Raw genomic sequence first — 47,523 nt, forward strand, 5'->3', positions numbered from 1 at the left:
GGGCACAGTCCACGGGTGGCGCCATGACGGAGAAGCAGCTGCGCGCCGACGCCAGGCGCAACCGGCTCAAGGTGCTCGAGGCCGCACAGCAGGCGTTCGCGGACGCGGGCGTCGGGGTGCCGCTCGACGACATCGCCCGCCGCGCCGGCGTCGGCGCCGGCACCGTCTACCGGCACTTCCCCACCAAGGAGGCGCTGTTCGAGGCCGTCGTGCAACACCGCGTCGAGCAGCTGATCGAGGACGCCAAGCAGCGGGCGCGCGGCGACGACCCCGGGGAGGCGTTCTTCGGCTTCCTCGGTCGGCTGGCCGACACCGCGGCGGCGAAGAAGGACCTCACCGACGCGCTCGCCGGCGCCGGGGTCGCCACCGACTCCAACATAGCGGCCGCGACCCAGGAGATGCAGGGCGCGCTAGGCGTCCTGCTGGATCGGGCTCAGCGGGCCGGTGCCGTACGGAAGGACGTGACGGGCGAGCACCTGGTCGCGCTGTTGAAGGGCGCCCTCGTCGCCGTGCAGCACGGCGACGATCCCGACCTGGGGGCGCGCGTCTTCGCCGTCCTCACCGACGGGCTGCGCGCGTAACGCGTCACGCGGTCTTGGTCACCGGCTCGGTGCGTACCGGGAAGTTCACCGAGTTCGCGATGAAGCAGAGCTCGTGCGCCTTCGGGTGCTGTGCTTCCGCACGTTCGACCATCGCCGGGTCGCTGACCGTCACCTGCGGGCGGAGCACGACGTCGGTGAAGTGGCCGCCGCCTTCGGGCGTCTGGGCCATGGTGCCGAGCGGCTCGTCGACGTAGCCGGTGACGACGACACCGGCCACTGCGCACAGGTGCAGGTACCAGAGCATGTGGCACTGCGACAGCGACGCGACGAGCAGCTGCTCAGGGTTCCACCGGTCCTTGTCGCCGCGGAACGCCGGGTCGGCCGTACCGGCCAGCGGGGGCGGCCCTTCGGCCGTGACCTCGTGCTCGCGGCCGTAGTCGCGGTAGCCGCTGGTGCCGGTGCCGCGGTTGCCGGCCCAGGTGACGGTCAGTTCGTACGAGTGCGTCTTCGCCACCGTGCCTCCCGCGCGGTCAGAAGCCCATGCTGCCGCGCGCCGCCTCCGCGGCCGCGGCCATCTGCGCCGCACGCACGGTGGCGCGCAGCAGCCAGACGTCGGTGATCGGCCCGACGCCGCCTGGCACCGGTGTGACGGCTTCCGCGTGTTCGGACACCGAGGCGAAGTCGATGTCGCCGACCAACCTGGTGCGGCCGGTCTCCGGATCCTTGACCGGGTTGATCCCGACGTCGATCGCCAGCGCACCCTCCTTGACGTGCTCGCCGGTGATCAGACCCGGCACGCCGGCCGCGGACACCAGGATGTCCGCTTGCCGGGTGAGGTCGTACAGCTTGCCCGCCCGGTGCGTGTGCACGTCGCAGGACACGACGGTGGCATTGTTCGCCAGCGCCATGAAGACCATCGGCTTGCCGACGTTGTCGGAACGGCCGACGAAGACCATCAGGCTGTTCGCCAGCACCTCTTTCGGGTCCCTGCCGCTGTCGCGGTAGAACCGGTCGACGATGTGGAACACCGACGCCGGCGTCGAGGGCACGAAGCGTGGCCGGCCGAGCGCGAGCAGCCCGGTGTTGACCGGGTGCACCGACTCGATGTCCTTCGTCGGGTCGAGCGCGCGGTAGACGGCCACCTCGGACACCTGCTGCGGCAGCGGCCGCAGCACGAGGATCCCGGAGACCCGCGGGTCGGCGTCGAGCTTGCCGACCGTGGCGATCGCGTCGGCTTCGAGGACGTCGGCGGGCAGCGCCTCGCACGTGTAGTGGCACCCAACCTTGAGCGCCAGCTGCTCGAGCCGGCGCTGGTAGGTGTGTGACGGGTAGTCGTCGCCGGCGATCACCGTCGCGAGGCCGGGTCTGATGCCCTTCTCCGCCAGCGCAGCGACGTCGGCCGCGACCTCCTTCTCCAGGTCGTCGGCGTACGCGTTACCGTCGATGCTGACGGCCGTCATTACTGGTCACCCGTTTCTGCGTCGAGGTCGGGGAACAGGTCGTCGAGCTCGTCGAGGGCATCTTCGACGGCGGCGAGGTTCGCGTCGGCGGTCTCGCTGAACTTCTCGTCCAGGTCACCGGCCTCGACGTTCAGGTCGACCAGCTGACCGGCCGACGCCGCCGTGAGGTAACATATGGTGGCCGCGATGGCCAGGTCGCCCTGGAGGTTCGTGTTGCTCTGGTGCAGGGCGGCCGCGATCTGCGCCAGCCGGGCCGCGATGTCGGTCATCCGCAGCGGCACCTCGGCGGCGCCCTCGGCGGCCATCCGCACCCGTTCCTCGTATCCCGGTGACTTGTCACGGAACGCCGTGAGCAGCGCCTCGTACGCGGTGGCGTCCGCGTCCACCAGCGGCAGTGCCTCTGCACGCAACGCGTCCGCCGCCTCGGCCAGCTGTTCCGCGTTGGGCAGCTGCTTGGTGGAGTAGCGCGCGACCATCGCCACCAGCGCGGCGGCCATCCCGATGCTCACCGCGCACGCGCCACCGCCACCGGGTGCCGGGGTGCGGGCGGCGATGCGGTCGAGAAACGAGCTCACGGTCTCCGTGTCGACCAGTGAACGACTGACCGCCCCTGCGCGCTCGTCGTTATCCCTCATGAGTGGAGTCTCTCAGAACCGGCGACGTCCTTGTAGAGGCGACCGGTTTCCCTATGGTGACTTCCGTTTACTCAGGAGAGACCGAGGATCTCGTCGTTCTCGTCCAGATCGATGTGAGCGGCTGCGGGTGACTTGCTCAGCCCAGGCATGGTGCGCATCTCGCCGCAGAGCGGGTAGACGAAGCCTGCGCCGACCGAGGCGCGCACCTCGCGTACCGGCAGCCGCCACCCGGTCGGTGCGCCGGTGAGCGCAGGGTCCGACGAGATGGACAGGTGGGTCTTCGCGATGCACACCGGCAGCTTGCCGAAGCCGGCCCGCTCGTAGGTGTCGAGCTGCCGCTCGGCCGCGGGGGAGTAGTCCACGCCGTCGGCGCCGTAGACCTTGCCCGCGACGGTCTCGATCTTCTCCCGCAGGCTCGCCGAGTCCGGGTAGAGCAGCTGGAACTCGTTCGGCTCGTTGGCCGCCTCCGCGACTGCCTCGGCCAGCTCAGCTGCGCCGCGTCCGCCGTCCGCGAAGTGGGTGCACACCGCCGACCTGGCGCCCATCTCGGCGGCGATCTGCCGGATCGCCTCGTGCTCGCTGGGGTGGTCGGTGGGGAACGCGTTGATGGCGACGACCGCGGGCACGCCGTGCTGCCTGATGTTCTCGATCTGCTTGCGCAGGTTCGCCGCACCGATCGCCACGTCGTCCGGGTTCTCCTCGAGCAGCGCGGGTGGCAGCTCCTTGCCGGCGACGATCTTGTACTTTCCGGAGTGCGCCTTGAGCGCACGCACGGTGGCCACGACGACGGCCGCGTCCGGCTGCTCGCCGGAGACCCGGCACTTGATGTTGAAGAACCGCTCCGCGCCCATGTCCGCGCCGAAGCCCGCTTCCGTGATGTGGAAGTCGCTGCAGCGCAGGCCGATCAGGTCGGCGACGACGGACGAGTTGCCGGTGGCGATGTTGCCGAACGGGCCGGCATGTACGAGCACCGGCGTGTTCTCCAGCGTCTGCAGCAGGTTCGGCTTGATCGCCTCGCGCATGATGACGGCCATCGAGCCGGCGGCGTGCAGCTGCTCCGCGGTGACCGGCTCGCCCGCCCTGGTGTAGCCGATCACGATGTTGCCCAGCCGCTGCCGCAGGTCGGTGAGCGAGCTGGTGAGGCCGAGCACGGCCATCACCTCGGACGCCGCGGTGATGTCGAACCCGGTCTGCCGCGGCACGCCGTCCATCCGCGAGCCGAGGCCGACGATGATGTTGCGCAGCGCCCGGTCGTTCACGTCTAGCACGCGGCGCCAGGTGATCTGGTTCAGGTCCAGGTCGAGCTCGTTGCCCTGGAACAGATGGTTGTCGATCATCGCCGACAGCAGGTTGTGCGCCGCGGTCACCGCGTGCGAGTCGCCGGTGAGGTGCAGGTTCAGCAGCTCCATCGGCACGACCTGGCTGTAGCCGCCGCCGGCCGCGCCGCCCTTGATGCCGAAGGTCGGCCCCATCGACGGCTGCCTGATGGCGATGGACGCCTTCTTGCCGATGTGCTTGAACGCCTGGCCGAGACCGACCGTCGTGGTGGTCTTGCCCTCGCCCAGCGGCGTCGGCGTGATCGCGCTTACCACGACGTACTTGCCGCGCTCGCGGGTCTTCAGGTGCTCGATCGCGTCGAGCTTCACCTTCAGGACGTCGTCCCCGTACGGCTGCAGCAGATGACTAGCGAGACCCATCTCGTTCGCGATGTCCTCGATGGGTTTCATCGACGCGGACCGAGCGATTTCGAGGTCGCTTGGGAACGCCATGTTGCGGCTCCTTAGGAGGGAAACAGCCGGCGGCGACGCACCGGATCAGATGTCTGCCGGGCACGAATGGTGCCCCTACTGGAAGTTGAGCAAAAGCTAGCCGGCTCGTCCATCATCTGGGCCAGAGTTCCATCATGTGGGGGCGGCGGTGGTGGTCAGGCCGTACTCGAGGCCGGCGTCGGCGACCGCCTCCCAGAGGTACTGCCCGGACGACCGCTCGCAGTGCAACAGGTACGACGGGCGGTCACCGGTGGAGGCACCGCCGGCGTCGTCGCGTACGACGTCGGTCACGAGCTTCGTCACCGAGCTCCGGAAGGCGCCACCGTCGGGTACGAAGGTGTCGCTGAGGTCGACGGCGCACAGCTTGGCGAGGACGTCCGCGGCCGCGTGGCCGGTCAGCCGCATCATCGCCCTGCCGTGCGTGGCGTCGACGATCGAGACCAGGTCGGGGTCGGCCTCGGCCTGCTGCTCCAGCCACTCGGTGAGCTTCGGCAGCTCCGCGACGTCCGCGAGCAGCAGCCACTCGCCCGGCCCGGAGCCGACGACGAGCGCCTCGTCGCCCGCGTCCCTGCTGGTGCGGCCGAACCTGGTGCCGAGCGCCGTGGCCATCGGCCCGGTGGCGGCCGCGCGTACCAGCAGCTTGCCGTACGACGACTCGTCGGTCAGGGTGAGCGCGCCGTCGCCCCGGCCGGCGGCCACGGTGGTGATCGGGCTGCGGGCGACCGGCGGCGGGCCGGTGTAGTTGCCAGTCGTGTCAGGCACGCTGCCTCTCCCCCTCAGGATCGACGTGGGCGTGGTGCGTGTGGACGCGCGCCGGTATCCGGTTGCCGTCGGGGAGCAGCACGGTGAGCCGGGTGCCGGGTTCGGCCAGCCGCGACTCGACCTGCGCCAGGCACACCGACCGGTTCAGTGTCGGCGACATCCGGCTGGACGTGATCCTGCCGACGATGCGGTTGCCGTCCACCAGCTGGCTGGCCTCGGTCGGCACGACCGACGGCTCCTCGGTCTGCACCGCGACCAGCATCGGGTACTCGCCGGCCGCCGCCTGCCAACGCAGCTCGGGCAGCCCGGCGAAGTCGGGCTTGTCCAGCTTGATCGCCCAATCGATGCCGGCGGTGAACGCCTTGGTGAGGCCGTCGGTGTCCTGGCCCACGATGAAGTGGCCCTTCTCCAGCCGCAGGACCCGTTGCGCCTCCATGCCGAACGGCCGGATGCCGAGGTCCTTGCCGTGGGCGAACAGCTGCTCCCACACGTGCAGGCCGTAACCCGCAGGCACGTGCAGCTCGTAGCTCAGCTCACCGGTGAAGCCGATCCGCCACAGCACGCAGTCCGGCACGCCCGCGACGGTGCCCGTACGGACGTGCATGTAGGGGAATGCGTCGGTGGACAGGTCGACGCCGTCGACCAGCCGCTCCAACAGCTGCCGGCTCTTCGGGCCGGCGACGTTCATGCTCGCGTACGTCGTGGTGACCGGCGTGACGTGCACCCGCCACTCGGGGTGCTCGGTCTGCAGCCAGTTCTCCACCCACTCCCAGACGCCGCCGGCGCCGGACGAGGTGGTGCTCATCAGGTAGTGGTCCTCGGCCAGCCGGCCGGTCACGCCGTCGTCGAGCACGACCCCGTCGTCGGCACACATGACGCCGTACCTGACCCGGCCGACGTCGAGCCGCTGCCACTTGTTGACGTACAGCTGCTCGAGCAGCTTCGGGACATCCGGGCCGCGTAGGTCCAGCTTGCCGATGGGGGTGACGTCGATGACGCCGACGTTCTCCCTGACGTTGCGGGCCTCGGCCTGTGCGTCGCCGTAGTGGTCCGGCCTGATCCAGGCGCCGGCGACCATCGGCTGGCCGTTGTGCCGGTCGTGCCACTCCTGCATCGGCGAGTGCCGCACCGGCTCGAAGATGCGTCCGGCGAGTGCGCCGAGGCTGACCGGCGCGTACGGCGGGCGCCACGTGGTGGTGCCGGTGTCCGCGATGGACTTGCCGGTCGCGCGGGCGTGCGCGGCGATGGTGTTCATCAGCTCCAGCTTGCCCTGCACGGTGCCCATGGTGGCGGTGGTGTAGCGCTTGGCCAGCTCGACGCTGTCGTAGCCCTCGGCGACGGCCTGCTTGATGTCCTTGGTGGTGACGTCCTCGGAGAAGTCGACGAAGCCGTGCGTCTGCGAGACGAACATCTCCCGGTGCCGGGCGGGCTCGAGCGCAGGGACGTCGACCGGGTCGCCCGGCTGCGGCAGGGTGCGCGCGTCGTCCGGGCGCGTGGGCACGTCGGCGAACGCCAGCGTGAAGGCCCGCGCCTCGCGCGCCGCGGCGCGCCCGGTGGCGCTGCCGTGCTCGACCAGCTGCTCGGCGGTGCCGTCGCCGCAGAGGCCACCGGTGGCGAAGACACCGTCGGACAGCGCGTTCACGTTCGGTACGAACCTGGCCGCCGTCGGGTCGTAGGTGGGCTGGTCGCCGGCCATGTTGAGCAGCGACGTGGGCGCCGTCCACCCGGTGGCCGTGACGAACAGGTCGCACTGCACGGTCTTGCCGTTCGCCAGGTCGACCTGGCGAACCTGGCCGCGGCCGGACGCGCGGAGCACGTCGCCGCCGCGGCGGGCGTCCTCGACGTGCACGACGTCCACGCCGGCCCGGCGCAGGTCGCCGACCACGGCGTCCCCTTCGGCGTTCGCCGTGAGCACCACCGCGCGGGTGCCCGGCCGTACCGCGTAGAGGTTGACCAGCCGCCGGACGGCGGTGGACAGCATCACGCCGGGCAGGTCGCTGCCCTGGAAGACGTACGGCCGCTCGATCAGGCCGGCCGCCACCACGAGCGCCTTGGCGCGCGCCTTCACCAGGCGCTCCTTCGGGCCGAGCCCGTTGCCTGGCACCGAGCGCTGCACTACGGAGATCCAGTTGTCGTCGTAGCGGCCGAGCACGGTGGCGTCGGTCATGACCTCGATGGTGTCGAGCTGCGCCACCCGGTCGCGGAGCTCGGCGAGCAGGTCGAGGTCGTCCTGGCTGCCCCAGCGCAGGTGGCCGCCGAGCTGGTGCTCCTCCTCGACGAGCAGCACCTGCGCGCCGTCCTCCGCCGCGGCGATCGCGGCCGCGAGGCCGGCCGGGCCACCGCCGGCCACCAGGACGTCCGGGTGGGCGTACCGCTTGTCGTAGCCCTCGGCCGACGTGCCAGGGCTGATCTCACCGGCATTGACGAACCGCTGCAGTACCCGCTCGTACGCCGGCCACAGCCGCTGCGGCTTGATGAAGGTCTTGTAGTAGAAGCCGGCGGAGAGGAACCTGCCGGCGAGCTGGTTGATGGCCTTCAGGTCGTACTTGAGCGACGGCCAGGTGTTCTGCGAGCTCACCTGGATGCCGCCCGTGACCAGCCGGTGCCCGGCGCGCACGTTCGGCTCGTCGTCGACCTGCAGCACGCAGCCGGGGTCGAGGAAGCTCGCGGTGAGGATGCCGCGGGGCCGGTGGTACTTGAAGCTACGCGACATCACCCGCACACCGGCGGCGGCCAGTGCGGAGGCGATGGTGTCGCCGGCGTACGCCGTGCAGGGCTTGCCGTTCCAGCTGAAGGACAGTGGCTGGCTGCGGTCGATGACCTCGCCGGACTGGCGGGCAAGGCGGCTCATGAGTTCTCCTGGACGGGACGCGTCCGGTTCGACAAGGTGTGCCTCTCGACGCTGAAGTGCTGCCGGCACCCGGTGGAGTGGTACCAGGTCTCCACGGTCCAGCCGAAGACGTTCGCCCTCGTGTAGAGGTAGGTGCGCCACTGCGTCGGGGTGGTCGTCGCGGGATCCGGTCGGGAGGTCTTCTCGCCGACATACCTGAACTCGGTCACGTTACGCGGCCCGCACCAGGGGCACCGTAGAAGCATCATCAGTGACCCACCGCCGCAGCGCCCTTCTCGCCTACCAGGGTTCCGTTCGCGAAGCGTTCCAACCCGAAGGCCTCGATGATCTTCGGAGTGCGCTGCGTCGCGATGCACTCCGCCATGGCCTCGCCGCTGACCGGGCCGGCCTTGAAGCCGTACGTGCCCCAGCCGACGTCGACGAGGAAGCCGTCTACGCCGGTGAAGCCCATGATCGGGCTGAAGTCTGGCGTCATGTCGCAGAGACCGGCCCACTGCCGCAGCAGCCGCATCTTCGCCAGCGCGGGCATCAGCTCGAGCACGTGCCCGGCCAGGCCCTCGATGAACTCCAGCGAGCCGCGGGTGGAGTACGACGCGAACGGGTCGACGCTCGCCCCGAACACCAGCTCGCCCCTGTCCGTCTGGCTGACGTACACGTGCAGCGAGCCGGAGACGATCACCGTCTCGAGGAACGGCCGTACCGGCTCGGTGACGGCCGCCTGCAGCGGGAAGGTCTGGATCGGCAGCGGCACCCCGGCCATGTCCGCGATGGTGCTCGCCCAGCCGGCCGTGGCGTTGACCACGGTGCCGGCGGCGATGGTGCCGCGGTTGGTGCGTACGCCCGTGACCTTGCCGCCGGACACCTCGATGCCGGTGACCTCGGTGTTCTGGTGGATGTGCACGCCGGCGGCGTCCGCGCCGCGGGCGTACCCCCAGACGACGGCGTCGTGCCTGATGATGCCGCCAGGCGGGTGGTAGAGCGCGCCCTGGATCGGGTACCTGGCGCCGGCGGAGACGTCCAGGTGAGGCACTCGCCGCTTGATCTCGTCCGGGTAGATCACCCGGGAGTCGACACCCTGCAGCTTGTTGACCTCTGCGCGCCAGTGCATGGTGCGGAGCGAGGAGTCGTTGTGCGCCAACGTCATGTGCCCGCGCTGCGAGAACATCACGTTGAAGTTCAGCGTCGCCGACAGCTCCTCGTAGAGGTGGAGCGAGCGGTCGTAGAAGGCCACTCCCTCCGGCGTCAGGTAGTTGGACCTCACGATGGCCGTGTTGCGACCAGAGCCACCACTGCCGATGTAGCTCTTGTCGACGACGGCCACGTTGCGGATGCCGTGGTTGGTTGCCAGGTAGTACGCCGTGGCGAGCCCGTGCACCCCGCCGCCGATCACGACGACGTCGTAGCTGGGGCGGAGGTCGTGCGGTCGCCAAGCGGCCGGCCACTCGCGGTGCGTGAGGCCGTTGCGGAAGAGGCGCCAGGCCGAGTATCGAGTCATGCTCCGAGCAGAGTATGCGTGAGAGGAAACGTTGTCTACTGGTGGTGAACGAGTTGCAACGCTTTTTACTGAACGCGCTTCACCCGTTGGTCGGCAGCGCCTTTATGCTGAGGAACTTGACCGGGAGTTCGTGCAGCTCGACCGGGCCGTGGGGGACATCCCCGGCGAACTGGAGGGAATCGCCCGGCTCCAGGGTGTAGGAGTTGTCCCCGACCGCGTAGCCGAGCCGGCCCGCCTGGACGTGGATCAGCTCGGTGCCGCTGTGCTGGAACAGCGGGAACACCTTCGTGCGCCTGGTGATCGTCACCACCACGGGTTCGAGCATGTCGTACGGGTACCGCATCCGGCCGAGTGACTGGTAACGCGAGCCGTGCCGGGAGCCGCGGTGCTCGATGTCCAGGCCGCGCCCGGACTTGATGTGGATGACGTCGTGCTCCTCGTCGAGCCCACGGAAGAACGCCGTGACGGGGACGTTGAGTGCGCTGCTGAGCCTGGCCAGGGTGCTGAGGCTGGCGGAGGCTTTCGCGTTCTCGATCTTGGACAGCATGCTCTTGGAGAGCCCACTGCGGTCGGCGAGGTGGGCGACGCTCCAGCCCATGGCCGACCGGAACTCCCGAACCCGCTGCGCGATCACCTTCTCCAGCGCGTCTTCCAGCGGTGTCGCTGCCACATCCCCTCCTCATCGGTGATCGTCCGAAGAGCCTACGGCACGCCGACGGCTTAGAGTGTCCGTCCAGGCCGTGTTGGCAGGAGGGCTTCGTGGAACGGCAGCTGACGTCGATGAAGCTGACCGAGGGTGTCGCCGAGCACATCCGCGGCATGATCCACCGTGGTGAGCTCGGGCCGGGCGACCGGCTGCCGCCGGAGCGCGAGCTGGCCGAGGAGCTCGGCGTGGCGCGGGCGAGCCTGCGGGCGGCGATCAAGTCGCTGGAGGACCGCGGGTACGTCATGGTGCGCCGCGGGTCGCGCGGCGGCACGTTCGTCACCGAGCTGACCAGGCCGTTCAGCGAGTGGCGCGAGCACGTACGGCAGCAGCGCGGCGAGATCGACGAGATCATCGACTTCCGGATCGCCCTGGAACAGCGCGCCGCCGAGCTGGCTGCCACCAGACGCGACGTCAACGACCTGAGCCAGCTGCGTAGCGCCATCAAGGCGATGGAGAACTCGGAGAGCCGCGCGGCGTTCCGGCTCTCCGACTCGCAGTTCCACTCCGGGGTGGCGAGCGCGGCGCGCAACACCAGGCTGCGCGCCGGCATCGACCAGACCCGCGGCGAGCTGTTCAGCCCGCACGACCTGCTGGAGTACGTCGAGCCGAAGGACGAGTCGATCGAGGATCACCGGGCGATCTACGACGCGATCAGGCGGAAGAGCGCAGAGCAGGCGGGCCGTCTGATGGCCGCGCACGTGGAACGTACCCGGGAGCAGCTGCGGGTGATCGTCCTGCAGGACTCCAAGCGCAAAGGCGGCCGGCGTACCAAGTCGTCGCCCTGACGGCGGCGGTGACTCGGTGTCTGAGGGTTGACGCAGAGCGGTTCTTGGGTGTTGCATTCCCAAAGGTCTGTGGTTCGGACCTTAGACCGCCCGCTGTCGCGCGGCGTCGGTTGCCGTTCATCCGAGGGGAGCGATGGGCATGTGCGGGATCGTCGGTCTCCATCTCAAGCGCGAGTCCGCGCACCAGCCCCTGGGCGCGCACCTGGCCGAGATGCTCGACTGCATGACCACCAGGGGACCTGACTCTGCGGGCATCGCCCTCTACGCCGATCCGCTGCCGGGTGGTAGGCAGCGCTACTCGGTGCGGCTGCCGGAGCACGTGGACGCGGCCGAGGTCGCGAGGCGGGCCGGCATCGAGCTGGGGGACGAGGTCGCGGTCGAGAGCCTGCGGCCGGACGGTGCCGCGCTCGTCGCCGCCGGCGCGCCCGAGCAGGTCTCGGAAGCGATCCTGACCGCCGAGTCGGACGCGGTCGTCGTCGGCCACGGCACGGCCATCGAGATGTTCAAGGACGTCGGCTCGCCGCGCTCGATCTGCGACAGGTACGGCATCGCGCAGCGGTCGGCGTACCAAGGTGTCGGCCACACGAGGATGGCTACCGAGTCCGCGGTAACTACCGACGGCTCGCACCCGTTCGCCGTCGCGTCCGATCTCGTGCTGGTGCACAACGGTGCGTTCTCCAACTACGCCACCGTGCGGCGCAAGCTCGAACGCGAGGGCATCCGCTGCGTCACGGACAACGACTCCGAGGTCTGCGCGCGATACGTCGCGTGGCAGATGAGCCGTGGAGCGGATCTCGAGGACGCGCTGCGCATGGTGCTCAAGGAGCTGGACGGCTTCTACACGTTGCTGGTGTCGACGGCTGACGAGTTCGCGGTCGTACGCGACTCCTTCGCCTGTAAACCGGCGGTGATCGCGGAGAACGACGACTACGTGGCGTTCGGGTCGGAGTTCCACGCACTCGCGTCGCTGCCCGACGTCGGCAAGGCGACCGTGTTCGAGCCGATGCCGGAGGAGATCCATATCTGGCGCAGGGGAGACGGTCGCGGATGGTCGCAGTGATGGGGGAGGTGTCGGTGTCGGACGCTGTCACGTTGGACTGCGGGGAGCTGTCCACCAGGGAGATCAACCGTGAGCTCGGGTCGCTGCCGGACGGCACGACCGCACGCATCGTCGAGCCGTGGGGCAGGCACAACCTCGCGGTCGGGCTTGCCAACCGCATCGACATACGCATCGCGGGCGGCGCCGGTTACTTCATCGGCGGTCTCGGCGACGGGCCGGACATCACGGTCGACGGCTTCGTCGGCTGGTCGGTGGCCGAGAACCTGATGAGCGGCACGGTGCGGGTGCGCGGCAACGCGTCGGAGTGCGCGGGTGCGTCCAGTCACGGCGGGTTGCTGGTGATCGAGGGCGACGCCTCGTCGCGCGCCGGGATCTCGCTGAAGGGCGGCACGATCGTCGTCGCGGGCGATGTCGGGCACATGAGCGGCTTCATGGCCCAGGCCGGCACGATGCTGGTCGGCGGCGATGCCGGGCACGCGCTCGGCGACTCGCTGTACGAGACGGTGATCTACGTGGCCGGCAAGGTCGCGTCCCTCGGCTCGGACGCCCGCATCGAGGAGATGACCGAGGCCGACGTGGCCGTCGTGGAGGAGCTGGTGAAGGGCGCCGGCTTCGACCACATCGACCCGCAGAACGTCACGAGGGTCGCCTCGGCGAAGCAGCTGTACAACTTCGACGCGCTGAAGGGGCAGAGCTACTGATGAGTGATTCAGCCGACCACAGCGCGCCAGACGAGAACATCAGGACGAGCAACACGTTCCCGCCCGACGTGCTCAGGGACATCCAGCTGATGGCCGCCGAGGGCAGGTACGAGATCCGCGGCTGGGGAGCCAAGCGGGCCGTGCCCAGCTTCGACGACCTGGTGTTCCTCACCGCGTCTGCGTCCAGGTACCCGCTCGAGGGGTACAGGGAGCGCTGCGACACGACGACCGTGCTCGGCAGCCGTTACGCGAGCAAGCCACTGGAGCTCGCGATCCCCATCACCATCGCGGGCATGAGCTTCGGGGCGCTGTCCGCGAACGCCAAGGAGGCGCTGGGCCGTGCCGCGACCGCCGTCGGCACGTCGACCACGACGGGCGACGGCGGCATGACGGCCGAGGAGCGCAAGGCGTCGAAGACGCTGGTGTACCAGTGCCTGCCGTCCAGGTACGGGTTCAACCCCGCCGACCTGCGTGCAGCGGACGCGATCGAGGTCGTCATCGGGCAGGGCGCCAAGCCGGGCGGTGGCGGCATGCTGCTCGGCCAGAAGGTCAGCGAGCGGGTCGCGGAGATGCGCACCCTGCCCGCCGGTATCGACCAGCGGTCGGCGAGCCGGCACCCGGACTGGGTGGGTCCCGACGATCTCCGCATAAAGATGGAGGAGCTGCGCGAGGCGACCTCGTGGGAGAAGCCGATCTACGTCAAGGTCGGTGCGACCAGGGTGGCCAACGACGTCAAGCTCGCGGTCGCGGCCGGTGCGGACGCCGTCGTGGTCGACGGCATGCAGGGCGGCACGGGCGCGACGCAGGACGTGTTCATCGAGCACGCCGGCATCCCCTCGCTGCCCGCGGTGCGGCTGGCGGCGGAGGCGCTGCGCGAGGTCGGTAAGGAAGACGAGGTGCAGCTCATCGTCTCCGGCGGCATCAGGACGGGCGCCGACGTCGCGAAGGCGCTGGCGCTCGGCGCGGACGCCGTCTCCATCGGCGTCGCTCCGCTGGTGGCCCTTGGCTGCAACTCGCGTACGTACGTCAAGGACGGCAAGGAGCACGACGCCACCGCCGACTACGCCGCCATCGGGGCCACGCCAGGGCACTGCGACCGGATGCACACCGGCCGGTGCCCGGTCGGTATCGCGACCCAGGACCCCGAGCTCGCCTCCCGGTTGGATCCGGACTGGGGAGCGCAGCGGGTGGCGAACTACCTGAAGGCGTTGACCATGGAGGTCACCACGCTGGCCCGCGCGTGCGGGAAGTCCAGTGTGCACAACCTCGAACCAGAGGATCTGGTGGCGCTGACCATCGAAGCCGCGGCGATGGCCCAGGTGCCACTCGCCGGCACCAACTGGATACCCGGTCACCCCAAGGGCGGTTGGTGACAGAACGAGTCGACGACAAGCCGACCGCGAGAAGGATTGAGGAGAATCTGGTGGCTGACGAACGCGACCGAATGCTCAAGCAGGCCGAGAAGGACGGCATCGAATTCTTCCTCGCGATGTTCGTCGACATGCACGGCAAGCCGTGCGCGAAGGCGGTCCCGGCCAGCGCCGTCGACCAGCTCTTCGAGAACGGCGCCGGCTTCGCCGGTTTCGCGGTCGGCGACATCGGGCAGTCGCCCGCCGACCCCGACCTGGCGGCGATGCCCGACCCGACGTCGTACACCCGGCTGCCGTGGCAGCCCACCGTGGCCGTAGTGCACTGCGATCCCTACGTCGACGGTGAGCCTTGGCCGTACGCGCCGCGGGTCATCCTCCGCCGCCAGCTCGACCGGCTGCGCGACGAACGCGGCTGGGTGCTGAAGACCGGCGTGGAAGCCGAGTACATGCTGGTGCGGCGTACCCCTGACGGTGGCATCGAGATCGCCGACCAGCTCGACACCGCCGAGAAGCCGTGTTACGAGGCCAAGGGCCTGAGCAGGATGTGGGGACACCTCTCCACGGTGTCGGCGTACATGAACGAGCTCGGCTGGGCGAACTACGCCAACGACCACGAGGACGGCGCCGGGCAGTTCGAGCAGAACTTCGCGTTCGCGGACGCGTTGACGACCGCGGACCGGGCGATCTTCCTGCGCTACATGGTGCACGTGCTCGCGCACGAGGCCGGCATGGCGGCGACGTTCATGCCCAAGCCGTTCAGCCAGTACACCGGCAACGGCCTGCACACCCACCTGAGCATCTGGGACACCGACGACAACCCGTTGTTCGAGACCGACCACGATGCGCGCGGCCTCGGCCTGAGCGGCTTGGCGTACCAGTTCATGGGCGGGCTGGTCGAGCACGGCCGCGCGATGGCCGGGCTGATCTGCCCGACGGTCAACTCCTACAAGCGCATCGGCGTGGGCGCCCCGAACTCGGGGTCCACCTGGGCGCCGGCGTACAACGCGTACGGCGGCAACAACCGCACGGTGATGCTGCGGGTGCCCGAGGGCGGCCGGATGGAACACCGTGGTGTGGACGGCTCCGCGAACCCGTACCTGGCCTTCGCCGGTCTGCTGGCGGCCGGCCTGGACGGCGTGGACAGGGGCGCCGATCCCGGTGAGCCGGTGAGCGACGACCTGTTCGCGCTGTCCGGCGACGAGGTCGCGGGGCGCGGTATCGAGCGGCTGCCGGCCACGCTGCTCGAGGCCGTCGACGAGCTGGCCGGCGACAAGGTGCTGCGCAGCGCGCTCGGCGAGGTGCGCAGCGGCGACTACGTGGACTACTACGCCGGCGTGAAGCGCCGCGAGTTCCTCGAGTACCACGCGGCGGTCAGCGACTGGGAGGTCAACAGGTACCTCACGTTGTTCTAAGCCCATCGGGGGTCTTGAAAGGGAGGAAAGACGACGATGTCTGACCCTGACCCACGGATCGAGTCGATGCTCAACCGCGACCTGGTGAGTGCCGTGATCTTCACCGTCGCGATGTGGCTCGTCCTCGTGTTCACCTATCTGATGGTCGTATCGATCGCGCCTGGCGCGCTGCTGCGCATCGTGCTCGGCGTGGCCATGCTCGCACTCGGTGGCTTCAACACGGCATCGATGGTTGCCCTCATCCAGCGGTACCGGCAGCACAGGAACGTCATCTACACCGAGGACCTGCGCCACCTGGACATGGGGCGCGCAGCGAAGGCGGGCAAGTCATGAGCGCGCCCGCGAGGTCACGGCAGTCGGGCCGCAGCCAGTTCGTCGACGCCGCCGTGCTGCTGGTGTTGCTGTTCACCACGCTGTTCGTCACCACCTGGATCGTGGAACGGACGTCCGCCGACACCGGCGGCGGTGACACCGAGGCGGTCAAGAGCGTCGACGAGCTGCCCATCTCCGGTGCCGAGCGTGCCCAGTACCAGCGCATGATCGACCAGGGCCTGGTCGACGAGGCGACGGTGAACCAACAGGTCGCCGACAACGCGCCGTCGAAGGACAAGTACCCGATCAACCCGGTGCTGCTCCTGGCGACGGCGCTGCTGCTGCTCGGCTACCTGGCGTTCGTGTATCGCGTGTCGTTCAAGGAGTACCGAGAGGTCATCGAGCACAAGTTCGACCGGTTGGATGGGCGATCATGAGTGCGACGACGCTGCTCGAGCTCGGGGCCTGGGTACTCAGTGCGGTGATCGCCATCTGGCTCGTCGTGGACGTGGTCAAGACCGGCAGGAAGTACGACGAGGACTTCCTCACCAGCACGGTGGAGGACCTCGACGACATCTCAGGTGAGGGGTCGCGGCCATGAGTGAGAGCGTGCAGACCGCGGAGAGGCCGGATCACCTCTCGCTACGCAAGGTGCTCTCGCCGATCCACATCTGGGGTCTCGGCGTGGGCATTGTGCTCGTCGGTGAGTTCATGGGCTGGAACTTCTCGGTCGAGAAGGGCGGCATGTACGGCGGCCTGGTCGCGTGCTGGGTCGTCGGTCTGCTCTACACCGCGATCGTGATGATCAACTCGGAGGTCACCTCCGCCATCCCCGCCGCCGGCGGCCAGTACGCGCAGGCGAAGCACACCATCGGCCCGCTGATGGCGTTCAACGTCGGGCTCTACCTGACGCTGGCGTACACCATGCTGGAGGCGGCGAACGCCAACGTGCTCGGTTACCTGCTGACCACCATGTCCACGGTGCTCGGCAGCCAGACCGAGCTGAGCGCGTACCCGTTCGCCGTGCTCGCGATCCTCGGCCTCGCCTGGCTGAACTACCGCGGCATCTTCGTCACGCTGTCGGTGAACTTCCTGATCACCGGCTTCGCGTTCCTCACCATCGTGGCGCTGTTCATCGGCGTCGCCGGCTGGAACCCGTCGGGCACCATGGCGCTGCAGGGCCTGACCGGTGACCTCGCGAACGGCCTGCCGTATGGCTGGATCGGCGTGGTCGCGGCCTGTCAGTTCGGCATGTGGTACTACCTCGGCATCGAGGGCACCGCCCAGGCGGCGGAGGAGTGCCGGTCGGCGCCGCGGGCGATCCCGCTGGGCAGCATGGCCGGGATCATGACGCTGATCATCGCCGCGACGCTCACCTGGTACGTGTGTGCGGGCCTGGTGCCGTGGCAGTACCTCGGCACGGCGATCACACCGCTGTTCGACGCGGCGAGGGTCACCGGCAACGGCGTGCTCGTACTGCTGCTGATGTTCGGCACGTTGTTCGCCACCTTGGCGTCGGCGAACGGCTGCATCACCGACGCCTCGCGTGCGTGGTTCTCGATGGGCCGCGACAGGTACCTGCCGGAGTGGTTCGGCGCAGTGCACCCGCGCTACCGCACGCCGTTCAGGGCGATCGTGTTCCTGGTTCCGATCGCCATCGCGTTCGCGATCCTGCCGATCCTGCTGCAGCGCGACACGTTGCTCTCGACGGTGATCACGTTCTCGATCCTGTCCGGGCTGTTGATGTACGCGTTCATGGGGCCGAACTTCATCAGGTTCAGGCGGCTGTGGCCGCTCGGCAGCATCCCGCGGCAGTACACCCTGCCGTTCCACCCGGTGCCGGCGATCATGCTGATCCTCATCGTCGGGCTGGTGTTCTTCGCGACCTTCCTCGGCTACGGTGTCGCGCTGATCTCGGTGCTGGCGTTCTACCTGCTGGCGTCGGTGTGGTTCGTTGCGCGGAGGTTCAAGCACGTGGACAAGGACGCCCAGTTCACCGCGCCACTACCGAGACCGCGTGGGTACTGATGGACGCCAGGTTGCTGCTGTTCCTCGTCGTGGCGGCGGTCGTCGCCGCGGCGGGGGCGGTGCTGCACGCCCGTAAACGCGCTCGCGTGCGGGACGAGCGCGGCCGGTTGTTCGCTGCCGTGCAGCCGCTGTTCACCGACGTCTCCGTCACGCAGGACGACGTGTCGTTCCCCGTGCTCACCGGTTCGCGGGCCGGCCACCGGTGGCGGCTGGAGCCGATCGTCGACTCGCTCACGTTCCGGAAGCTCCCGGTGCTCTGGCTCGCGGTGACGTGCTACGCGGAGCTCGAGGTGCGGGCACCGGTGTCGGTGCTGCTGCGGCCGACGGGCAACGAGTTCTACTCGCCGAACGCGCGCTACCAGCACCGGCTGCCGCTGCCGGACGGCTGCCCAGAGCACGCCAGGGCAGCCGCGGCGGAGCCGGTGGGCGACGTCGAGCTCGGCGCAGTCACCGAGCTGCTCGATGCGGACCGCACGAAGGAGGTCGTGCTGTCCGCTCGCGGGCTGCGTGTCGTACGACAGGTGACCGAAGCCGAGTCCGGACCGTACCGGGTGGGCCGGCGGGTGGACCTGGGGGCTCCGGTGCTGCCGGCGGCGGAGATCGCCGAGCTGTGCGACGTGCTGCTGGCCACCGTGACCGACCGGCAGGCGGTGGCGCGGTGACCGTGCTCTCCCGGGCCAGGCAACAGCTCACCCGGACCCCGCTGCTCGTGCTGCTGACCGCGGCGGTGCTGCCTGGCGTCGGGCACGTCGTGCTCGGGCGGCCGTACCGCGGCCTGATGTTCGTGTTCTACATCCTGCTGCTCGGCATCATCACCGTGCACGTCGCTGACCCGGACAGGTCGTTCCTCGGCAGGTACGCGGGCGGCATCTTCGTCTACGCAATCAGCCTGATGGACGCCTACCGGCTCGCCGCCCGGGACCGGGCCGAGGCTCAGGCGCGCTCGTAGCGCGCGTCGACGACCTGGTAGCCGACCTCGCGGAGCACGTTGTCCATGGCGATCCGCAACACCGCCGGGTCGCTGGCGTCGATGCGGATCCGCCAGCCGGCCGTGGTGTCGCCGCCCAGATAGCTGCCAGCCACGGTGATCCGCTGATCCTGGACGGTGCCTTCGCACGTCATCCAGTGCGGGCTCTGGTGCCACGAGTCGCACCAGACGGCGACCGCCGTGCCCGGGTCGGCGCCGTCGCCGAGCAGCAGGAAGCCGTCCTGTTCGACACCGTCGGTCGTCCAGGTGTACGCGACGGTGGCGAAGCTGCCGCGCGCCGCCGGTCGCACGGTGGCGGTGGCCGGTGACTCGCCGTATGGGTCGTCGGGCATCAGCCGCATCCTCGAGGTGCCCACCCAGGTCCCGGTCAGCGCGGCCATCGTCTGCCTGGTGCGGATGCTCGCTGCGCTCATGGCCCGACCCTAGTGTCGGCCGCCGGCCGTGGCCTCTTCAATCTTGCGGTGTCAGGATCGCCAGGGCGACCAGCACCGGCGGCTCCTGCGTGTACTGCGGCCGCAGCCACACGTCGCGGTGCACGCGTTCCGTGCCGGTGCGGATCACCACCGGCTGCGGCGCGGCACCGACCGTCATGCCCTCGCCGGGGACCAGCCGGGTGAGCGGGTCGGCCGCCGGCCCGATGCCGGCGGCGAGCACCCGGTAGCGGCCGGGCGGTACGGCCGGCAGCTCGTATGGGCCGGGGCGCAGCAGGTACTGCCCCGTGATCGGCCGGCTCTGCGCGATCGCGTGCGGGAACAGCCCGATGTACACCGCGCTCTCGGTCGGGCAGTACACCGTGCCGCGCACCACGGCCGTGGACGTAGAGGGCTGGCTGCGTGCGATGGCCGTCGAGGCCGGGCGGTCGAGCGCGTCGGGCAGCCGGCGGAACTCGTCCGGAGCGACCCCGACGAGCTTGCGGAACCTGGTGGAGAACGTGCCGAGGCTGTCGAAGCCGACCGCGAAGCACGCATCGGTCACCGACGCACCCTCGGTGACCAGCAGCCGCTTGGCCAGGTCGAAGCGCAGGGCCGTGCGGAACTCGCCGGGCGGGATGCCGACCACGGAACGGAACAGCCGGGCCAGGTGGAACGGGCTGTAACCGACGGCATCGGCGAGGTCGTGCAGCGTCAGCTTGGTCTGCACCTCGGCACGCATCAGCTCGATCACGGCGTCGATCGTCTCGAGCCGCCGACCGTCGTCCTGCTCGGTGAGCGTGGCCTGCCCCGTCATTGCCGCACACCATAGTCAGCCGCACCGACAACGGAAGCGGGTGGCAACCGACCAGGTCGGTTGCCACCCGCTGCGACAGCTACGAGGGCAGAACTACTCGGCGCCTGCGGCGGCCTTCTGCTTCTCGATGTCGGGGACGTCGGTGCCGCGCACCGACGCTCCCGCGGTCTCCTTCGCGAAGTAGACGGCGATCAGGCCGACCACGCTCGCGGCCATCAGGTAGAACGCGGGGAAGTAGTTGCCGATCTTCTCCGTGCCCCAGGTGTTGATCGCCGGCGTCGGTCCACCGGCGAGCGCCGTGGCCACGTTGTAGGTGAGCGCGAACGCGAAGTACCTGATGTGCGTGGGGAACATGGCAGGGAACGTCGCGGAGATCGTGCTCAGCTGCGGCACGTAGACGATGCCGAGCCCGACGAGCGCGAGGATCTTCACCGGGATCGGCGCGTTGAGCATCAGGTAGAACGCCGGCAGGGCGAGGACGAACAACGCCGTGCCGGAGAAGAACCACGACGGGCGCCTACCCCATCTGTCGGACGCGGAGCCGCCGAGCGCCATCAGCGCCATCATCACCGCGTACATGATCGCCGTGAGGCCGAGTGCCCAGTTCTCGCTGAGTCCTGCGCCCTTCGGGTTGCCCAGGTAGCTGACCATGTACGTGAACAACGTGTAGTTGTGCACGTTCAGCATGAGCACCATGCCGAAGCAGATGACGATGGGCTTCCAGTGCTTCGCCAGGTCCTTGAACTGCGCCGCGGTCTGCTGCTCCTGGGCGCCTTCGGCCGCCAGCTCCTTGAAGACCGGGGTGTCCTCCAGCTTCGACCTCATGTAGAGGCCGAACAGGCCGATCGGTCCGGAGAGCAGGAACGGGATCCGCCAACCCCACGAGTCGAAGTCCGCCTGGCCAACGATGGTGAGCACCAGCAGGCTGACCCCGGTGCCGGCGAGGAACCCGGTCAGCGTGCCGAACTCCAGGAAGCTGCCGTAGAAGCCGCGCTTCTTGTCCGGCGAGTACTCGGCCATGAACGTCGCGGCGCCCCCGTACTCCCCGCCGGCCGCCAGGCCCTGCACGACACGCATCAGCACGAGGATGATCGGCGCGACCACCGAGATGGTGGAGAAGCTCGGGATACAACCGATGATGAACGTGCCACCAGCGATCAGGATGACGGTGAAGGCAAGGATCTTCTGCCGACCGACGCGGTCACCGATGGCGCCGAAGATTCCCGCACCCAGCGGTCGCACCACGAACGGCACCGCGAAGATGGTGAAGACGAGCATCTGCCGCAGGAATGCCGGCATGCTCTCGGGTAGGAAGTGGATCCCGATCTGAGCGCTGAGGAAGCCGTACAGCCCGTAGTCATACCACTCGATGGCGTTGCCGATCGCCGAGCCGGCGATCGCACGATGCAACGTCTTCTTCTCTTCTTGCGGCGAAAGTCCGCCAGCCCCTGCGGGTGCGGCTTCCTGTGACCCCATCGGGTCACCTCCTCTGGGTTTTCGGTTTGCTCTGTCTAGTCGAACCGCCGCCGAGCGCGTCCGGCCGGGGTTTGCCGGATGCTCAGCGATCCCCCTTGTTTCGAACGGCTAGCCGCCTGCGACCCCTGTCGCGACGGACTTCTCCCAGATATCGATCGCCGCGTCGACCTCATCGGCATTCACGACGAGTGCGGGGATCATGCGTACCACGTTGCCGTGGGCACCGCACGTTAGCAGGAGCAGCCCGTTCTCGGCAGCCGTCTGCTGTACCCGGTTTGCGGTGGGTGTGTCGGGACGTCCGTCGGCGTCGACGAACTCCGAACCGAGCATCAGTCCGAGTCCACGGACGTCGCCGATGCCCTTGTGCTGTGCTGCTACGTTGCGTAGTCCCGCTTCGAGCCGGCTGCCCATCGCCTTCGCGTTGGTAACAAGCCCTTCGTCGTCGATGACGTCCAGGGTGGCCAGCGCAGCCGCGCACGAGACCGGGTTGGCGCCGTAGGTGCCGCCCTGCGAGCCGGGCCAGGCCTTGCTCATCACCTCCTCGCTCGCCGCGATCGCCGACAGTGGGAACCCGCTTGCGATGCCCTTGGCGATGGTGAGCACGTCCGCCCGCACGTCGAAGTGGTCGTGCCCCCAGTACTCGCCGGTGCGCCCGAATCCGGTCTGGATCTCGTCGACGACGAGCAGGATGCCGTGCTTGTCGGCACGCTCCCGCAGGCCCGCGAGGAAGCGGGTGTTCGCCGGCACGTAGCCGCCCTCACCGAGCACCGGCTCCACGAAGAACGCGGCGGTGTCGTTCGGCGGCGCGGTGGTGGCGAGCACGTAGTCGAGCTCCTGCAGCGCGAAGTCGGTCGCCTGCTCGACGGTCCAGCCGTACCGGTACGCGTTCGGGAACGGCGAGACGACGATGTTGGACGGCAGCGGCCCGATGCCGGCGCGGAACTTCGGCCCGGACGTGGTCATCGCGGCCGCGCCGTAGGTGCGGCCGTGGAACGAGCCGTGGAAGACCACGATGTTCTGCTTGCCGGTGGCCTGCCGTACCAGCCGCATGCTGGCCTCGATGGCCTCGCTGCCGGAGTTCACGTAGAACAGCCGGTCCAGGCCGGCGGGGAGCGCGCTGCCGAGCCTGGCGGTCAGGTCGCGCAGCGGCTTGCTCAGGATGGTCGTGTACTGGCCGTGGATCAAGGTGGCGACCTGGCGCTGGGCCGCCTCCACTACCTTCGGATGGCAGTGGCCGGTCGAGGTGACGCCGATCCCGGCGGTGAAATCCAGGTACTGCCGACCCTCGTCATCGTAGATGTAGACGCCCTCGCCACGGGCTGCGTGGACGGGCGTTGCTTGCTTGAGCTGTGGCGACAGCTCGGTCATGGGCTGCTCCTCGTAGGATTGTTGACAATCGCGCAGCATACAAACTCACCCGCGGGGAGAACAGTACCTGCGTCTCAAAGATTGACATTGCGTGAACGGGGGAGGTGGTTGGACGGCCGCTCTGCGTAGGCTGGCAGCAGGAGTTCGCGGACAAGGAGTGTTAGCTACATGACCAGTACGCAAGAGACCGCGGTGGTGGATGCGGTCCGCAAGGAGCTCTTCATCGACGGTGTCTGGCGCCCCGCCGAAGGAGGCAAGGTATTCGACGTCGAGGACCCTTCGACCGGCAAGCCGCTCTGTTCGGTGGCCGACGGCTCCTCTGCCGATGGTTTCGCTGCGCTCGACGCCGCGACCGCCGCACAGGCGTCCTGGGCCGCCACCCCGCCGCGGGAGCGCGGCGAGATCCTGCGCCGGGCGTACGAGAAGGTGGTGGCCAGGAAGGACGAGCTCGGCCTGCTCATGACGCTTGAGATGGGTAAGCCGGTCGCCGAGGCCACCGGTGAGATCCTCTACGCGGCCGAGTTCCTCCGCTGGTTCGCCGAGGAGGCCGTGCGGGTCGAGGGCGGCTACCAGACGTCGGCGGACGGCAAGAGCCGAGTGATGATCATGCGCCAGCCGGTCGGGCCGTGCCTGTTGATCACGCCGTGGAACTTCCCGACCGCGATGTTCACCCGCAAGGTCGCACCGGCGCTCGCGGCCGGCTGCACCGCAGTGTTCAAGCCGTCCGAGTTCACCCCGCTGTCGGCGCTCGCGATGACGGAGATCTTCACCGAGGCAGGGCTGCCTGCCGGCGTGCTCAACGTGGTGCCGACCACCGACGCCGGTGGCCTGATGGAGCCGTTGATCAAGGACGGCCGGGCCAGGAAGCTGTCGTTCACCGGGTCCACCGCGGTGGGCAAGAAGCTGCTGGCGCAGTGCGCCGACAACGTCATGCGCACGTCGATGGAGCTCGGTGGCAACGCGCCGTTCATCGTCTTCGAGGACGCGGACGTCGACCAGGCGGTCGACGGCGCGATGCTCGCGAAGATGCGCAACATCGGCGAGGCCTGCACGGCGGCCAACCGGCTGTACGTGCACGAGTCGGTGGCCGAGGAGTTCTCCCGCAAGCTCGCCGACAAGATGGGCGCGCTGACCGTCGGCCGCGGCGTGGACGACGGCGTGAACGTCGGCCCGCTGATCAACAGCCAGGCGGTGGAGAAGGTCGACCGGTTGGTCACCGACGCCGTCAGCAAGGGCGCGACGGCGGTCATCGGCGGCCAGCGCGGCGACGGCGACGGGCACTTCTACCCGCCGACGGTGCTCACCGACGTGCCGGTCGACGCCGACCTGCGGCGTGCGGAGATCTTCGGCCCGGTCGCTCCGATCGTCACGTTCGGCAACGAGGAGGAGCTGCTCGAGCAGGCCAACGACACCGAGTACGGCCTGGTGACGTACGTCTTCACCACGAACTTCGCCCGCGCGCTGCGGGTGTGCGAGCGGCTGGAGAGCGGCATGGTCGGCCTGAACCAGGGCATCGTGGCCAACGCCGGCGCCCCGTTCGGCGGGGTGAAGCACTCCGGCCTCGGCCGGGAGGGTGGCCGGCTCGGCATCGAGGAGTTCCTCGAGGTCAAGTACATCGCTACACCGAACCCGCACTGACCCGGTCACGACGTCCGCGGGTCCACGGCGCGGCTGCCCGGCTGGGTAGCCGCGCCGTCCCGTCTCACTCGCGTGCCCGGTCACTGCTGGCGGGACGGCCCGCTTCGCGCGCTCGTCACTGGTCCTGCTGGCGGGCCGTACCGCGGTCTGGTGCCGTCGTACGGTGCAGCCGGTCGTAGCCCGCCATGATCCGCCGGACCTCGTTGGCGGTGGAGCGGTCGCGGTCGGTGGCGGGGTTGCTCGGCAGTGCCTGACGCAGCTCCTGACGTGCTCCCAGCCACGACTTCCGCGTCTCCGCGACCCAGGTCTGCGCGGGCTTCGCGCCGCAGGCCTGCTGCTCGCTCAGCGCGTCCATGAATATCTCCCCGTGGCCGAGGACCCTGGCGATCTGCTCCCGCAGGCCACTCTCCTCGGGTTTCCTGAGCTGGCGGACGAGTAGCGCGAGGGCGTTGCGCTCGCTGTTGACGCTCCCGCGCTCGACCGCCGTTCTTCGTTGGCTCGTGGTGGACTCGTGCCTCATCTGACTCCTCATGTAGGCCGGATGGTCGTCACGCTCCTCGTCGAGCCACCGCTCGCCGGGTCTGTCGCACGAGGTGCGGGGGACGCTACGGTCATCGCTGTTCCTGGCGCGTGTCGGACGACTGGCTGCGGGGCTTGCGCTCGTCGCGGCGCTCGTCCGGCCGCGGGTTCGCCCGGGTGGGGGTGCTGCCGCGGGTTTGCTCCAGGTACCTGGTCCTCGCCCGGTCGCGGATCTGGTCCGTCTCGGTCAGGACGCGGGCGATCGTCCAGTTGGGACGGGTCGACCGCAGGGCCTCGCGTGCGTCACTCCACGTCTGTTGGGCTCGGCCGGGCTCGGTGCGGTCGGCGTCGGTGTTGCTGCCCCACGGGGTCAGCATGCTGAGCTTGTGGGCGTACCTGTGCCCATGACCAAGGACGGCGCCCGCCTTGGCCATCACGTCCTCGTCGGTCGGGCTTTACCTGACTTCACCGACCTGCAGCTCGAGGAGCGCCAGTTCGAGGCGAACGGCGCTGCGTTCGTCGTCGAGCCAGGACGAGTTGCCCATGGCGCGCGCATTGCATGGGGACTCGTGCGGCATCGCGGCCTCCTGTCGGCTCACTCCTCCTCCTGCCGCACGCCGGACGACTGGCTACGGGTGGGCCCGGCCGTCGGCCCGGTACCGGTCGGTGGCCTTGTTGCGGGCCTGATCCGTCTCGGCCAGCAGCTTCTGCACCATCCGGCCGGGGCCGGCCGAGCGCAGCCCTTCGCGCACGTCGGTCCACGCCCGGCGGGCGCGCTTGGCCTCGGCACGGGTGGCCTCGGTGTTGCTGCTGCAGGCCCGCAGCATGCCCACCTGGTGGGCGTACGCGTGCCCGTGGGCGATGACGGCGCCCATCTTGTCGACCAGGGTCTTGTCCAGCTGGCCGTACTGGAGTTCGATGTGCATCTGCAGTCGAGACGCCTCGCCGCGTACGGCGTCCCGCTCGTCCTCGAGCCAGAACGAGTCGGCCGTGTTGCGGGGGTTGCTGGGGAGCTCGAACGCCATCGTGGCACTCCTCCTACCGGGTCGTGGACCCGCTCGGATGTCCCTGCGGTACGACTGGTTCCGGACCGACGCGGTCTACGACGAAGGGTTACCGAGTGTGCTCGGTCCCGGCAGGAGGGGCGCGCCGTCACCGGTCGGGTCGTGCAGGACCCGGCTTGCGCTCTGCTGGCTCGCGTCGCTCGTCCCGGTCGCGCGTGCTTGTGCGTGCACGGCCCTGGGTCAGCAACCCACGGTGCAAGCCCAGGGTGTCTTTGAAATGCCCGCGCGTGTCCGCGGTGCGCAGCTCCTTCAGGGCGTCGTGCCAAGCCCCCTGGGACTGCGTTGCCTCGGCGCGGGCCGCCGGGGTGTTGTTCGGGTACGCGGTCAGCAGAGTCAGCTGGACGGCGTAGCGGTGACCGTTGGCCATGGCCGCACCGGCCTTGGTCATCAGCTGCTTGTCCGCATCGGAGTGCCCGAGCTTGGCCACCCCGCGCTCCAGGAATCCCACTGCGGAGCTGACTCGCTCCCGCTCCCGGTCCACTGCATGCATAGCGGCGACGTTGTCCCGCGTCTCGGCCGGGATCTCGAACCTGTTCTGGTCACGCTGCATGGTGCGTCACGGTAGTGCCTCGGGTACATGCCGTGGGGTGGTCAGGCGCCGCGTAGCGCACCGCGGCGGCCGGGGCGCCGCGCGCGGTGGTGGTTACTCCAGGTGGTTGGAGAGCCGGTTGATGGCGTCCTGCATGTGGGCGTCGAGGAACTCCAGCGCGCCGGCGCCGTCGCCGTTCTTGATCGCCAGGACGATCTTTTCGTGCTCGTTCACCAGGTCGGACGACGTGCTGTACATCGGGGGCAGGGCGGAGAGGCACATCCGGGTCTCGACCAGCAAGGTGGTGGCCATCCGCTGCAACCGCGGGCTCTCCGAGGCCGCGACGAGCGCCTCGTGGAACGCCAGGTCGGCCTTGCTCAGCGCCGCCGAGTCGCCACGGTCCGCCGCCCTGGTCATCTTGGCCAGCACCTTCGCCAGGGTGGCCGCGGTGCGTTCCGGGTGGCGTTCCAGGATCAGCCGCACGGCGGCGCTCTCCACCGCCGTGCGCGCGGCGTAGATGTCGATGATGTCCGCCGTGGTCAGTTCGGTGACGAACAGCCCGCGGTGGCGTACGGCGCGCAGCAGTCCCTCCTGGACGAGACGCTGCATCGCCTCGCGCACCGGCCCGCGACTGACGTTGAACCGCTGGGCGAGGTCGACCTCGCCCAGCTGGTCGCCCTGCGCGAACGCGCCGGACATGATCGCTTCCCTGAGCTGGTCGGCGATCAGCCCGGCGGTGGCTTGCCGGCTGATCGGCTTGAGTCCATCGGCTGACGCCGCCATGTGAGGGCTCCTCGTGCCGGTCAGTTCGTTGCCGGCGCGGCACCGCCGGCGCTTCGATTCTCGAACAACGTGCCGAGCCCGGTGCGCGGTGTGGTGTCACCGGCCAGCCGCAGGCCCTCCCACGCGGTCACCTGGTTCGCGGTGAGCACCGGTTTGCCGACCCGCGCCTCCAGGGCGTCGAGCCAGGCGACCGAGTGCAGCGCAGTGTCGGGCAGCAGCACCGCGTCTGCGTCCGCGTGGTCACCGCCGACGGCCAGCGCGAGGACGGCAGCCTCGTCGAGCGTGCCCACGTCGCCGGCCAGGAAGATGCCCTCGCTGCCGAAGTTGACCACGTCCAGGCCGCCGTCGCCGAGGAACTCCACGAACTTGCTCGCCACGTCCTCCGGGTACGTGGCCGCGACCGCGACCCTGCGGGCGCCGACCGCGTGGCAGGCGCGCGCGAACGCGATCGACGTGCTCGACGCGGGGGCGCCGGCCGTCTCCGTCAACGTGCGCGCCTGTTCCGCGGCACCGTCCCAGCCGAACACGAAGCTGCCGCTGGTGCACGCCCACACCACCGACTGCGGCTGATGGTGCGCGGTGAGCTGGCGCCAGCCGGCGGCGAGCTCCTCCGGCTGGCCGACGGCGAGCAGCGCCTCGACCGTGTGCGGAACGTCCTGCTCAGTGGTGTGTACCAGCGGCAACGCGACGTCCGGGCCGAGCAGTTTGGCGAGCAGCGGGTAGTCGTCCTCGGCGGCATGACCCGGGTAGAGCATGCCAACGGTCGTGCGTGTAGTCACGGCCACCTCCGTGTACGACGGGAAGATTGTTGACAATCCTACTCTGCGTTTCTACCGTCAGCCTGGTCCAGTACTTACGAAACTTGCGAAATCCTTGGTGGTGATACATGCCAGCGAAGACCGCGCGGCGACCGTACCTGAGGGTGATCTGGTCCGACCCGGAAAGTGACGCGACCGGATACCTGGTGGTCGATCGGCTGGTCACCGGCATCGGCACTGGCGGGCTGCGAACGCGCGCCGGTTGCACCCTGGAGGAGGTCGAGGACCTCGCCAGGGAGATGTCGCTGAAGGTCGGCGCCTACGGCGTGCCCGTCGGGGGCGCCAAGGGCGGCATCGACTACCCGCCGGACGCCCCCGACGTGGACGAGGTGCGGCTGCGCTACGTCCAGGCGATGCGCCCGTACCTCGACAGCATGTGGACCACCGCCGCAGACTTCGGCACCCCGCAGGCCAGCTTGGACCAGGTGTTCGAGCGGGCCGGGCTCGGTTCCTCGTCGCTACGCGCAGGCCTGCGTCGTAGCCCCGACCCGGAGGCGACCGCCGCGGACGTCAAGCGGCAGTTCGTCGACGGCGAGGAGGGCCTCACCATGCCCGCGCTGATCGGCGGGTACGGCGTCGCGGAGGCAGGCCTGGCCGGCCTGGAAGGGCTCGGCATCGCGCCTGCGGAAGCGACCGCGGTCGTCCAGGGCTTCGGTGCCATGGGCGGTTCCACGGCGCTATACCTGGCGAAGGCCGGGGTGCGGGTGGTCGGCATCAGCGACGCGCAAGGGCTGCTGGTGAACACCGAACGCGGCCTGGACGTGCCGGCGCTGCTCGCGGCGCGCTCGCCCGCGGGTGCCATCGACCGTGCGGTGCTGCGGTCGGACGACACCGAGCTGCCGGGCAGCGCCTGGCTCGACCTCGACGTCGACCTGCTGGTGCCGGCGGCGGTCTCGTACACGATCACCACGCAGAACTGCGCGCAGGTCAAGGCGCGGTTGATCGCCGAGGCGGCGAACGTCCCCATCACCCCGGACGCGGAACGGTCGCTCACCGACCGCGGCGTGGTCGTCGTCCCCGACTTCGTCGCGAACGCGGGTGCGGCCGTCTGGGCGTGGTGGGTCGTGCTCGGCCTGGTGACCGGTCCCGCCGATTCCCGTTCCCTCCTCTCCAAGCATGTGCGGCCGCTGGTCGGCCAGCTGATCGATGCCTGGCGGGAGAACTCAACCCCACCCCGCGAAGCCGCTGCGCGGATCGCGGAGGAGAACCTTGCCCGCAACGTGGAGCGCTACGGCGGTGTGGTCGAACGCGTTCCGCTGTTCGAGGCAGGAGCACAAGCAGCAGGACTCACCAGGAGCTGAAGGGAACGGAAGTGGCCAGATACATCGAGATCTCGTTGGACAAGCGCGGCGTGAGTTGCACCGCCGTGCTGTTGGACGAGCAGGCGCCCCGCACCTGCGAGGCGGTGTGGAACGCACTGCCGATGGGCAGCGACGCGTACCACGCGAAGTACGCGCGCAACGAGATCTACACGCTCGTACAGGCGTTCGCCGACCCGGAGCCTGGCAGGGAGAACACCACCATCACCCCGATCCCCGGTGACGTCGCGTACTTCTCCTTCGAGAAGTGGCAGATCGCGACGCCGTCGCACGGGTACTCGTCCGCGGAGGAGGCCCACAAGGGCGCCGACATCGTGGACATCGCGCTGTTCTACGAGCGCAACAACCTGCTGCTGAACCCGGACTACGGGTTCGTGCCGGCCAACATCTTCGCGACCATCGTCGAAGGCCTGCCGGAGATCGCGGCCGCGAGCCAGGACCTCTGGAAGCGTGGCGTGGAGGGCGAGACCCTCTCCATCCGCCGCAAGGAGTAACGCACCGACCGGGCACAACCCGGTCGTACCGAACCGACCCCCTGGCCGACAGCGGCCAGGGGGTCGGTCTGTCGAGCGGTGGGTCAGGCGAAGAGGCGCTGGCCGTTCGGTGGTGGCGTGATGCCGCAGGCGCGCAGCGCCGCCCACATGGTCACCTGGTTGGCGGAGAGCACCGGCTTGCCGAGTGCCTCCTCCAGCGGCGGGATGGCGTCGTACGTCGGCAGGTTGGTGCAGCTGAGGAAGAGCGCCTGGGCGTCCGGGTGGTCCGCGTCGACGCCGAGCTGTGTCACCTCGTCGTAGCCGACCTGCCAGATGTGGTCGAGCAGCCCCAGGTGTGCGCTCGACGTGACGGACACCCCGGCTTCGCCGAGGAAGTCGTGCAGCCGGACGGTGACGCTCTCCACGTACGGTGTGGCGACGGCGATGCGTTTGATGCCGAGGTGCTCCAACGCCTCGAGCAGTGCGCCTGACGTGGTGAGCGCGGCCGGGGCGCCGGTGGTGGACATGGCCTCGCGCAGCTCGCGTTCGCCCTCCATGCCGCCGACGAAGCTGCCGGACGTGCAGAGGTACGCGACCACCTCGGGCTCCGCGGTGAGCACTTCGGCGGTGCCGGACTGCACGATGCTGGTCTCGCTGACCAGCTGTGCCATCTCGACGGTGACGGGCACGGCGAGGCGGGGCGTGCGGGTGACGTACAGCGACACGTCGTCGGGCACCCAGCGCCAGACCTCCCGGTCGAGCGCGAAGTCGTACGGCGCGACGATCCCGACGCCGTGCTGGGGCAGCAGCGGTATCGGCACGGTGACCCGAACCGTGTTCGCGGGGGCGTCGAGCGCGACGGCCTCGGCGGTTTCAGTGGCAGCCCGCTGCCCGTCCAGGTCCAATCACCCACTCCTTTCCCCAGCAGCCGCATGCTCACAGAACACTAGTGTCCCGGCTCCAAGAGTTGTTGACAATCCTACGATTGCTGTATGTTTCGCGCGTGTCCGCACGTCCAACGATCGCCGTTCTCTGCAAGGACTCACGGCCGCCGAAGATGGCCGAGGTCGAGGCCCTTGCCGAGGTACGTTACGCCTCCGCCGCCGAGCTGCCCACTGCCGTTGCAGGTGCCGACGTGCTCTTCATGTGGGACTTCCTCTCCTCGGCCCTCGTCGACGCGTGGCCGGCCGCCAGGCAGCTGCAGTGGATCCACCAGGCCGCGGCCGGGGTGGACAAGGTGCTGCTGCCCGAGGTGGTCGCCAGCGACGTCGTCGTCACCAACTCCCGCAACGTCTTCGACCAGGCGATCGCCGAGTACGTGCTCGGCCTAGTGCTTTCGTTCGCGAAGGACTTCCCGCGCACGCTCGAGCTGCAGCGCGAGCACACCTGGCAGCACCGCGACTCCGAGATGATCGCCGGCAAGCAGGCCGTCGTCGTCGGGGTGGGGCCGATCGGCCGGGCGACCGCCAGGTTGCTGCGCGCTGCCGGCCTCCGGGTGCGCGGCGTCGGCCGTACGGCGCGTACCGGCGACGAGGACTTCGGCGACGTGCTCGCGTCGAGCGACCTGCTGCAGGTGCTGCCTGGCGCCGACTACGTGGTCGTCGCCGCCCCGCTGACTCCCGCCACCCGCGGCATGTTCGACGCCGCGGCGTTCGACGCCATGCAACCGACCGCCCGGTTCGTGAACATCGGGCGGGGTGAGATCGTGGTGCAGGACGAGATGGTCGAGGCACTGGTGACCGAGCGGATCGCGGGCGCCGCGCTCGATGTCTTCGAGGAGGAACCGCTGCCTGCCGATTCGCCGCTGTGGGAGATGCCCAACGTCGTGGTCTCACCGCACATGTCCGCGGACTTCATCGGCTGGCTGGACGTGCTCGCCGACGTGTTCGTGGACAACTTCACCCGGTGGCACGCAGGGCAGTCACTGCGCAACGTGGTGGACAAGCAGCTGGGTTACGTCGCTTCGTAGGCTGCGTATATTTCAATCGAGTCGATGGGACTGTCGATGACTACCGAGGTCGCGCACCTCACCGCCACCGAGTTGCTGGCGGCGTACGAGAAGAAGGAGCTCTCGCCGGTCGAGGCGACGCAGGCGGCGCTCGACCGGATCGCCGCCGTGGACGAGCAGCTCAACGCGTACTGCCTGGTCGACGCCGACAGTGCGCTCGGGCAGGCCAGGGAGTCCGAGCAGCGGTGGCAGCGTGGTGAGCCCGCCGGTCCGGTGGACGGCGTGCCGACGTCGGTCAAGGACATGTTCCTCACCCGCGGCTGGCCGACACTGCGCGGTTCCCGCACGGTCGACGCCGACCAGAAGTGGGAGGCGGACGCGCCGTGCGTCGCGCGGCTGCGGGAGAGCGGTGCGGTGCTCGTCGGCAAGACCACCACCCCCGAGCTGGGCTGGAAGGGTGTCACGGACAACCCGCTCACCGGCGTGACGCGGAACCCGTGGGACCTCACCCGCACGCCCGGTGGCTCGAGTGGCGGCAGCTCCGCGGCGGTGGCCGCGGGGATGGCGCCGCTGTCCGTGGGTACCGATGGCGGCGGGTCCGTCCGCATCCCCGGCGCGTTCAGCGGCATCTTCGCGCTGAAGCCGACGTACGGCCGGATCCCGCTCTACCCGTCGAGCCCGTTCGGCACCCTCGCGCACGCCGGCCCGATGACCTGGACCGTGGACGACGGCGCGCTGCTGCTCGACGTGATCAGCGCACACGACGCGCGGGACTGGTCGGAACTGGCGCCGCCGGTGGGGTCGTTCGTGGACGCGCTCGGCGACGGCGTGCAGGGGCTGCGCATCGCGTTCAGCCCCGACCTGGGGTTCGTGGACGTGCACCCGGAGGTGGCCGCGGCCGTCCGCGACGGCGTGGCGGCCTTCGGCGCGGCCGGCGCGCACGTGGAGGAGGCGTCCCCGGGCTTCGCCGACCCCGTCGAGACGTTCAATGTGCTCTGGTACTCGGGCGCGGCGAAGTTCGTCGAGCCGCTCACCGACGAGCAGCGCGGGCTGCTCGACCCTGGGCTGCGCGAGATCTGCGCGCAGGGCGCGACGTACTCCGCGCTGGACTACCTGGAGGCGACGGCGCAGCGGATGGCGCTCGGTGTGGCGATGGGCGAGTGCCACGAGAACTACGACCTGCTGGTGACGCCGACCATGCCGATCCCGGCGTTCACCGCCGGCCGCGAGGTGCCCGAGGACTGGTCGCAGCCGCGGTGGACGAGCTGGTCGCCGTTCACCTACCCGTTCAACCTCACCCAGCAGCCGGCGGCGACGGTGCCGTGCGGGTTCACCGCGAGCGGGCTGCCGATCGGCCTGCAGATCGTGGGCCCGCGGCACGCCGACGCCGCCGTGCTCGCGGCGGCGAAGGCGTTCCAGGACGCCAAGCCCTGGACGGCCACCCGCCCCACCCTGGAGTCCTGACCCGCCGGCCCGGGGCCTGCGGCGCGGCCACAGCCCCAACGCCACGTTGCGGCTTCGTCGTCGTGGTAGCGACAGTAAAGCCGCAACGTGGCGGTAACTAGGTAGCTCGCGAGTAAGCCTGGGCGGTCGGGCGATCGGACGGGCCGCGAGGTGGCGTTGAGCGCCCTCCCGCTCACTCCAGGCCCAGGGTTCCTGACAGTTCGCGTAGCGCGAGGTCGCCGCCGTGTTCGGTGTGGAGTAGATCGGTCACCAGCGCGATGACGACCGGGTGTCCGGTGACGAACTCGGGTGCGAGGCTGTGAGCGTAGGTGAGTGCGTCAATGGCTGCCGGCAGGTTGCGGCGCTGCGTGTGGGCGCGAGCGACGTCGAGTTGGTGTCGCGCCTGGCGTTCCGGGGACAGCGGCGAGGCGTCGAAGGCTTCCGCGACGCGCAGCGCTGCGCCCGCGTCTCCGAGATGGACGGCGACGGTGACACGGTGCAGCGTTGCGTTGTCTGGGCCGAACTCCGTGCCGTAGTCGTTGCGTCCGCGCCCGACGCGGCCGGCGAGTTCGTCGGCGGAATCGAGGTGCTTGTATGCGGCGTCGGCGTCGGCGTCGGCGTGGTCGAGGCGTGCCTCGGCGAGTGCGGATTGTAGGTGGAGCACGCCAGTCAGAGATAGGGCACCGACGTCGCCCTCTTCGACGCGTGCTGCAAGCGCATCGATGGCCGACGATGCAGTGCGGAGGGCGTGGGTGTAGTGGCGGGCGCTCTGAAACACGATGCACAGGCGGAATGACCCTTCGGCCATCAGCAGCGCATCTCCGGTGCGCTCGGCGGCGGCGATGCCGCGGTCTGCGGCGACCCAGGCGGCTGGGAACTCGCCGAGGTTCGACAGGACCGCCGCCAGGGCGTGGTATGCGCGAGCGAGCGACACGTACGCCTGTCGTCGGTCGCGGCCTTTCGTCGTGCGGGCTGCGCTTTCCAGCTCGGGCAGCCGCGCCGCGAGCCGGTCGCGGACGTGTTCGTACTTGGAGGCATGAACGTACTGCCACGCCTCGGATACGGCATCCGCAAGCTCGGTTGTATCGGTCGAGTCATGGGCCGCGAGGACGGCGGTCAGTGCATCGGAGGACGCGAGCGCGAGCGCCAGATCACCCGCCACACTCGGTGCCTCATGGGCGGCGGCGGGCGTGGCCGGCGCCAGGTCAGCGACGGGAACGTCGAGAGCATCGGCCAGTCGCTCTAGCACCGACATACGGTCGATGTGCCGTGCGCCGCGCTCGACCTGTGAGAGCCAGGTCTCGGACCGACCGACCAGCCGGGCGAACTCGCGCTGCGAGAGGCCGCGTTGCTTGCGCAGTCGGGCGATGGTCCGTCCGAGCTGGTTTGAGAGGTCGCTCACCCTGGCAACTTTGACGGTCCCGGCGTCAGAAACTCCACCCGCGTAGCTGCGATGTATGGCTGGCGCTCACGCAGGTACTCCACTGTGTGGGGCGCGCGCTCGTGCGCCTCGAAAGCGGCACGATCTGCGTACAACTCGTAGTGCACCCGCGCCAGCGGCTCACCATCGATCGTGTGCGTGGTGTAGACGAGCGTGCCCGGCTCGTCGTCCCGGATACCCGGTGCGGTCTTGGCAACGAGTGCGTCGTACGCCGCTGCTGCATCCGCGTCCTTCAAGTCGAAGCGCACCACGAGCCCGAACATCATGACCAGCCTTCCATCGCCAGCACCTCGCGTTTCACAGCGTACTTGGAGTGCGGCCAAGTCTTCGACCGCGGTAACGGTAGCAGCACATTGAGTATTGACCCGCACTTTTTGTGCGGCTACTGTCGGTCGACATGACCTGGCCAGGAACAGCAGCCGCGACGCCGGCTCGGATGGAACACCGGGCCGAGGTCGCGTTGAGGACGAGGCGGGGCGGATCGCCGGATCCCCGAGCCGGCGACCGCTCCGCCGAGCAACGCGGGTGTGGTGAAGAGGAGGCGTGAGGGGGATGAGGGGTGACGGTGCAGGCGGTGACGGATCCGCTGAGGACGGTGCTCTGGACGTGGAGCAGCTCGTGGCCATGCATGCGCGGTTGCGGGCCGAGCGCGGCGAGTGGACTGCGGAACAGTTGGCGGCGCTGGACTCGCTGGCTCGCGCTCAGCGGTTCGATGGCATCGAGGCCTACGAGGCTGCTGAGATCGAGTCGCTGATCCAACGTGGCCATGTGCATGGCGCGCGGAAGCGGCTGACCGAGGCGAGGCGCCGCACCAGGTCGGAGCCGGACCACTAGAGCCGGGTCGGGGTCCGTGCCTGATAGTCCCCGAGGTCGGGCACGGCCCCGCCCCCTTTGATCCCGCCGGTGTGACCCACCCCGGCGGTCGCCCTGAGAGATCGAGAGGAACCCGAAGTGAAGGACGAGCTGCAGAATCTGTACGGTGTCGACCTGACGAACGCGACATGGCGGAAGTCGACCTTTTCAAACCCGGAAAACTGTGTCGAGGTCGCGTTGATCGCTGGTGGTGTGGCGGTGCGGGACTCGAAGAACCCGCAGCGCGGCGCGCTGGTGTTCGACAACGCCGAGTGGCGCGCGTTCGTCCGCGGCGCGGCGGCCGGCGAATTCAGCTAGCCGCATGGTGAGGCTGCCCGCCGCGATCGCGCCCCTGGACCGGCGGGCAGACAGTCGGACCGGGCGGGTAGGTCACGTCCCCGTGCCGCCCGCCCGGCCGGCACACACCGTGCGACCCGTACCGGACGCGAACGGAGCAGTCATGCACGACAGGACCGAACCAGCGCACAGGGACAAGGTCGGTCTTGTCCTACTCGCGGTGGCGCTTGTCGCCTCGGTCGTGTTCTGGGCCCTGGCCACCACCTGACCACTCGCGCTCGCGCGATGGCCCGTGCGAGCCCCCGACAGCACCGGCGGCACCGAATGGAGGACCGACCCGCGGCAGTGACCGCTAACGATGACGACGCACTCCGTGCCACCTCGCCCGGCCGGGCCGGCGAGGTGGTCACGGCCTACCGTGACGCCCGCCGCGCCGCCGCCGCGCTCGGTGAGGCTCTGCGGCGGGGTGGCTCCACTGCCGAGGACCTGGCGACTGTCACGCCGAGCCTTGACGATGCCTGCTAGCCCGTCCTGCACGTCCACCTCACCAAGACCGGAGCCGGTCGGCTCCACCGCTTGCTCAGGTCCGAGACGGCCACGCCGGCTCGGATGAGCGGGGACGCCCCGCCCGAGAACCCGGGCTCGCATCACAGGCCGAGGAAGGCGAGGACGATGCCCACCGCCGAGCCCAGGATGATCATGAGCGCGAAGACGATGAGGCCGACGAACATGCCCTTGCCTCGCCGCTCCTGCGGCGGTGGGCCGGCCGAGCCGCGGTGGTAGATCGTGTACGGCGCGGCGTACTCGATGAGCACCGGCATGCCGGAACGGGTGTCGACCGTGGTCTCCGCCTTGCCCACCTTGATGAAGAAGTAGGAGGTGTGGAACCGGACCTGATACCGGCCAGGCGGCAGGAAGTACGCCGACGCGGCCGTGCTCGCGGCAGCGAAGGTGTTCCAGGACGCCAGGCCGTGGATGGACGCCCGCCCCAGCCTGGGCGTCTGACCACGTCAGCTCAGCCCTGCGTCGTGGGCGAGGATGGCGAGCTGGGTGCGGTTGTTCATGCCCAGCTTGGTGAGTAGCCGGGAGATGTGTGCCTTGACCGTCGCGACGCTCATGTAGAGCTCGCCGGCGATCTCGGCGTTCGACTTGCCGACGGCGGGCGCGACGACGACCTCGCGCTCCCTGTCGCTGAGCTGTTCGACCAGCCGGCCGGCGCGCAGCCGGCGGTCGTCGCCGCTGTCGGCGAGGTGGCCGATCAGCTGACGGGTGACGGAAGGCGACAGCATCGGGTCACCGGCCGCGACCCGCGACACGGCGCGGACGATCTCCTCGGGCGGGCTGTCCTTCAGCAGGAAGCCGCTCGCGCCGGCACGCAGCGCGCGCATCACGTGCTCGTCGGTGTCGAACGTGGTGAGTACGATCACCTCGGGCGCGTCCGCGCGGGTGCGCAGCTGCTCGGTCGCGGTGAGGCCGTCCAGCTTCGGCATCCGGATGTCCATCAGCACGACGTCGGGGGAGTGGGTGCGGGCGGCGGCGGCGACGTCCGCGCCGTCGGTCACCTCCGCGACGACGTCGAGCTTCGGTGCCGCCGAGGATCATCCGCAGGCCGGCGAGGACCAGTGGGTCGTCGTCGACGAGCAGTACCCGTACAGGTTCGCTCACGTCGGCCACGGTAGCCACGCCTCAAGTCCGAACTCGCCGGCGGGGGTACGTCCGTGGCTCAGCCGCCCGCCGGCCAGCTCGGCCCGCTCGGTCATGCCGATCAGGCCGGTGCCCGCCCCGGGGACGCCGGTGGGCTCGTCGGTCGGCGGCAGCGCGTTGCGCGCCCGCACGGTCAGTCCCGCGCCAGGGCCGCCGTGCACGTCCAACGTGACCGGCATGCCAGGAGCGTGCTTGCGTGCGTTGGTCATTGCCTCCTGCACCACGCGGTACGCGGTCCTGCCGACGCTTGCCGGCACCGAGTCCACGTCGTCGACGTGTTCGTCGTACGTCACCTGCACGCCGGCCGCCTGCGCCGCGTTCACCAGCTCGCGCACCGTGGCGAGCGTCGGCTGCGGGTAGTCGCCGTTGCCGTCCGTGATGCCGGTGCGGAGTACGCCGATCACCTCGCGGAGGTCCTGGAGCGCCTGGTGGGTGCTGTTGCGTATCACCTTCAACGACGCGGCGACCTCGTCGGTCGGTGCATCGCGGCGGAACTCCAGTGCCCCGACATGCATGCTCAGGAGCGAGAGCCGGTGCGCCAGCACGTCGTGCATCTCCCTGGCGATGTGCTCGCGCTCCAGTTGCTTCGCCTCGTCCACCCGCTGCTGTTGTTCCGCTTCGGCGCGGCGTGCCATGGAGAGCAGCAGCTGTCGCCTCGCCCGGACGAAGCTGCCCCAGGCGAACAGCGCGACGCCGGACGCGACCACGATCACCAGGTGCCCGGTGTAGGGCAGCGGAGCGATCGGGTAAAGCAGCGGCATCGCCAGCCAGGATGCCACGAGCAGTGCGGTGAGCGCCGCGCCGACGGGGAGCCGCCGGTGGATCGTGGTGCGGGTGAGGTTGATGGCGGCGGGGATCCCGATGGCCGGCGCGACGACGACGAGCGCCGCCGGCACGACCGTGCTCGCCACCGGCAGCCGCCGCCACGCGAACAGGGCCACACAGCCGAGCACCGCCCCGGCGGCGTCGACGGCCACGAGCGCGGTCGACACCGGTGGCTCGGCGACCGCGTAACCGGTCACGCCGAAGGCGGCGACGAGCACCAAAAAGGGCCACGTAGCCGACCTCCCGCACCCATTCGCGGCGGGTGCGGCGGGTGCGCGGCGGTGCGGGTGCACCGTCGCTCTCCGGCAGCAACAGCGCGGACAGCAGCCAGCGCTGGTCGTGCTCTGGGGCAGCAGGTTGGGCGCAGCTCATGTCGCGGAACACCACGGGGCGGCGGTGCGAGCAGACAGCAACCTGCGGCTATTCGCCCTAGCCGTTGGTCGATGCGGCATGCACGTTCGGCCGACGCGACGCGACGCGACGCGACGCGACGCGACGCGACGCCGCGCCGCCGTCCGCCAGGCTGCTGCCATGCCACACCCACGCGTACGGACCAGCCCACGGAGCTCGAAGGGGCGGCGTTACCGCGCTTCGCCGCCGGACCGGTGCTCGCCATCGCGGGTGCGACGAGCCTCGTGCTCCTGCTCAACAGCGGCCGCGGCGGGTACCTGGCCGACGAGGTCTACTTCATCCGTGCCGGCAACCGTCCATCGTTCGGCTACGCGGACCAGCCGCCGCTTGTGCCGCTGCTGGCCCGCTTCCTCGACGACCTGTTCCCCGGACTCGCTGGTGTGGCTGCGGCTGCCGATGACGCTGCTCGCCGGCGTGGGCGTGGTGCTGAGCGTGCTGCTCGCCAGGGAGTTCAGCGGGTACGCGGCCGCGCCCAGTGGCTGGCCGCGGCCGCGTACCCGCTGTCGCCGCTGCTGCTCGGGTTCGGCCGCGTGCTCGCGACGTACTCCATCGACCCGGTGCTGTGGACGTTGGCGATCTGGCTGCTCGTCCGCTGGTTGCGGCTGTGGCACCACGGCGTGCGCGCGGACCGTTATCTGCTGCTCTTCGGCTTGGTCATCGCGCTGGACGTACAGGTGAAGTACCTGGTGGGTGGCTTCCTCGTCGTGCTCGCCGTGGCGGTGCTCGCGGTCGGGCCGCGGCGCCTGTTGCTGCGCCCGATGCTCTGGCTGGGCGCGGCGGTCACCGTGCTCACGATGATCCCTGGCGTGCTCTGGCAGGCGAGCCACGGCTGGCCGCAGCTGGAGATGGCGCAGGTGCTCTCCAAGGGCGCGAAGCTGATCTGGGAGCCGGCCTGGTTCGTGCCCGCCGTCGTCGTAGGTGCCGGGTTGCCCGGTGGGTTCCTGTTGTGTGCCGGCCTGTGGCGGCTGGTGCGGACGGAACAGCTGCGCCCGTACCGGTGTCTCGGGTGGGCGGCCATCGGCACCACGGTGCTGTTCGCGGTCACCGGCGGTGGGTTCTACTACGCCGCGGGGTTGCTGCCGCTCGGCGTGGCGGCCGCCACGCCGAGCGGCAGCAACCCCGCGGCGGCACGGTGGTGGCGGTGGGTGCCCACGGTGCCCGCGTGCGTGGTGGCGGCGGTGCTCGTCGGGGTGAGCACGTTCGCCACGGCGACGCCAGGCATGGGCCTCAGCGGCGGCTGGTCCGAGGTGGCCAAAGGCACCGCCGCGGCCTACCGCGACCTGCCCGCGCAGCAGCGGGACAGGACGGTCGTCATGGCGCACTGGTACTTCCAGGCCGCCGCGGTGGAGAAGTTCGGCCCGCGGTACGGCCTGCCGGAACGGGTTTACAGCTCGAACCGCGGGTACTGGTACTTCGGCGCGCCGCCGGCCGGCACCGAGCGGGTGCTGTACGTCGGTGGCAGCGCGCGCGAGTTGCGCCGGTCGTTCGGCAACGTGCGGCGGGTCGACACCGTCGACGGGCTCGGCTCGGGCACGGCCGGCTCGAACAAGGACGTCCCCCTCTGGGAGTGCACGGACCCGAGGTGGCCGTGGCCGGAACTGTGGCGAGACCAGCTGCGGCGGCCGTTCTGACCGTCACCAGTTGGGCTCGTCCGCGGTGGTGGTCGGCGGCAGCTCGACGTCGCTGGGGTGGAGGACGTAGGTGAGGCCGCCGGAGTGCGGCAGCCAGGCGTTCTCCACCTGGTCGCGGCGGTACACCCGGGGCACCTCGTCACCCTCGCGGGTCGCCGGGTCGTTCACGATGACGTCGCCGTCCTCGGTGAACCCGGCGATGACGAACAGGTGCCCGGTCGTGCTGTACCCGGCGCCGTCCATGTCCTTCTCGTCGAACGAGACGGAGACGACCAGGGGGATGCCGCGCTCGATGAACCGTTCCGCCTCGGCCAGCGACCGCAGCCGGGTCACGAACCCTTCCATCTGGTCGAACTCGGCGGCGTACGCGGTGTTGAACGACCAGTTCCCCGCGCCTTCGTAGTCGTAGTCGTACGTGTTGCGGGCCGCGTAGTCGACCTGCGGGCCTTGGTGCGGTTTCGGCTCCACCCAGTCGGTGTCCCCGGCAGGCACGGTGCGGTCCCAGTGGTACAGCGCCATGGTGGTCGACGTGGGGGAGCACCAGGCCTCGCCGCCGTTGTCGTACTCCGGGTAGTGCCCCTCGTGGATGTTCTGCGAGAAGCCCGGCACCTCCAGGTCGATCTCGCGGCCGAGGGTGAAGTCGCTCGTCGGCACCTTCTTCCCGTCCGGCAGCAGCGACGTCAGCACGCTGGCCTTCGAGACCTTCGGCGTCGCGTCAGAGCCCGCCGGTGCGTGCAGTCGCACGCGTAGCTGCACGCCGTCCACGTCGTTCTTCTTCGCCGCCACGAAGGTGTCCACGGCGACGTAGCCGTCGTCGTCACCCTGGCTCGGTACCGAGGTGCGGTGGATGTCGCCGGCGGCGAAGTCGTCGCCGGACGTCCAGCGGCCCATCGTGTACCACTTCGTCCACCGGCCGCTGCCGGTGACCTGGCCGCGGAAGCCGACCTCGATCCAGGTGCCGGTCGGGGTGTCGGCGTTCCAGGACGCCACCGCCTCGGTGGTGCCGAAGCCGGGCTCGTGCTCGTGCGTGGGCGAGGTCCAGGTGCCGGTGCGGTACTTCTTGGCGTTCCCGTCGCCGAACGGGTCGGTGTACGAGGTCTCGCCGGCTCCGTCGCCGAGGGCGAGCCGGCCACCGGGCTGCACCTGCACGCCGTCGGAGCGACCGGCCGCGAACGCGTCGGCGTCGGACCACTCGCGGTACGAGACGTGCCGCGGTTCCGCGGACTCCTTCGCCGCGGCCGGCGCCGTGGCGCCCGGCCACAGCAGCGTCGTGGCCGCCACCAGGGCCGTCGCCGTCACCGACAGCCAAGTCCCGTTGCGTCGCATTGCCGACCTCCCCGAAGGCCCGTCCGGTCGCCGCTCAGCCTAGAGCGTGCCGCGCGGATCCTGCAGCATTTCGACGGACTGCTGCCAGGAGACGGAAGAATTCCTACCTGGTGTCAGTAGCCGAGGAAGGCGAGCAGGAGGCCCACCCCGCGCCCCCGAACACCAGCACGACCACCGCGACGATCAGGCCGATGAGCATGCCCTTGCCCCGCCGTTGCTGTGGCGGTGGGCCGGCGGACCCGCGGTGGTAGATCGTGTAGGGCGCGGCGTACTCGAGGTGCACCGGCATGCCGGCACGGGTGTCGACCACCGTCTCCGCCTTGCCGACCTTGATGAAGAAGTACGACGTGTAGAACAGGATCCGGTAGTAGCCGGGCGGCAGGAAGAACTGGTGCCGCCGCTTGGGCACCAGCGACATGCGCATGCCGGGACCGAACTCGACGAACATCGGGTACATGCCGTACCTGGTGATGGTGGGGCCGGAGGTGTCGACGTACCGGGATCCCCGGTGCGGGGGCGTGCGGTCGGTTCATCGCGAGTGAGCTTAGGTGAACCGTCCGGCCCGGTTACGGCAGACTGGGCCATACGGCGGACGCAGACGGCAGGGGGCGCACGATGGACGAACGCGACATCCTCGGGCGGGTGCACGAACTGGTCGACGAGGAACACACCCTGCGCGAGCAGCTCGCCGCCGGCGACATCGACGGCGCCGCGGAGCGCGAGCGCCTGCAGCTGCTGGAGAACGAGCTCGACCAGTGCTGGGACCTGCTCCGCCGCCGCCGCGCCGCGAAGGAGGCCGGCCTGGACTCGCTGGAGACCGGCGTCCGCACGGTGCGCGAGGTACGCCGCTACCTGCAGTGACGCCGCGCTAGGCTGCGGACACGACGACCAGCAAGGAAGGGTCCGATGCCGAGCTCGTATGCCGCCGTGCGTACCGACGCGCCCGCCCGCTACGCGAAGCAGCTGGCCAGCCACATGTCGCGCCGTATCGATGCCACCTGGGACGGGAGTGCCGGTGCGCTGCCGTTCCCGTTCGGCCACTGTGCCCTGCGCGCCGAGGAGGGCGAGCTGATCCTCGAAGCCGAAGCCCCCGACGAGGCCGAGCTCAGCCGCGTGGAGGAGGTCGTCGGCAGCCACCTGGAGCGCTTCGGCCGCAAGAACGAGCTCGTCGTCAGCTGGCAACGGGCACAGCCGGGCTGAGCCGCGCCACGATGGACCAACATGGGTGTGCTGGCTACACGATGGTCCACCGCGGCGTCGCGGCTGCTACTTCGCCAGGCCGTTGTCGTCGATGAACTGCTTCGCCACGGTGGCGGCGTCCTTCTTGTCCACCTCGACCTCGGCCACCAGCTTCTTCAGCTTGTCCGTGGTCAGCTTGGCCGACACGGCGTTGAGCGCCTTCTTCGTCTTCGCGTCCGCCTTCTCGGAGTTGATCAACGGCGTGACGTTCTGCGCGATGTAGAGGTTCTCCGGGTCCTCGAGCGCGACGAAGTTGTTCTGCTCGATCGCGCTCTGCGTGGTGAACAGGTTGACCGCGTCGACCTGGCCGTCCTTCAGTGCCTTCACCGAGATCGGCCCGGCGACGTCGAGCTTCTTGAAGTTCTTGAACTTCAGCCCGTACACCTCGCGGAGACCCTCGACGCCGTTGTACCGCTTCTCCCACTCCGGCGGCCCGCCGAGGACCATCTTCGGGGCGTGCGGCTTCAGGTCGCTGAGCAAGGTCAGGTCGTACTTGTCCGCGGTCTGCTGAGTGACGACCACCGCGTCCTTGTCCTCGGCGGAGGACATGTCCAGCAGCTCGAAGCCCTTCGGCAGGCTGGCTTGCGCCTGCTCGTACACCTTCTCCGGGTCCGTAGCGTCCTCGGTGTGCCCCTTCTTCTGGTACTCCAGCAGGCTGCCGGTGTACTCGGGGAGGAGGTCGATCGAGCCGTCCTTCAGCGCCGGGATGTACGCCTCCCTGGTGCCGACGTTCATCTTCCGCGAGACCTTGACGCCTTCTGCCTCGAGCACCTGGGCGTAGATCTCGGCGAGCAGTTGGTTCTCCGGGAAGTTCGCGGCGCCCACCGTGATCGTGCCACTGGCGCCGCCCTCCTTGTCGCCGCCTTCCAACGGGTCACCGCCACCACCGCACCCGGCGGTGAGGACGAGCGCCCCGGCGGTCAGCAGGCTGACGAGCGTGCGTCGCATCGCACGCACTCCTTTCTGGTCGTCACGAAGCGGTACTCTGTCGGTGGTTGGTAACCGGCCGCCTCGACGTCGGTTTCGTGCGTGCCGCGAGCCCGCCTGGCTGCGCGACCGTCTTCAGCCCGACGAACACGACGTCGAGCGCGATGGCCAGTACCGCGACGAGTACGGCACCGGCCAACATGGTGGGGTACTCCCGTTGTGCGAGGCCGTCGATGAGGAACCGGCCAAGGCCACCCAAGCTAACGTACGCCGCCACGGTGGCGGTGGATACGACCTGCAGTGTCGCCGTACGTAACCCACCGACGACGATCGGCAGCGCGGCGGGCAGCTCGGCCTGGAAGAGCACCTGGCGCTCCGTCATGCCCATGCCGCGGGAGGCGTCCACGATGTCCGGCTCCACGTTGCGGATGCCGGCGTACGTGGCGGTGAGGATCGGCGGGATGGCGAGCACCACCAACGCGACGAGAACCGGCACCAGCCCGACGGTGGTCAGCAGCACCAGGAGCACGAGGAAGCCGAGCGTGGGCAGCGCGCGGCCGGCATTGCCGATGTTGATCGCCAGGAACGCGCCGCGGTTGGTGTGCCCGATCAGCAGGCCGACGGGGAACGCGATGGCGAACGCGATCAGCAACGCGAGCACCGTGTAAAGCAGGTGTTCGGCGGCGCGCAGCGGGATGCCTTCCGGCCCGGTCCAGTGCTGCGCGTCGGCGAAGAACGCGAACAGGTCGCCCACCATCAGCGCGCCTCCCTCGCCCGGGCCCAGGGTGTGAGCATCCGTTGCAGCACCACGATGATCAGGTCGGCCAGGAACGCAAGCGCTACGGAGAGCACTATGCCGGTGAGGATCAGCGGCAGCGAGCCGATCTGGAACCCGTAGGTGAACAGGTCACCGAGCCCGCCGACGCCGATCAGCGCGCCCACGCTGACCATGCTGATGTTGGAGACCGACGTCACCCGCAACCCCGCCGCGATGACGGGTACGGCGATCGGCAGCTCGACGGTGAGCAGCTGCCGCAACCGGCGCATCCCCATGGCGGTGGACGCCATCCGCACCGGTTCCGGCACGGCCTTCAGGCCGTCGGTGACGCTGCGGAACAGCAGCGCGAGGGTGTAGAGCGACAGCGCCACGATCACGTTGATCGGGTCGAGGATCTGCGTGCCGAGGATGCCAGGCATCACGATGAAGAGGGCGAGCGACGGGATCGAGTAGGCGACGCTGGACGCGCCGAGCAGCGGTGCGTCGATCCACCGGGAACGCACCGCTGCCATGCCGAGAGGGATGGCAAGCACGAGACCAATGATGATCGGTAGCACTGACAAGTAGAGGTGCTGCACGAGGCCGGCGAGGATCCTCGGCGAGTTCGCGTCCAGGAACTCGATCATGCGTACCCACCCGACGGGTTCACGGTGCTGGCTCTGCCTCGGCTTCGGCGCTGCGCAACGCGGTGACGTACTGCGCGATCTGGTCGTGGCCGACCGCGCCGACCACGCGCCCCTCGGCGTCCACCTGGACGGCTAGTCCGGCGGGTGAGGCCAGCGCGCCGTCGAGTGCGGTGCGGCAGGTGTCGGCCGTGGTGTAGGTCGTGCCGACGGGTACGTGGGCGATCTCGTCGTCGGACTGGTCGTGGCCGTCGAGCCAGGCCACCGGGTGTTGGTCGGGGTCGATGCTGAGCAGCCACCGCCGGTCGGCCCTGGCGGCCGCCGCGCGTACGTCCGACGGCGGGCTGCCCGTGGCGACGGTGGCGACCGGTTCGGTGGGCAGACCGGCCGCGGTGACGAACGACAGCCTGCGGTAGCCGCGGTCGCGACCGACGAGGCTCTCCACGAACTCGTCCTTCGGGCTGGCGAGCAGCTCTGCGGGCGGCGCGATCTGTACGACCCTGCCGCCGCCGCCGAAGACCGCGACCTGGTCGCCCAGCTTGATGGCCTCGTCGATGTCGTGCGTGACGAACACGATGGTCTTGCTGAGGTCCTGCTGCAGCCGGAGGAACTCGTCCTGCAGGTTCTCCCGCACGATCGGGTCGACGGCGCTGAACGGCTCGTCCATCAGCATCACCGGCGGGTCCGCGGCCAGCGCTCTGGCGACCCCCACCCGCTGTTGCTGACCGCCGGACAGCTGTGCGGGGTAGCGCTTGGCGTGCGAAGGATCGAGCCCGACCCGCTCGAGCAGCTGCATGCCGGCCTTCCTGGCCGCCGCCTTGCTCTGGCCGAGGAGGTAGGGCACCGTGCAGACGTTGTCGATGATGGTGCGGTGCGGCAGCAGGCCCACCTGCTGGATGACGTAGCCCATCCGCCGGCGCAGCGTGGCCTTGTCGACCTTGCTGAGATCGTCGCCGTCCTGCGTGATCCGGCCGGACGTCGGCTCGATCATCCGGTTGATCATGCGCAGCGACGTGGTCTTGCCGCAGCCGGAAGGACCTACGAACACGGTGATCTGGCCGGTCGGGATCTGCAGGCTGAGCTCGTCGACACCGATCGCTGCGCCGGGGAAACGCTTAGTGACGGACTCGAACTCGATCACGTCGGTCCCCTCGTCACCTGCCGCGGTCCGGTCAATCCTTCTCAGCCGGACGTACGCATGTCAAGCTGACGCGGCAGACGATGCGCGCAGTTGTGGGCGGATGCGGCCGCGGACGACGAGTTCGAGCGTCAGCACGACGGCGACGGTCTCGACGGCGAGCAGGCCGACCAACACGAACAGTTGGGTCGCCCCGGCCGCGAGTGGGTGCGCACCCGCGATCAGCATGCCGACGAACGCGCCCGGCAACGTCACCAGCCCGACCGTGCGCGTCTGGTCGAGCGCGGGGATGAGCGCCTGCGCGGCGGACGGCCGGCAGATCTCCAGGCCGGCGTCGCGCGGCAGCATGCCGAGCGAGAGGCCGGCCTCCCACTCGCCGTGCCTGGTGTGCAGCTCGTCGAGTGCGCGCCGCGCGGCCTGTGCGGTCGCGGTCATGGCCCCGCCGATGAGGATGCCGCTGACCGGGATCACCGCGATCGCCTTGGCCGGCAACAGACCGGTGGCGAGCAGCGTCCCGATGACCGGTGCGGTGCCGGCCACGATCGGTAGCGCGGCCCACCACCCGCTGCGGTGCGTGGTGGCGCGCCGCCCAGCGGTCCGAGCGGCGATGGTGTACATGACGAGCACGAAGACGGCGGTCAGCGACAACGACCCGAGGATCGCCGTGATGACCAGTGACACCACACCCAGCTGCACCACCGCCCGCACCGCGGCAACGGCGATGCGGCGTTCCTGGCCCAGCCTGCCCACCCGCGCAACAACCGCCGCCACGACCGCCAACACGGCCACGGCAACGCCCAGCCACGGCCCCACACTCAACAACGTCGACGACATCAGTGCCTCCCTGCCC

General features: G+C 69.6%; 52 protein-coding genes and 1 pseudogene. 21 read left to right on the forward strand and 32 right to left on the reverse strand.

The window, feature by feature from the left end; genetic code table 11:
* The first annotated feature begins 23 nt into the window (after nt 1–23).
* The gene (locus GEV07_10935; protein MQA03205.1) at nt 24–581 is read left to right on the forward strand and encodes a TetR family transcriptional regulator; all 558 of its coding nucleotides are present in this window, start codon (nt 24–26) and stop codon (nt 579–581) included.
* A 4-nt stretch (nt 582–585) separates the two neighbouring features.
* Here GEV07_10935 and GEV07_10940 read toward each other — a convergent pair whose 3' ends face one another.
* The 9 genes from GEV07_10940 to GEV07_10980 all read right to left on the reverse strand — a co-directional run bounded on the left by GEV07_10940 (nt 586) and on the right by GEV07_10980 (nt 10,184).
* The gene (locus tag GEV07_10940; protein MQA03206.1) at nt 586–1,056 is read right to left on the reverse strand and encodes an OsmC family peroxiredoxin; all 471 of its coding nucleotides are present in this window, start codon (nt 1,054–1,056) and stop codon (nt 586–588) included.
* Nucleotides 1,057–1,072: 16 nt separating this feature from the next.
* Nucleotides 1,073–2,002, reverse strand: coding sequence for a bifunctional 5,10-methylene-tetrahydrofolate dehydrogenase/5,10-methylene-tetrahydrofolate cyclohydrolase (locus GEV07_10945; protein ID MQA03207.1), 930 nt, complete (start codon nt 2,000–2,002; stop codon nt 1,073–1,075).
* Nucleotides 2,002–2,637, reverse strand: a complete 636-nt coding sequence (locus GEV07_10950) for a hypothetical protein (GenBank protein ID MQA03208.1) — start codon at nt 2,635–2,637, stop codon at nt 2,002–2,004. Before GEV07_10950 ends, GEV07_10945 begins: the two co-directional genes overlap by 1 nt.
* Nucleotides 2,638–2,708: 71 nt before the next feature.
* Entirely contained in the window at nt 2,709–4,406 is a 1,698-nt protein-coding gene (locus tag GEV07_10955; GenBank protein MQA03209.1) for a formate--tetrahydrofolate ligase, read from the reverse strand.
* 132 nt (nt 4,407–4,538) lie between these two features.
* Nucleotides 4,539–5,168 (reverse strand): hypothetical protein, encoded by a 630-nt coding sequence (locus GEV07_10960; GenBank protein MQA03210.1) that lies wholly within the window; start codon nt 5,166–5,168, stop codon nt 4,539–4,541.
* The gene (locus tag GEV07_10965; GenBank protein MQA03211.1) at nt 5,161–8,019 is read right to left on the reverse strand and encodes an FAD-dependent oxidoreductase; all 2,859 of its coding nucleotides are present in this window, start codon (nt 8,017–8,019) and stop codon (nt 5,161–5,163) included. Before GEV07_10965 ends, GEV07_10960 begins: the two co-directional genes overlap by 8 nt.
* A complete protein-coding gene (locus GEV07_10970) occupies nt 8,016–8,267 on the reverse strand; it encodes a sarcosine oxidase subunit delta (GenBank protein ID MQA03212.1) in 252 nt (83 codons plus the stop codon). The genes GEV07_10965 and GEV07_10970 overlap by 4 nt, the downstream gene beginning before the upstream one ends.
* Complete coding sequence (locus tag GEV07_10975; protein ID MQA03213.1) at nt 8,267–9,514, reverse strand: FAD-dependent oxidoreductase; 1,248 nt, start codon at nt 9,512–9,514, stop codon at nt 8,267–8,269. Before GEV07_10975 ends, GEV07_10970 begins: the two co-directional genes overlap by 1 nt.
* A gap of 79 nt (nt 9,515–9,593) precedes the next feature.
* Complete coding sequence (locus GEV07_10980; protein ID MQA03214.1) at nt 9,594–10,184, reverse strand: helix-turn-helix domain-containing protein; 591 nt, start codon at nt 10,182–10,184, stop codon at nt 9,594–9,596.
* Between the two features lie 89 nt (nt 10,185–10,273).
* On the opposite strand from GEV07_10980, the gene GEV07_10985 reads away from it, so the two are divergent.
* The 10 genes from GEV07_10985 (at nt 10,274) to GEV07_11030 (ending at nt 18,837) form a co-directional block, all read left to right on the forward strand.
* Nucleotides 10,274–11,005: an FCD domain-containing protein gene (locus GEV07_10985; protein ID MQA03215.1), complete on the forward strand. Its 732-nt coding sequence runs from the start codon at nt 10,274–10,276 to the stop codon at nt 11,003–11,005.
* A 139-nt stretch (nt 11,006–11,144) separates the two neighbouring features.
* The gene (locus GEV07_10990) at nt 11,145–12,065 is read left to right on the forward strand and encodes a glutamine amidotransferase (protein MQA03216.1); all 921 of its coding nucleotides are present in this window, start codon (nt 11,145–11,147) and stop codon (nt 12,063–12,065) included.
* Nucleotides 12,065–12,766 (forward strand): glutamate synthase, encoded by a 702-nt coding sequence (locus GEV07_10995; protein MQA03217.1) that lies wholly within the window; start codon nt 12,065–12,067, stop codon nt 12,764–12,766. Before GEV07_10990 ends, GEV07_10995 begins: the two co-directional genes overlap by 1 nt.
* Nucleotides 12,766–14,139 (forward strand): FMN-binding glutamate synthase family protein, encoded by a 1,374-nt coding sequence (locus tag GEV07_11000; GenBank protein MQA03218.1) that lies wholly within the window; start codon nt 12,766–12,768, stop codon nt 14,137–14,139. The genes GEV07_10995 and GEV07_11000 overlap by 1 nt, the downstream gene beginning before the upstream one ends.
* Before the next feature lie 71 nt (nt 14,140–14,210).
* Nucleotides 14,211–15,548, forward strand: coding sequence for a type III glutamate--ammonia ligase (gene glnT, locus GEV07_11005; protein ID MQA03219.1), 1,338 nt, complete (start codon nt 14,211–14,213; stop codon nt 15,546–15,548).
* A 36-nt stretch (nt 15,549–15,584) separates the two neighbouring features.
* Complete coding sequence (locus tag GEV07_11010) at nt 15,585–15,881, forward strand: hypothetical protein (protein ID MQA03220.1); 297 nt, start codon at nt 15,585–15,587, stop codon at nt 15,879–15,881.
* The gene (locus GEV07_11015; protein MQA03221.1) at nt 15,878–16,297 is read left to right on the forward strand and encodes a hypothetical protein; all 420 of its coding nucleotides are present in this window, start codon (nt 15,878–15,880) and stop codon (nt 16,295–16,297) included. The genes GEV07_11010 and GEV07_11015 overlap by 4 nt, the downstream gene beginning before the upstream one ends.
* A gap of 160 nt (nt 16,298–16,457) precedes the next feature.
* Complete coding sequence (locus GEV07_11020; protein ID MQA03222.1) at nt 16,458–17,888, forward strand: amino acid permease; 1,431 nt, start codon at nt 16,458–16,460, stop codon at nt 17,886–17,888.
* Complete coding sequence (locus GEV07_11025) at nt 17,888–18,550, forward strand: hypothetical protein (protein ID MQA03223.1); 663 nt, start codon at nt 17,888–17,890, stop codon at nt 18,548–18,550. The genes GEV07_11020 and GEV07_11025 overlap by 1 nt, the downstream gene beginning before the upstream one ends.
* Nucleotides 18,551–18,552: 2 nt before the next feature.
* Nucleotides 18,553–18,837, forward strand: a complete 285-nt coding sequence (locus GEV07_11030; GenBank protein MQA03224.1) for a hypothetical protein — start codon at nt 18,553–18,555, stop codon at nt 18,835–18,837.
* Here the strand turns inward: GEV07_11030 and GEV07_11035 are convergent.
* The 4 genes from GEV07_11035 to GEV07_11050 form a co-directional block, all read right to left on the reverse strand.
* Nucleotides 18,822–19,289 (reverse strand): DUF1579 domain-containing protein, encoded by a 468-nt coding sequence (locus GEV07_11035; protein ID MQA03225.1) that lies wholly within the window; start codon nt 19,287–19,289, stop codon nt 18,822–18,824. The genes GEV07_11030 and GEV07_11035 overlap by 16 nt on opposite strands.
* Nucleotides 19,290–19,326: 37 nt before the next feature.
* Entirely contained in the window at nt 19,327–20,028 is a 702-nt protein-coding gene (locus GEV07_11040) for a helix-turn-helix domain-containing protein (protein ID MQA03226.1), read from the reverse strand.
* A 168-nt stretch (nt 20,029–20,196) separates the two neighbouring features.
* The gene (locus GEV07_11045) at nt 20,197–21,579 is read right to left on the reverse strand and encodes an MFS transporter (protein ID MQA03227.1); all 1,383 of its coding nucleotides are present in this window, start codon (nt 21,577–21,579) and stop codon (nt 20,197–20,199) included.
* Nucleotides 21,580–21,687: 108 nt separating this feature from the next.
* On the reverse strand, nt 21,688–22,947 hold the full coding sequence (locus tag GEV07_11050; protein MQA03228.1) for an aminotransferase class III-fold pyridoxal phosphate-dependent enzyme: 1,260 nt from the start codon (nt 22,945–22,947) through the stop codon (nt 21,688–21,690).
* A gap of 168 nt (nt 22,948–23,115) precedes the next feature.
* On the opposite strand from GEV07_11050, the gene GEV07_11055 reads away from it, so the two are divergent.
* Nucleotides 23,116–24,585 carry an aldehyde dehydrogenase family protein gene (locus GEV07_11055; protein MQA03229.1) on the forward strand — a complete coding sequence of 490 codons (1,470 nt, stop codon included), beginning with the start codon at nt 23,116–23,118 and terminating at the stop codon, nt 24,583–24,585.
* A 115-nt stretch (nt 24,586–24,700) separates the two neighbouring features.
* On the opposite strand, the gene GEV07_11060 is transcribed toward GEV07_11055, so the two are convergent.
* The 6 genes from GEV07_11060 to GEV07_11085 form a co-directional block, all read right to left on the reverse strand.
* The gene (locus GEV07_11060; protein ID MQA03230.1) at nt 24,701–25,105 is read right to left on the reverse strand and encodes a hypothetical protein; all 405 of its coding nucleotides are present in this window, start codon (nt 25,103–25,105) and stop codon (nt 24,701–24,703) included.
* A gap of 91 nt (nt 25,106–25,196) precedes the next feature.
* Nucleotides 25,197–25,538, reverse strand: a complete 342-nt coding sequence (locus GEV07_11065; GenBank protein ID MQA03231.1) for a hypothetical protein — start codon at nt 25,536–25,538, stop codon at nt 25,197–25,199.
* Nucleotides 25,539–25,733: 195 nt separating this feature from the next.
* The gene (locus GEV07_11070; GenBank protein ID MQA03232.1) at nt 25,734–26,129 is read right to left on the reverse strand and encodes a hypothetical protein; all 396 of its coding nucleotides are present in this window, start codon (nt 26,127–26,129) and stop codon (nt 25,734–25,736) included.
* A 127-nt stretch (nt 26,130–26,256) separates the two neighbouring features.
* Nucleotides 26,257–26,718 carry a hypothetical protein gene (locus GEV07_11075; GenBank protein MQA03233.1) on the reverse strand — a complete coding sequence of 154 codons (462 nt, stop codon included), beginning with the start codon at nt 26,716–26,718 and terminating at the stop codon, nt 26,257–26,259.
* Nucleotides 26,719–26,811: 93 nt separating this feature from the next.
* On the reverse strand, nt 26,812–27,480 hold the full coding sequence (locus tag GEV07_11080; protein MQA03234.1) for an FCD domain-containing protein: 669 nt from the start codon (nt 27,478–27,480) through the stop codon (nt 26,812–26,814).
* Between the two features lie 20 nt (nt 27,481–27,500).
* Nucleotides 27,501–28,235, reverse strand: a complete 735-nt coding sequence (locus GEV07_11085) for a maleate cis-trans isomerase (GenBank protein ID MQA03235.1) — start codon at nt 28,233–28,235, stop codon at nt 27,501–27,503.
* A 131-nt stretch (nt 28,236–28,366) separates the two neighbouring features.
* Here GEV07_11085 and GEV07_11090 point away from each other — a divergent pair, with 131 nt between their 5' ends.
* Nucleotides 28,367–29,599, forward strand: a complete 1,233-nt coding sequence (locus GEV07_11090; protein MQA03236.1) for a glutamate dehydrogenase — start codon at nt 28,367–28,369, stop codon at nt 29,597–29,599.
* Nucleotides 29,600–29,610: 11 nt separating this feature from the next.
* A complete protein-coding gene (locus GEV07_11095; GenBank protein ID MQA03237.1) occupies nt 29,611–30,111 on the forward strand; it encodes a DUF3830 family protein in 501 nt (166 codons plus the stop codon).
* An 83-nt stretch (nt 30,112–30,194) separates the two neighbouring features.
* On the opposite strand, the gene GEV07_11100 is transcribed toward GEV07_11095, so the two are convergent.
* Complete coding sequence (locus GEV07_11100) at nt 30,195–30,911, reverse strand: Asp/Glu racemase (GenBank protein MQA03238.1); 717 nt, start codon at nt 30,909–30,911, stop codon at nt 30,195–30,197.
* Between the two features lie 236 nt (nt 30,912–31,147).
* Here GEV07_11100 and GEV07_11105 point away from each other — a divergent pair, with 236 nt between their 5' ends.
* Nucleotides 31,148–32,059, forward strand: a complete 912-nt coding sequence (locus tag GEV07_11105; GenBank protein ID MQA03239.1) for a D-2-hydroxyacid dehydrogenase — start codon at nt 31,148–31,150, stop codon at nt 32,057–32,059.
* 36 nt (nt 32,060–32,095) lie between these two features.
* Nucleotides 32,096–33,502, forward strand: coding sequence for an amidase (locus GEV07_11110; protein ID MQA03240.1), 1,407 nt, complete (start codon nt 32,096–32,098; stop codon nt 33,500–33,502).
* Nucleotides 33,503–33,674: 172 nt separating this feature from the next.
* On the opposite strand, the gene GEV07_11115 is transcribed toward GEV07_11110, so the two are convergent.
* Together GEV07_11115 and GEV07_11120 are read right to left on the reverse strand one after the other, a co-directional pair.
* The gene (locus GEV07_11115) at nt 33,675–34,883 is read right to left on the reverse strand and encodes a helix-turn-helix domain-containing protein (GenBank protein ID MQA03241.1); all 1,209 of its coding nucleotides are present in this window, start codon (nt 34,881–34,883) and stop codon (nt 33,675–33,677) included.
* Nucleotides 34,880–35,185 carry an antibiotic biosynthesis monooxygenase gene (locus tag GEV07_11120; GenBank protein ID MQA03242.1) on the reverse strand — a complete coding sequence of 102 codons (306 nt, stop codon included), beginning with the start codon at nt 35,183–35,185 and terminating at the stop codon, nt 34,880–34,882. Before GEV07_11120 ends, GEV07_11115 begins: the two co-directional genes overlap by 4 nt.
* Nucleotides 35,186–35,528: 343 nt before the next feature.
* On the opposite strand from GEV07_11120, the gene GEV07_11125 reads away from it, so the two are divergent.
* Both GEV07_11125 and GEV07_11130 read left to right on the forward strand, forming a co-directional pair.
* Entirely contained in the window at nt 35,529–35,756 is a 228-nt protein-coding gene (locus tag GEV07_11125) for a hypothetical protein (protein ID MQA03243.1), read from the forward strand.
* A 153-nt stretch (nt 35,757–35,909) separates the two neighbouring features.
* Nucleotides 35,910–36,092 (forward strand): DUF397 domain-containing protein, encoded by a 183-nt coding sequence (locus tag GEV07_11130; GenBank protein MQA03244.1) that lies wholly within the window; start codon nt 35,910–35,912, stop codon nt 36,090–36,092.
* 626 nt (nt 36,093–36,718) lie between these two features.
* Here the strand turns inward: GEV07_11130 and GEV07_11135 are convergent.
* From GEV07_11135 to GEV07_11145, 3 genes and pseudogenes are all read right to left on the reverse strand, one after another.
* Nucleotides 36,719–36,931, reverse strand: a complete 213-nt coding sequence (locus tag GEV07_11135) for a hypothetical protein (protein MQA03245.1) — start codon at nt 36,929–36,931, stop codon at nt 36,719–36,721.
* Between the two features lie 150 nt (nt 36,932–37,081).
* Nucleotides 37,082–37,673, reverse strand: a pseudogene (locus tag GEV07_11140) (response regulator).
* A gap of 59 nt (nt 37,674–37,732) precedes the next feature.
* A complete protein-coding gene (locus tag GEV07_11145; GenBank protein MQA03246.1) occupies nt 37,733–38,536 on the reverse strand; it encodes a hypothetical protein in 804 nt (267 codons plus the stop codon).
* Nucleotides 38,537–39,043: 507 nt separating this feature from the next.
* On the opposite strand from GEV07_11145, the gene GEV07_11150 reads away from it, so the two are divergent.
* Entirely contained in the window at nt 39,044–40,642 is a 1,599-nt protein-coding gene (locus GEV07_11150; GenBank protein ID MQA03247.1) for a glycosyltransferase, read from the forward strand.
* A 3-nt stretch (nt 40,643–40,645) separates the two neighbouring features.
* On the opposite strand, the gene GEV07_11155 is transcribed toward GEV07_11150, so the two are convergent.
* Complete coding sequence (locus tag GEV07_11155; GenBank protein MQA03248.1) at nt 40,646–41,941, reverse strand: peptidase C39 family protein; 1,296 nt, start codon at nt 41,939–41,941, stop codon at nt 40,646–40,648.
* A 130-nt stretch (nt 41,942–42,071) separates the two neighbouring features.
* Entirely contained in the window at nt 42,072–42,425 is a 354-nt protein-coding gene (locus GEV07_11160) for a hypothetical protein (GenBank protein ID MQA03249.1), read from the reverse strand.
* A gap of 158 nt (nt 42,426–42,583) precedes the next feature.
* Between GEV07_11160 and GEV07_11165 the strand changes: the two genes are divergently transcribed.
* The gene (locus GEV07_11165; GenBank protein ID MQA03250.1) at nt 42,584–42,829 is read left to right on the forward strand and encodes a DUF2630 family protein; all 246 of its coding nucleotides are present in this window, start codon (nt 42,584–42,586) and stop codon (nt 42,827–42,829) included.
* 45 nt (nt 42,830–42,874) lie between these two features.
* On the forward strand, nt 42,875–43,168 hold the full coding sequence (locus GEV07_11170; GenBank protein ID MQA03251.1) for a DUF2218 domain-containing protein: 294 nt from the start codon (nt 42,875–42,877) through the stop codon (nt 43,166–43,168).
* 66 nt (nt 43,169–43,234) lie between these two features.
* Here GEV07_11170 and GEV07_11175 read toward each other — a convergent pair whose 3' ends face one another.
* Genes GEV07_11175 through GEV07_11195 form a run of 5 tightly spaced genes read right to left on the reverse strand, consistent with a single transcriptional unit; the run spans nt 43,235 to nt 47,507 of the window.
* Nucleotides 43,235–44,155: a glycine/betaine ABC transporter substrate-binding protein gene (locus tag GEV07_11175; GenBank protein ID MQA03252.1), complete on the reverse strand. Its 921-nt coding sequence runs from the start codon at nt 44,153–44,155 to the stop codon at nt 43,235–43,237.
* 22 nt (nt 44,156–44,177) lie between these two features.
* Complete coding sequence (locus GEV07_11180) at nt 44,178–44,891, reverse strand: ABC transporter permease subunit (protein ID MQA03253.1); 714 nt, start codon at nt 44,889–44,891, stop codon at nt 44,178–44,180.
* On the reverse strand, nt 44,891–45,538 hold the full coding sequence (locus GEV07_11185) for an ABC transporter permease subunit (protein MQA03254.1): 648 nt from the start codon (nt 45,536–45,538) through the stop codon (nt 44,891–44,893). Before GEV07_11185 ends, GEV07_11180 begins: the two co-directional genes overlap by 1 nt.
* Nucleotides 45,539–45,557: 19 nt before the next feature.
* A complete protein-coding gene (locus GEV07_11190) occupies nt 45,558–46,676 on the reverse strand; it encodes an ATP-binding cassette domain-containing protein (GenBank protein MQA03255.1) in 1,119 nt (372 codons plus the stop codon).
* Between the two features lie 60 nt (nt 46,677–46,736).
* Complete coding sequence (locus GEV07_11195) at nt 46,737–47,507, reverse strand: ABC transporter permease (protein MQA03256.1); 771 nt, start codon at nt 47,505–47,507, stop codon at nt 46,737–46,739.
* Nucleotides 47,508–47,523: the final 16 nt, after the last annotated feature.

The sequence above is a fragment of the Streptosporangiales bacterium genome (genome assembly GCA_009379825.1).
Classification (GTDB): domain Bacteria; phylum Actinomycetota; class Actinomycetes; order Streptosporangiales; family WHST01; genus WHST01.

What these genes read in the sequence shown, in the direction of transcription:
- GEV07_10935 (MQA03205.1), top strand. Translation starts at nt 24, where the DNA reads ATGACGGAGAAGCAGCTGCGCGCCGACGCCAGGCGCAACCGGCTCAAG.
- GEV07_10945 (MQA03207.1), bottom strand. Translation starts at nt 2,002, where the DNA reads ATGACGGCCGTCAGCATCGACGGTAACGCGTACGCCGACGACCTGGAG.
- GEV07_10950 (MQA03208.1), bottom strand. Translation starts at nt 2,637, where the DNA reads ATGAGGGATAACGACGAGCGCGCAGGGGCGGTCAGTCGTTCACTGGTC.
- GEV07_10955 (MQA03209.1), bottom strand. Translation starts at nt 4,406, where the DNA reads ATGGCGTTCCCAAGCGACCTCGAAATCGCTCGGTCCGCGTCGATGAAA.
- GEV07_10965 (MQA03211.1), bottom strand. Translation starts at nt 8,019, where the DNA reads ATGAGCCGCCTTGCCCGCCAGTCCGGCGAGGTCATCGACCGCAGCCAG.
- GEV07_10970 (MQA03212.1), bottom strand. Translation starts at nt 8,267, where the DNA reads ATGATGCTTCTACGGTGCCCCTGGTGCGGGCCGCGTAACGTGACCGAG.
- GEV07_10975 (MQA03213.1), bottom strand. Translation starts at nt 9,514, where the DNA reads ATGACTCGATACTCGGCCTGGCGCCTCTTCCGCAACGGCCTCACGCAC.
- GEV07_10990 (MQA03216.1), top strand. Translation starts at nt 11,145, where the DNA reads ATGTGCGGGATCGTCGGTCTCCATCTCAAGCGCGAGTCCGCGCACCAG.
- GEV07_10995 (MQA03217.1), top strand. Translation starts at nt 12,065, where the DNA reads ATGGGGGAGGTGTCGGTGTCGGACGCTGTCACGTTGGACTGCGGGGAG.
- GEV07_11000 (MQA03218.1), top strand. Translation starts at nt 12,766, where the DNA reads ATGAGTGATTCAGCCGACCACAGCGCGCCAGACGAGAACATCAGGACG.
- glnT (MQA03219.1), top strand. Translation starts at nt 14,211, where the DNA reads ATGCTCAAGCAGGCCGAGAAGGACGGCATCGAATTCTTCCTCGCGATG.
- GEV07_11010 (MQA03220.1), top strand. Translation starts at nt 15,585, where the DNA reads ATGTCTGACCCTGACCCACGGATCGAGTCGATGCTCAACCGCGACCTG.
- GEV07_11015 (MQA03221.1), top strand. Translation starts at nt 15,878, where the DNA reads ATGAGCGCGCCCGCGAGGTCACGGCAGTCGGGCCGCAGCCAGTTCGTC.
- GEV07_11020 (MQA03222.1), top strand. Translation starts at nt 16,458, where the DNA reads ATGAGTGAGAGCGTGCAGACCGCGGAGAGGCCGGATCACCTCTCGCTA.
- GEV07_11025 (MQA03223.1), top strand. Translation starts at nt 17,888, where the DNA reads ATGGACGCCAGGTTGCTGCTGTTCCTCGTCGTGGCGGCGGTCGTCGCC.
- GEV07_11035 (MQA03225.1), bottom strand. Translation starts at nt 19,289, where the DNA reads ATGAGCGCAGCGAGCATCCGCACCAGGCAGACGATGGCCGCGCTGACC.
- GEV07_11040 (MQA03226.1), bottom strand. Translation starts at nt 20,028, where the DNA reads ATGCGTGCCGAGGTGCAGACCAAGCTGACGCTGCACGACCTCGCCGAT.
- GEV07_11045 (MQA03227.1), bottom strand. Translation starts at nt 21,579, where the DNA reads ATGGGGTCACAGGAAGCCGCACCCGCAGGGGCTGGCGGACTTTCGCCG.
- GEV07_11050 (MQA03228.1), bottom strand. Translation starts at nt 22,947, where the DNA reads ATGACCGAGCTGTCGCCACAGCTCAAGCAAGCAACGCCCGTCCACGCA.
- GEV07_11055 (MQA03229.1), top strand. Translation starts at nt 23,116, where the DNA reads ATGACCAGTACGCAAGAGACCGCGGTGGTGGATGCGGTCCGCAAGGAG.
- GEV07_11060 (MQA03230.1), bottom strand. Translation starts at nt 25,105, where the DNA reads ATGAGGCACGAGTCCACCACGAGCCAACGAAGAACGGCGGTCGAGCGC.
- GEV07_11065 (MQA03231.1), bottom strand. Translation starts at nt 25,538, where the DNA reads ATGGCCAAGGCGGGCGCCGTCCTTGGTCATGGGCACAGGTACGCCCAC.
- GEV07_11070 (MQA03232.1), bottom strand. Translation starts at nt 26,129, where the DNA reads ATGGCGTTCGAGCTCCCCAGCAACCCCCGCAACACGGCCGACTCGTTC.
- GEV07_11075 (MQA03233.1), bottom strand. Translation starts at nt 26,718, where the DNA reads ATGCAGCGTGACCAGAACAGGTTCGAGATCCCGGCCGAGACGCGGGAC.
- GEV07_11080 (MQA03234.1), bottom strand. Translation starts at nt 27,480, where the DNA reads ATGGCGGCGTCAGCCGATGGACTCAAGCCGATCAGCCGGCAAGCCACC.
- GEV07_11085 (MQA03235.1), bottom strand. Translation starts at nt 28,235, where the DNA reads ATGCTCTACCCGGGTCATGCCGCCGAGGACGACTACCCGCTGCTCGCC.
- GEV07_11090 (MQA03236.1), top strand. Translation starts at nt 28,367, where the DNA reads ATGCCAGCGAAGACCGCGCGGCGACCGTACCTGAGGGTGATCTGGTCC.
- GEV07_11105 (MQA03239.1), top strand. Translation starts at nt 31,148, where the DNA reads ATGGCCGAGGTCGAGGCCCTTGCCGAGGTACGTTACGCCTCCGCCGCC.
- GEV07_11110 (MQA03240.1), top strand. Translation starts at nt 32,096, where the DNA reads ATGACTACCGAGGTCGCGCACCTCACCGCCACCGAGTTGCTGGCGGCG.
- GEV07_11120 (MQA03242.1), bottom strand. Translation starts at nt 35,185, where the DNA reads ATGTTCGGGCTCGTGGTGCGCTTCGACTTGAAGGACGCGGATGCAGCA.
- GEV07_11145 (MQA03246.1), bottom strand. Translation starts at nt 38,536, where the DNA reads ATGCCGCTGCTTTACCCGATCGCTCCGCTGCCCTACACCGGGCACCTG.
- GEV07_11150 (MQA03247.1), top strand. Translation starts at nt 39,044, where the DNA reads ATGCGGCATGCACGTTCGGCCGACGCGACGCGACGCGACGCGACGCGA.
- GEV07_11160 (MQA03249.1), bottom strand. Translation starts at nt 42,425, where the DNA reads ATGTACCCGATGTTCGTCGAGTTCGGTCCCGGCATGCGCATGTCGCTG.
- GEV07_11165 (MQA03250.1), top strand. Translation starts at nt 42,584, where the DNA reads ATGGACGAACGCGACATCCTCGGGCGGGTGCACGAACTGGTCGACGAG.
- GEV07_11170 (MQA03251.1), top strand. Translation starts at nt 42,875, where the DNA reads ATGCCGAGCTCGTATGCCGCCGTGCGTACCGACGCGCCCGCCCGCTAC.
- GEV07_11175 (MQA03252.1), bottom strand. Translation starts at nt 44,155, where the DNA reads ATGCGACGCACGCTCGTCAGCCTGCTGACCGCCGGGGCGCTCGTCCTC.
- GEV07_11180 (MQA03253.1), bottom strand. Translation starts at nt 44,891, where the DNA reads ATGGTGGGCGACCTGTTCGCGTTCTTCGCCGACGCGCAGCACTGGACC.
- GEV07_11185 (MQA03254.1), bottom strand. Translation starts at nt 45,538, where the DNA reads ATGATCGAGTTCCTGGACGCGAACTCGCCGAGGATCCTCGCCGGCCTC.
- GEV07_11195 (MQA03256.1), bottom strand. Translation starts at nt 47,507, where the DNA reads ATGTCGTCGACGTTGTTGAGTGTGGGGCCGTGGCTGGGCGTTGCCGTG.